Consider the following 57,387-nt stretch of genomic DNA (forward strand, 5'->3'; position numbering starts at 1 on the left):
TACCATCTAAATATCGTTTCACCGCTTGGATTTTTTCTTTTGAAGAAAATTTAGCCATAAAAAATGCACCTCCAATTGTTAGACTGTGTCTAACAATTGGGGTGCACTTCAATTTAGTGAAACGGCTTTTTTTGATGAAATCTATAAGCTGAAGAATGAATATTTGCTGATAATAAAGTTTGTTAATTTTTCTGGCTTTTCCTCAATGTAAACACCTAATTGTTGAAAAGTGTTATGTTTAGAATTAAGTCGGGATCTCTAAAGGTCACGTACATTCCAGACAATCTCACCACGTTCGTCATCCCACGTACTGTGATGACGCTTAAATCCTATCTTTTCTAGTACCCGGAGGGAAGCGATATTCCAAGCACCTACAGTCGACCAAAGTCTTTGGCGCCCAGTAGCAATCGCCGCGTCCAGTACAACAGATGCCGCCTCAGTCGCATAACCTTTACCATGAGCGCTGCGGAACAACTCGTATGCAATCTCCGGCTCTTCAAGTGTGGAACGACCGATAATCAAGCCGCAGTATCCGATGAAATCGCCTTCGTCTCTTCTTCGAATAGTGAGAAGGGAAATGCCATTTTCATCTGCCTTCTTACGCATCTCAATAAGCCGGTTACGAACGGAGTCGAGGGTCGGCATGTCCACACCACGTTCGCCAATTAATTTCCTCATCCAAACTGAATCGGATTCCTCCCACATACTCAGGTCAAGTCGTTCGGTTTTTAGCTGGAACTCCATAGTTTTAAATAAAGATGGCATAGTGGAACCTCCTAATTATGTCACTTAACTCATAATAGCTTCGCACCGCATCATGTTGAACCAATCGTTGATTCGCGAATTTATTTTCTTAACTCCCGCGAGAGTTTATAGCAACAGTATACAATAGTATTATTTTATGCATAAGCAATTCCTTTGCAAAATAGACCCTTTTCTCAAACTTTTCTTTCATTCTAAAGCCGTCCCGTTAAATACACAGGCTCCTACTATTTCTAAATGCATAAAATGGTAAGCGAAAGTATGGGGGGATACGATGTATAATTCAAATTATTATGATTGTTATAGGCAAAATGATAAGTTGATTAGTGATATTGAAAAAGCTATAAATGGAGAGTATAGCGCCATAAGCTGCTATGCAAAATTAGCGAATATGGCTCCAAATCAAGTAGAACAAAAACAAATTCTTGAAATTCGTAATGATGAAATAAAGCATTTCCACAACTTTGTACAAATTTATACGAACTTAACTGGCAGGCAGCCGAAACCACAAATTACTGAAGACTGCCCAAATACGTATTTACAAGGATTAGAGTTCGCTATACAAGATGAACAAAAAACAGTAGATTTTTATTTGGAAATTTCAGATGAGACATCCGATGTACATTTGAAAGAGTTGTTACGGAGAATAGCTGCGGATGAACAAAATCATGCAGTATGGTTTTTATATTATTTTGTAAAGTCGAAGTGAGCATTAAGAATGAACGGCTAATGTGGTGCATATATTAAAAATTATTTTAAAACGCAGTGTAACAATTGAATGAAATATTTAAATGTAAGCAAAAGGAAACCGTTTCGCTAGTAGTGGAGCGGTTTTTTATGATGTACATATGTATCGACAAAATATAGTAATTACATTTCATATATAATGTATGAAAATGAATAAGTTAGGAGCAAGCATATGAAAAGAGGGATTTTTGTAGATATTCCAAATGAATACAGCAATGTACTTTGGAAAGTGTTAAACCCAATTGATATTACTGAATTTGATTGGCGAGTGAGGGATGAGGAGTCCTACTTAATAGCACGTGGTGAATTGGATGAGGCATTATTTCCAGAAGAACCAAGTGTAGTGGAAGGGTTAGCATTGAAAAAGTTAGTTAAAGACAACATATATTATCTTATTTTTGCAGATTTAAAAGCATATCCTAAAGGAGAAAAAACGATAGATATTGAAACATTTGAAGAATTTAAGGAGAGTAAGTGTGAAGTAGTCGTATTAGTAGCGGATGGTGAGTATATACAAATTTATGCGAAAAACCAAGAAGAGATTGAAATGATGTATGAAAACGCAGTGAATCAAGGATTTTATGTAGAATATATTACAGATGAAAATGATGGAAGGACTCGTTTGTCAGTATGGTAGCAATTTGAAAGGGGAAAGGCAATATGGAGAGCAATATAAGTAAAGAATATACAATTCGAATTGCTACTGAAAATGAAAGTGATAGTATTATCCTTTTATTAAAAGAAGTAGCACAATGGCTACAATATAAAGAAGTGGATCAGTGGCAGTATCTTTTAGGAGAGGAAGCTACGGCTGAAATACTAGAATGTATAAGAGAGAAATATACGTATATTGTTATGAAAGAAGATGAAATAGTTGGTACGATTACAGTTTCTCCTAAACAAAATGAATGGGATGAACATATTTTTGGTAAAGAGGAAGTTTCTAATTCATTATATATTCATAGATTTGCGGTGAAACGGAAGTATAAGGGGAACGGAATAGGAGAGAGGGTTTTACAGTGGATAGACGAGAATGTACAATGTGATAAAGAGTATTTGAAGTTAGATTGCGTTGGACATAATCGTACGCTGAATGATTTTTATAAAAGAAGTGGTTTTGAGTATGTTGGGAGTACAGATGGACTTAGTAAATTTCAAAAGAGAAGGGGCAAGTGAATGAATCAAATTCATACTGATTTAGTTAAAAGATTGATAGGGGAACAATTTCCTAAATGGGCACATTTAGAAGTGAAGCCTGTAAAGTTTAGTGGGCATGATAATAGAACGTTTCATCTAGGGGATGAGATGAGTGTAAGATTGCCAAGTGACGCGGCATATGCGCCGCAAGTAGAGAAAGAAAATAAGTGGCTACCTATATTAAGTAAGGAGCTTTCTTTACCGATTTCTGCACCAATTGCGAAAGGAAATCCATCTGAAGAGTATCCATGGCCTTGGTCTATTAATAAGTGGATAGAAGGAGATACTATTACGAAACAAAATGTCCGTGACCTAAATGAATTTGCGGCGGACTTAGGATCATTTTTAGTGGAATTGCAGGCTATTGATGCGAGTAATGGCCCAATAGCTGGAGCGCATAATTTTTACCGAGGTGGGCTTATATCTGTATATGCTGAAGAGGCGAGAGTTGCTATTGAAAATAATAAGGATGTTTTTGACGAGGCATTATTAAAGCACCTTTGGAATGTAGCACTTAGTTCAACATGGGACCGTAAGCCAGTTTGGGTTCATGGGGATGTTGCACCTGGAAACTTACTTGTTAAGGACGGAAAGCTTTGTGCCGTAATTGATTTTGGTATTTTAGGAGTAGGGGATCCGGCTTGTGATGCAGCGATGGCGTGGACGTTTTTTGATGAAAATAGTAGAAATGTATTTAATGAAGTATTACGCATGGATGAAGAAACGTGGAATAGAGCGAGAGGATGGGCACTTTGGAAGGCGTTAATTACATATGATGCGAATAGGGATAGTAATGAAAAAGTAGCAGAAGAATCGTATCGTATCATTCAAGTGATTGTGGATGATTATGAGAGGTAGTAGAAAAAGCCTATTTTAAAATAGGCTTTTTTTATATGATGAAATAGTAGAAATGGAAAGAAGGAATCCAACATGATTATACAGAATATTTAGATAATAGGGGGTGTCGAATTTTGAGTGAAATTGAATTAAAGAGTAATGTAATTAAGACAGGGCAAGAGAAGGGAATTATTCTTCGGTTTATACTTGCTAGTCTCGTTGGAGTGTTTATGTTTTTCGTTCCTGTTACGATAAACGGTGCATCGTCTATTATGATTGATCATATCGTATCGTGGATTAGGGCTTCGGTTCCTGGCATAGTACCTTATTATGCATTATTTGTTATGGCAATTGGTGCGATTTATCCATTTTATACGAAGAAATGGAATGCATCTATCGTAGACATTTGTTTTTCTATTTTAAAAGTAGTTGGCGTTGTATTTGGCATATTATATTGTTTAAAAGTAGGACCAGCTTGGTTCTTTGCGCCAGATGTTGGACCGTTTTTATATGAGAAGCTAGTCATATCAGTAAGTTTGCTCGTTCCAATTGGCTCGGCGTTTTTAGCGTTATTAGTCGGATATGGATTGCTTGAATTTATCGGTACATTTTGTCGTCCGATTATGAGGCCATTATGGAATACGCCGGGGAGATCGGCAATCGACGCAGTTGCGTCCTTCGTTGGAAGTTATTCGCTTGCTCTCCTTATTACGAATCGCGTGTATAAAGAAGGAAAGTATACGACAAAAGAAGCGGCGATTATCGCTACAGGATTTTCTACAGTATCCGCTACATTTATGATCATCATCGCAAAAACATTAGATATTATGCATTTATGGAATGTTTATTTTTGGACTACGCTTGTTGTAACATTCATCGTGACTGCTATCACCGTAAGAATCCCGCCCCTCAGTAGAAAACCAGATACATATGTAACAGAAGAAGGGTTCCCAGAGCCTGTTTATAAAGAAAAAATGTTAGAACGTGCTTGGGAAGATGCGTTAGAAGTATCAAAGTCTGCACCGAGCATTATGAAAAATATTGCATTAAATTTAAAAGACGGATTTATTATGACGATGGGAATTTTACCATCCATTATGTCAGTAGGATTAATTGGTATCGTCTTAGCGAAGTTTACGCCAATATTTGATTGGATCAGTTATATTTTCTATCCGTTTACATGGCTATTACAATTACCAGAAGCAGACTTAGCCGCTAAAGCCGCATCAGTTGGTATTGCAGAAATGTTTTTACCGTCATTATTAGTAGTAAGTGCACCAATTGTGACAAAGTTTGTTATTGCAGTTGTTTCCGTATCATCTATTTTGTTTTTCTCCGCTTCCATTCCTTGTATATTATCAACAGATATTCCGTTAAAAGTATCTGAACTTATTATTTTATATGTGCAGAGAACGATTTTAACGTTACTTATTATTACGCCGATTGCTTATTTATTGCTTTAAAGTTTTAATAAGATAAAGTTATAAAAAAGAAGCCGTCTGTAAAAAGAGGGCTTCTTTTGTTTAAAAGCGGGATATTCTTATTTATTTTTCGTATATGACGTAACGCTTCTTAAGAAGATTCCTAGTCCCGCAAAAAAGAACCCTAAGCATAATAAGCTGCCTGGCGTTCCCCAAGTAATTTGATCTAGCATTTTTTATCCCCTCCCGTTTATCATTATATAGAATTTATTGGAAATTACCAATAAATTCTTTTTTAAGGGTTACTGATGAGTCTTCCTACCTTATACGAGAAGAATATATTTGAAAAGAATTCTTCGCTCTATATTTTTATATTATTATTATAATACGTTTTTGTTCTTATGATATAGTAACAACAAAGGGGGCTTAAAAATGGAAATTATTCACGAAAGAGCAAAGTTGCGGTTAATGGATAATACTGATGTCGAAACTTTGTTTTCGATTGTAGAAGGAAATCGGGATATTTGGGCGTATTTAATCTCTAAAATGGATAGTGTGCAAGATATGCAACAATACGTTCAAAAAGCGATAAAGGGTTACGGAAGAGGTACTCAAATACCTTTCATAGTCGTAGATCAACAGTCGAATAAGATTGTAGGAAGTACACGTTTATATAATATTTCAGTAGAAGATAAGACAGTTGAGTTAGGGCAAACGTGGTATCATCCGAGTGTACAACGTACGAGTATAAATACAGAGTGTAAGTATATGCTTCTCCAGTATGCTTTTGAAAAACTGCATATGCTGAGAGTGCAAATTAAGACGGATGCAAGAAATGAAAAAGCACAACGAGCAATTGAAAGATTAGGCGCAGTAAAAGAAGGTGTGCTTAGAAATGAAAGAAAATTACCGAATGGTTATGTGAGAGATGCGGTGGTGTACAGTATTATCTCGAGTGAATGGCCAGGCGTAAAAGAACAATTGTTAGAAAAATTAGAGTTATATAAAGAAAAGTTATAATTCGTGTTTTGAAAGGTATATTGTTCGTGAGACATGAAAAATATACCTTTTTTCTTACAAAATGCTACTTTATTTTAATTCCTTTTGTTTCATCGTTCCCTTCTGAGAAAAAATTCGTTACAATGTAGTTGTATGGTAATAAACTTATGAATTTAAAAAATGTAATGAAAACCGCAAATGAAAATGAATTGATAATCCTCAATTTTAAATGAAAACCCTTTTATACATAAATAACAAGTAAAGTTCCTTCTTTTAAATAAACTCAAACAAAACGATTTGATATAAATGTTTTTTATAGAAGTATGGATGATGTACGGAGGCAATTACAAATGAAAGAAAATAAGAAGAGTAAGAAAAGACGAATCTTTCAAGTATTTTTACTAATGATTTGTTCTGCTATTTTATATGTAAGTTATGCAGCTTACGATATTTGGAGTTATCGTTTTAAAGCAAATGATGACGTGAAAACGGATGCTGGTATCGTACTAGGAGCAGCTTCGTGGAACGGAAAACCATCTCCTGTATTTAAAGAAAGAATTAATCATGCGATTTCTTTATATAAGAATGGAAATATCAAAAAGATTATTTTTACAGGTGGTACAAAGTTCGAGGCAGAACTTGAGGAAGCACGTACTGCAAGAGTATATGCAATGAAACAAGGTGTAAAAGAGGAAGATATTTTAATTGAAACTAAATCCCTTTTCACTGAAGAAAATTTAAAAAATGCGAAGCAAGTTGGAATAGAGAACGGAATACGCACATACACGATTGTAAGTGATCCACTTCATATGAAACGCGCAATGAGAATTGCAAAACATATTAATATTGAAGCGTATGCTTCACCAACGCCGACATCAGCATATAAAACGTTAGACACAGAAATTCCATTCTTCTTTAAAGAATTATTCTCGTATATTGGATATGTAACCTCTTTGCCATTAAAGGCATTGAAAGGAGATTAACATAAGAAAAGAACCTATCCTTAAATAGGAACTTTTCTTATTAGTCAAAAACATTGTATTTTTATCGGAATAGTGAAACAATAGAGAGGTAGCTTCATATAATCATAATGAAAAAGTGAGCGGTTGATGAATCGAACATAAAGGAGATTATAGTATGGCACTCTCATTTGTTGAAACAGAAGAACAATCTTTCATTATTGCACAAATAAATAAATTGATTCCGAAGTTCATGGAAAGGGAGCATCAGCTAAGTGAATTGGGATCATTTCCGTATGAAAATATAAATGATTTGAAAGATATCGGATATACGAAATTAACGTTACCGAAGGAATTTGGTGGTAGTGCGATTTCTTTATATGACTTTGTTTTATTTCAAGAGAAAATCGCGGAAGGCTGCGGAGCTACTGCATTATCGATTGGCTGGCATCTTGGCATTGTGAAAGAGCTAGCGGAAAATCGCTCTTGGAATGATGAGATGTTCAAATGGTTTTGCGAAGAAGTACGTAATGGTGCGCTCTTTAACAGGGCAGCAACAGAACCGAAAACAGGGAGTCCGACGCGTGGCGGCAAACCAGAAACAATAGCGGTTCAACAAGGCGAGAAGTGGGTTATAAATGGAAGAAAAACTTTTACAACGATGGCACCAGTACTTGATTATTTTATTATTTCAGCAAGTATGGAAGGCCAAGAAGAAGTTGGTGAGTTTGTTATTCCAAGAAATACACCCGGTGTATCTATTGAAGAAACGTGGGATAGCGTTGCAATGCGAGGGACTGCTAGCCACGACCTTGTCTTACAAAATGTAGAGATAGAAAGTCGCTTTTTTACAGATATAAAAGGCGGGAAAGTAAAACAAAAGGGTGTTGGCTGGTTGCTACATATACCAGCATGTTATTTAGGAATTGCACAATCAGCAAGAAATTATGCAGTTCAATTTGCGGAATCATACAAGCCAAACAGTTTAAACCATTCTATTAGTTTATTGCCGAATGTTAGAAGATTAGTTGGAGAATTAGAACTCGAGCTTATGCAAGCTCGCGTCTTTTTATATCAAATTGCGAAAAAGTACGATGAGGCAGAAGATAAACTATCACTGCAAGCAGAATTAGCAGCCGTGAAATATGCTGTAACAAATGCGGCGATATCTATAGTGGATAAATCGATGCGCATCGTAGGAGCAAAAAGTTTATCAGAAAAAAATCCGCTCCATCGTTACTATTTAAACGTCAGAGCAGGACTGCATAATCCACCGATGGATGATGCAACATTGTCTATGCTGGCGGATGCGGCGTTTCGGTCGTAGTTTTTAAATTTTACATTTTATTGTTTATGGATATTATAGTTGTTTTGAAAGCACGGGTTTGATTAGTAATCAAACCCGTGCTTTTTATGTGAATGAAGTACTTAGTTGAGATGTAGGTTTTTAATATAAATGATTATCATGGTTTTGTGATTGTTTCTTGTTGAAAAATTCTTATTGTAATGCCAGTTTGGAGGCTGTATAAACATTTTTCGTATTTAATCCCAAATTAATGGTCTTTCTAAGTTTACCATTCGTAAATATTGTAAAAATTGACCTGCATGGACCGCATCATGATAGGCAATTCGTAATAGCATATCGCCTAAATATCGTTGATAGCCAACATCGCTTCTATCAATAAGTCTTGAATCTAGATCGGCTATGCTTATTGATTGAACATATTCTATGAAGTCAGTAAAGTATGATTGTGCCAATTCAATTTCTTTTTTTACACAAGTAATCGGCTCGTCATCATACGGGATACGTATGTCGTTTATTGAACCGTTGTTTTTTATAATCATATGGTAGTAAAAAGTTGAACTCCATACATGACGAATCATCTCACCAAAAGACATAGCCTCAGGATCAGGCTTCCAATTAAGAAAATTATTAGGAAGAGAATTCCATAATTTTTCTGAGCGCCTTCTCGTTTCTTTCAAATTTAATATACTAAGATCAATTGCATTCATAATACATTCTCCTTTACTATTAAACTTAAAATAATTGTATCAATTTAATAGTTAGGGTATCATCGAAATATGAATGTATATCCGAATATCTCATATATAGCTAAACTAATTGCTGAACCTACAAGAGCAATCATATTAGATTGTCTAATGAATAATCAGGCACTACCTGCTAGTGAATTGGCTTATATGGCAAAAGTGTCACATCCAACAATTAGTTCGCATCTTTCTAAATTAGTAGAAGGGAATTTACTTACAGTTGAACAACATGGTAGACATCGTTACTATCGACTTGCTAATCAAGAAGTTGCAGAAGTGCTTGAAAAGTTAGGGACAATCGCACCAACAGTTCAAGTTCGTTCTTTAAAACAATCAGGTCAACTAAAACAAATTCGTTATGCTCGAACTTGTTATGATCATCTTGCAGGCAAACTCGGTGTAGAGATAACTGAAAAATTACTAGATAGGCAATTTATAATTTTAGAGGATGGAGAATACATTGTAACGGAACAAGGTAAGCAATGGTTTCTGAATTTTGGAATAAATGTTGATGAGGCAGATACAAAAAGGAGGGTATTTGCAAAACCTTGCCTTGATTGGAGTGAACGACGCTACCATATTGCCGGTTGGTTAGGATCTGCAATAGCAAAACTATTTTTTGAACAGGAATGGATTACAAAAACGGATAAGAATCGGGCTGTCCATCTTACAAAGAAAGGTGTAAAGTTATTGGAAGATCAATTAGGCATTGATATGAAAACTGAGGAAAGGAAAGCTTGAAATTAGAAAAGTCCGTCAAAATGACGGGTTTTTTCATTATGGTAGGAGTGTACATGAATAATAGGATGTTACCAATAATTGTTGCCAATAAAAAAATCTTTCTTTTCATTCTTCTTTTTTAAGTTTTAAAGGAGAAAGCTAGGCTTCTTATTTTTACTAATGTTATAATAAGAAAAAAGCACGAAAAGAGGTCATCTCATGCTAGAGGTTATTGCAACATGTTTAGAAGATGTAAAACGAATTGAAAGCGCTGGCGGGAAGCGGATTGAATTAATTTCATCTTATACAGAAGGTGGTTTAACACCGAGTTATGCTTTTATAAAAAAAGCGGTAGAAGCGGTAAGTATACCAATTCATGTTATGATTCGTCCGCATGCGAAGTCTTTTACATATACGGAAGAAGAAATTGAAATGATGAAAGAAGATATTATAGTTGCACAGAAGTTAGGAGCAGCTGGTGTAGTATTAGGCGTATTAAATGAACGAAATGAAGTGGATGAAGAGAAATTAGCGGACTTACTATCTGTTGTAGATGGAATAAATGTAACGTACCACCGTGCGATAGATGATATAGAAAATCCAGTAGAAGCGATGAGAACTTTAAAGAAGTTTCATAAAGTGACTCACGTTTTAACTTCAGGTGGACAAGGAAATATAGTAGAGAATATTCCGGTGCTTACAGAAATGCAAAAGGTAAGCGATGGTCAAATTCAGCTTGTAGCTGGAGCTGGCGTGACGAAAGAAAATATAAAGCGATTGCTAGATGAAACTGGAATTACGCAGGCGCACGTCGGTACAGCGGTAAGAGAAGGAAAATCATGTTTTTCTGAAATAGATCCTAATTTAGTACAAGAATTAGTTGAAATAATAAAATAAGTGCTTAAGAAAGAGGAGAAACGATGAAGGAAAATACGAAGAAAGAATTATTCTCATGGGCTAAAACGATAGGGTTTACCCTTGTATTAATTGCTATTATTCGCGGTGTTTTATTTACACCTTCTTTAGTACAAGGTGAATCGATGATGCCCACTTTAGAAAATAACGAACGAGTTCTCGTGAATAAGATTGGTTATAGTATAAGTGGATTAGATCGCTTTGATATTATCGTCTTCCACGGAAAAGAAGGTTACGATTTAGTAAAACGAGTAATTGGTTTGCCAGGCGATACAGTTGAGTATAAAAATGATGTTTTATATGTAAACGGAAAAGCGATGGAAGAACCATATTTAAAACAGTTTAAAGAAAAAGCAGTAGGCCGTGTATTAACTCCAGACTTTACGTTAGAACAAATCACAGGGAAAACGAAAGTGCCAGAAGGCCAAGTATTTGTTTTAGGGGATAATCGTGAAGTTTCTAAGGATGGTCGCATGTTTGGCTTTATTTCAGAAGATGAAATTGTTGGAAAAGGACAAGCTGTTTTCTGGCCGTTGAAACAAGTAAGAGCGTTATAAAGTGTAGTGAAGTATGGGAGAGATATTCTTCCATGCTTTTTTATTTGCTTAAAATCTATTGATTGAATTGAAAGAATATTTTATAATTTTAAATTATATGTTTGTTTCGAAAAACGGAATTTAAGTTCCGTTTTTCGGAACGAAAGGGAGATAGAATGAGTATAAATAAAACGGCAGTTAAGACAATGGATATTTTAGAGTTGTTTTATGAGCATGAAGAGCTAAGTTTAACTGAGATGGTTCAGCTTACAAATATGCCGAAAACATCTGTTTATCGTTTAATTGGCTCGTTAGAAGAGATGGCGTTTTTACAAAAAAACGAAAAGGGGAAATATCGTTTAGGGGTCGTATTTTTACGGTTCGGTCAACTTGTTTCACACCGATTATCAGTAAGAAATATAGCAATTCCTTATATGAAAGAACTTAGAGATAGTTTAGGACAGGCAGTTAATTTAATAATTCAAGATGGTAATGACGCAATTTATGTTGAAAAGATGGAAGGTGTTCAGCCAGTACGCGTGTATACGGCAGTTGGAAGAAGAGCACCGCTTTATGCTGGTGCATGTCCAAGAATTTTACTATCGTATTTCTCTGAGGAAGAGAAACGGAGATACATAGAGGAAGTGGATTTAAAACAGTTTGCAGATGGAACAATCGTGGATAAGGAACAATTGTTAGAAGTGTTGCAAATGACAAAAAAGGAAGGCTACACAATTAGTTATTCTGAGTTAGAAAATCATACAGCCGCGATAGCAGCACCCATTTTCGCGAGCGATGGAACGGTTGTAGCAGGCATTAGTATTTCAGGATTAGCAATTGAGTACAGCGAAAGTAACATTTCATATTTTATTGCGAAGGTGAAAGAAACAGCGCATCGCATTTCGAAAGAACTCGGCTTTTTGGCATAGAAAGAGGGAGTAGGATGAAATTTTCTGCGTTAGGGGATCAAGCAATTATTGTTACATTTGGTGAAGCAATTAAGATGGATATATATGAGAAAGTACAGCGGTTATTTCAAGCACTGCAGCAACATCCGTTTGCAGGAATGATTGAGTGTGTTCCATCGTTTACTTCATTAGCTGTTTACTACAATGTATACGAAGTATGGAAGAGAAATGAGAGAAGTGAAAGGTCATATGATTACGTTCGCCAGTATATAAAGGAGCTGTGTGATTCTTATAAAGAAGAAGTAAAACAGGATGTGAAACATATTTCTATACCAGTGTGCTACGGGGAAGAATATGGACCTGATTTAGAAGAGGTCGCGCATTATCACGGTTTACAAGTAGAAGATGTGATTCGAATACATAGTGAAACTACATATTTTGTATATATGCTTGGTTTTACACCAGGGTTCCCGTATTTAGGAGGATTATCAAAAGAATTAGAAACACCTAGAAAAGAAACACCACGGTTACAAATCTCTCCTGGTTCAGTAGGTATTGGGGGAAATCAAACAGGTATATATCCGCTTGAAACACCGGGAGGATGGAATATTATCGGCCGAACTCCTATTTCATTATTTAATCCGGAAGAAGAAATACCAACATATATTCAAAGTGGTATGTATTTACGATTTATTCCAATAACGAAGGAAGAGTACGTATCACTTGAGGGGGTTAAAGAATGGATGTAGAAGTTTTGCATGCGGGAATGTTTACAACAGTCCAAGATTTAGGGCGATCTCATTATCAACAATACGGTGTGCCAGTTGGCGGGGCGATGGATCAAAGTGCACTTCGGATGATCAATATGTTAGTTGGTAATGAAGAGAATGAAGCGGGACTCGAAATGACGATTATGGGACCTAAATTGTTAATAAAGAAAACGACTTTACTTGCGATTGGCGGAGCAGACATGGAACCGTTGTTAAATGGAGAACGTATCCCATTATGGCGTCCCATTTTAGCGGAAGAAGGTAGTATGCTTTGTTTTGGAAAAGTGAAAAGTGGTTGTAGAGCGTATGTGACTTTTGCGGGTGGTATACATATTGAGCGTACAATGGGAAGCAAAAGTACGTACATACGTGCTGCGATTGGTGGTATAGAAGGAAGAATGCTGAAAAAAGGAGATTGTTTTCAAATTGGTACGTACTCAGAAATGGCGAATCGTTTCATTCAAGACTTACAAAAAGATGAGCGAATAAAAACGAAATGGGTAATTAGCAACAGCGTACTACCAAAGTATAAGAAACATCCTAAGCTTCGTGTCATAGCTGACTTTGAATACGATCAATTTACAGAAGAAAGTAGAAAGGCATTTTTTACGAAAGAGTATAAGGTATCTAATTATGCTGACCGTATGGGCTATAGGGTTGAGGGAGAAGTTTTAAATAGGATTGAAGAAAAAGAGATTTTATCGAGTCCTGTTACATTTGGAACCATTCAAGTTCCTAATGGCGGACAGCCGATTATATTAATGGCAGATAGGCAAACGACAGGTGGCTATCCGAGAATGGGAAATATCATTTCAGTAGATTTACCTCTTCTTGCCCAGCTAAAGCCGGGGGACTATGTTTCTTTTGAGAAAATTACGCTTGAAGAAGCGGAACAATTGTACATAGAACAAGAAGTAAATATGAATCTATTAAAGAAATTCATCGCTTTACGAAGCTGGAATTAGGAGGAATACATTGTGACTACAATCGATTTAAACTGTGATTTAGGAGAAAGTTTTGGAGCTTATAAAATGGGGAATGATGATGAAATTCTTCCGTTCGTTTCCTCTATAAACGTTGCTTGCGGTTTTCATGCGGGTGATCCGTCTATTATGCGTCAAACTGTTGAAAAAGCTTTGGAGTATAACGTAGCAATAGGGGCGCATCCTGGATTTCCTGATTTAATTGGATTTGGTAGAAGAAACATGAATGTTTCAGCAAGTGAAGTATACGATTATGTTTTATATCAAATCGGCGCATTAGACGGGTTTGTAAAAGTGGCTGGCGGGAAGATGCATCATGTAAAGCCGCACGGTGCCTTATATAATATGGCGGCGTCTAATCCGGAAATTGCAGATGCAATCGCAAAGGCAATTTATCATATAAATCCAAGTCTATTACTTTACGGATTAGCAAATAGCGAGGCGTTTATACAGGCTGCAGAAAAATACAATGTAACTCTCGTACAAGAGGCTTTTGCGGATCGTACGTATAAGCAAGATGGTACATTAACGAGCCGTACAGAAGAAAATGCGCTTATAAAAGATGAAGACGAAGCGATAAAGCAAGTACTTCAAATGGTGAAAGAAGGCCATGTAAATTCGATCAATGGAGAGAAAGTAGCAGTTCAGGCGCAAACGATTTGTTTACACGGTGATGGGGAAAAAGCAGTGCAATTTGCAGAAAGAATATACAGAACATTCGGACATGATGGTATTTCTATATGTGCACCGAAATAAAAAATGAGGGGAAGTGTTGGAATTGGTGAAATTAATCGGGATATTATTAGTGGCAGTGGGCTTTTTATTTAGATTAAATACACTTTTAGTAGTTATGGTTGCAGGTATTGTTACTGGTATGGTTTCAGGATTAAGTTTTTATGATGTGATCAGCATGTTCGGTAAATTTTTCATAGAAAATAGATATATATCTATGCCAATTATATTAACTTTACCGGTAATCGGAATTTTAGAGCGTTACGGTTTAAAAGAAAGAGCCGAAGCACTTATAACGAAATCAAAAGGAGCAACAACTGGAAGGGTATTAATGTCATATTTTACGATAAGAGAATCATCAGCAGCACTAGGGCTTAATATTGGTGGGCATGCGCAAACAGTAAGGCCGCTCGTTGCACCGATGGCAGAAGGGGCTGCGCAAGGTAAATACGGTAAACTTCCTGAAAAATTAAGAGAAAAGATTAAAGCAAACGCAGCTGCTGCGGAAAATACAGCTTGGTTTTTCGGAGAAGATATTTTCATCGCAACTGGTGCTATTTTATTAATGAAAGGATTCTTCGATTCAGTAGGTATGCATGTCGGTGTATGGGATATGGCACTTTGGGGCATTCCGACAGCAATATCTGCACTTATTGTAAGCTGGATTAGATTTAGAAGGTTTGATAAATATATAGAGAAAACAATGAAGGCAGAAGGAAAAGAAGAGAAGGAGGCAATCTAATATGAACATCATCACAATGGATACAATCTATTATGTATTAGGGATAATTGTTGCTTTTATCGCTGTTCGTATCGCATTCGATCGTGAACATCCAAACAGATTCGGTTCTAGTTTATTTTGGGCATTGTTTGCAGTTACATTTTTATTTGGAAATGTAATTCCTTCGTTTTACGTTGGCTGTATCGTGCTCGCTATGGTCGTTTTAGCCTCGCTAAATAAAGTGACAAAATCAGAGGAAAAAGAAGTTCCAGTACAAGAACGTGTAAAACATGCTGAGAAATTAAAAAATAAAATTTTTATGCCTGCACTATTAATTCCTATTTTTACAATTATCGGTACGTTGACGTTAGGGAAAATTAAATGGGGAAATGTCTCTCTTGTTGATCCAGATAAAGTAACTTTAGTTGCATTAGCGCTTGGTGCATTACTCGCATTTGTCGCGGCGATGCGTATTACAAAATCGAAAATAACAACGCCTGTTCAAGAAGGAAGCAGACTATTACAAGCTGTCGGCTGGGCTGTTATTTTACCACAAATGTTAGCGGCACTTGGCGGTATTTTCGCGAAGTCGGGCGTTGGACAAGTCGTTTCTGATTTAGTCGGACAAGTGTTACCGACAGAGTATCCGTTCGTTGCTGTTATGGCGTACTGTTTAGGCATGATGCTATTTACAGTCGTAATGGGAAATGCATTCGCAGCGTTTGCTGTTATTACTGGCGGAATTGGCTTACCTTTAATAGTTCAAATGCACGGCGGAAACCCAGCAATTATGGCAGCACTCGGTATGTTTGCTGGATATTGCGGAACACTGCTTACGCCAATGGCAGCAAACTTTAATATCGTACCTGCGATGCTTTTAGAGCTAAAGGATAAAAATGCGGTTATTAAAGCGCAAGTACCAATTGCTCTTTCAATTTTTATCATAAATATGTTTATTATGTACGGCCTTGTATATCGTTTTTAATTAGGAGGATAAAACTATGAAAACAGTATTATTAACAGGGTTTGATCCGTTTGGCGGAGAAAATATCAATCCAGCTTGGGAAGTAGCAAAAGGTTTGCATGAAAAAACAATTGGAGAATACAAGATAATAAGCAAACAAATACCAACTGTATTTCATAAATCAATAAGCGTATTAAAAGAGTATATAGAAGAACTAGGGCCGGAAATTACTATATGTATCGGACAAGCTGGGGGCAGACCAGATATTACGATAGAACGTGTCGCAATTAATATTGATGATGCAAGAATTGCTGATAATGAAGGGAATCAGCCAGTAGATGTACCGGTTGTAGAAGAAGGAGCGATTGCGTATTGGTCTACACTTCCGATGAAAGCAATCGTAAAAAAACTTCGCGAAGAGGGCATACCGTCATCTGTTTCACAGACGGCAGGCACATTCGTTTGTAATCACTTATTCTATGGACTTATGCATGAACTAGAGAAACATGATAAGAAAATAAAAGGCGGATTCATTCATATTCCGTTTTTACCAGAACAAGCGAGTAACTATCCAGGGCAACCGAGTATGTCACTTTCTACTATTCGTAAAGGGATAGAATTGGCAATCGAAGTAACGATGACAGTTGAAGTAGATATTGTAGAGGTTGGCGGCGCAACGCATTAAGTAAAATGAATTGTACAACACCTCCTGTAAACAACTGGTATAATAAGAATAGGAAAATACATAGAGGTGATTTTTGTGCAACAATTTGAAGAGGTACGTTCAATTTTAGAAAAAGAGAAGAAAATTACAGTATTAACAGGCGCTGGTGCAAGTACGGAAAGTGGTATCCCAGATTTTCGTTCAGCAAATGGATTGTATGCTGATGCGAATGTGGAGATGTACTTATCAAGAGGGTACTATAACCGAAGTCCGAAAGAATTTTGGAAGCATTATAAAGAAATCTTTCAAATTAATACGTTCCATCAATATAAACCAAATCGTGGACATCGTTTTTTAGCTGAGCTAGAAGAACAAGGGAAAGATATTACGATTTTAACGCAAAATATTGACGGTTTACATCAATTAGGTGGTAGTAAACATGTCATTGATTTACATGGAACGCTTCAAACAGCACATTGTCCGAAGTGTAAAGCGGGATATGATTTACAGTATATGATTGATCATGAAGTGCCACGCTGCGAGAAGTGTAATTTCATTTTAAACCCAGACGTTGTGTTATACGGAGATACATTGCCACAATATCAAAATGCGATAACACGTTTATATGAAACAGATGTACTTATCGTTTTAGGAACGTCATTAAAAGTACAACCTGTCGCTTCATTCCCGGAAATCGCAAAGAGAGAAGTAGGGGCAACAACTATTTTAGTAAATGAAGAGTTAACAGGACAAGAATATAACTTTGACTTTGTTTTTCAAAATAAGATTGGTGAGTTTGTTGAAGGGTTATCTTCAATGAAATAAGTTAACGAAAAAACTGAGGTATCTACCTCAGTTTTTTATTTGGGTAATCGCTGTATTAAGCAACATGAAAACAGGTCGATAATGTAGTAACCACATCTCTATAATTTATAAAAAAGGTTTTAGTCGGCAAAATAGCAGAATAGGAAGAAATGTTTTCTTTAACCAATAAACAATCGTCATAAAGTAAGCTAATATGTAGCTGTTGTAAAGGTTCTATTTCGTTTTGCTTTAAGTATAAAACTAAATCGTTAAAAAGTTGTTGCCCATATTCATCTACAGAACGTTCTAATGAAAGTTGACCTACTATGCTAGTCCACCATACTTGAAAACTACATACTAATTCTTTAAAAGAGTCTTCATTACATAATTGGGTGTTAAAAAGCTTCTCATAGAAGATATGGTTTTCTTCATGAAAAATTTGTAAATCATATCTGTCGTTAGCAGTTTGCTTACGAAGAGTCAGCCATAATTCTTTGAAATTTGTTTTAAAGTCAGTGGAGAAATGTAATGTTTTTGTTATGTAAGGAAAACGAAAATTTTCTTTTTTTCCTTTTTGATTGAGATAAATATTTTGAATGTAGATCATAAAGTTTAAACAATGTGGCGTTTTAGTATGTATGATAAACGAATCTGTCATTTTCGTTCTCTCCTTAAGTAATGTCTTTTATGAATTTATTTCTTTAGTATACAAAGAAATGTAAACTAATGGTATAAAAATAAATTTGCTCCATTTTTCTTTTAGAATAATATTCATTTTATTGTGCATTAAGGGAATGGTAATAAATAGGGTATAAAAATAAAAAACTGAAAATTAAATCTTTTATTTCTTTTATAATTAATATAAAATTCTATATATATCATATAAATAAATTTGATACATAATGACTTTGCGTAGAAATGTTAATAGAATGAAGCGAGGGAGCGAAATGAGACAGAAAAAGGAGCAGAAAAAACTATCGAAAAAGAAAAAGACTCATATTCCATTTCGGTTAAATGTACTATTTTTTATTGTCTTTCTTTTATTTTCAGCTATTATAATTCAATTAGGTAAAGTACAAATCATTGATGGAGAAACGTATAGAAATGAAGTAAATAAAAAGGAAGATGTAACGGTAAGCACTCCCGTTCCTAGAGGGAAAATGTTTGATCGGCAAGGTCACGTTATTGTAAATAATAAACCATTGCGAACCGTTACATATACGAAAATGAGAGGAGTAGACTCGAAAGAAGTTTTACAAGTAGCAAGAGGTTTAGCTAAGCTAATTGAAATGTCGCAAGAGGACATAGACAAGTTAACAGAAACAGATAAAAAGGATTTTTGGATGCAGTTAAATGAAAAGCGGGCAGCAGCGAAAGTAACGAAAGAAGATGAGAGTAAATTTAGAAAGCAGGAGATAGAAGGGAAAGAATTAGATAAAAAAGTTGAAGAGTTACGTAGGGAAAGAATTACACAAGAAGAATTAAGTGAACTTTCAAAAGAAGACCTAGAAGTACTAGCCATTAAAAGCAAAATGAATGCGGGATATAAAATGACGCCGCAAATCGTTAAAAAAGATGTAAGTCAAAATGAATATGCTGTCGTTAGTGAAAGGTTGGCAAGTTTACCGGGGGTAGATACAACAGTAGATTGGGAACGTGAATACCCAAATGATAAAATACTGCGCTCTATACTAGGTAGCGTTTCTAATGAAAATGAAGGGTTGCCAAGAGAACAATTAGATTATTATTTAGTTCGTGATTATAATCGAAACGACCGTATTGGTAAAAGTTACATCGAAAAACAATACGAAGATGCACTACACGGAACGAAAGAACAGTCTAAAAATATTATGGATAAAGCAGGGAAGATTGTTCGCACAGAAAAAGTGACTGAAGGAAAAAGTGGAAATAACTTGATGTTAACAGTCGATATGGATTTACAGAAAAGAGTAGAGGGAAGTCTTGAAAAGAATTTACGAGCCTTTCATGCTGCAGAGCCGATGATGGATCGTGCGTTCGTAGTAATGATGAATCCGAAAAACGGTCAAATTTTATCAATGGCAGGAAAGAAAATTGTAAATAAAGATGGCGGTATGCAAATAGAAGATTATGCATTAGGAACGATGACAAGTTCTTATGAGTTAGGGTCAACTGTAAAAGGTGCTACTTTATTAACTGGATATCAAACAGAAGCGATTAAGCCGTATACACATTTCTTTGATGCACCAATGTATTTTAAAGGAAGTTCTAAGCCGAAGAAATCGTGGAAAGAATTTGGGGATATTGATGATTTAAGAGCTTTGCAAGTGTCATCGAACGTTTATATGTTTAATACGGCTTTAAAAATGGCAGGCATTAATTATGTCCCAAACAATCCATTAGATATTAAACAAGAAACATTTAATAAAATGCGCTACTATTTTAGACAATTTGGCCTAGGTGTGTCGACTGGTATTGACTTGCCAAATGAATCAATTGGTCAAGTAGGTAGAACTGATAACATACCTGGATTTTTACTTGATTACGCGATTGGACAGTATGATACATATACGCCGCTTCAGCTTGCGCAATATATTTCAACCATTGCAAATGGCGGTTACCGAATGAAGCCACAAATTGTACAAGAAGTGAGAGAGCAACCGAATAGACCAGAGGATGTAGGAAAAGTCGTTCGGTCGATTGAACCAGTTGTATTAAATAGAGTGGATATGGACACTTCGTACATTAATCATGTAAAAGAAGGATTTAGAAGAGTTTTTCAAGAAGCTGACGGAACAGGTACCGGAACGTTTAAAGGTCTACCATATAAACCAGCGGGAAAAACAGGAACAGCTGAGACAGTATATGGTGGAGAAAGTGATATTGGAAGAGATGAGAACAACAACCGAAAAAAATGTTATAATTTAACTCTTGCCGGTTATGCACCATATGATGCTGATCCGGAAGTAGCTTTTTCAGTTGTTGTACCATGGGTGAATGATGATAAATCAGGAATTAATTCTGCGATTGGTAAAGAGATTTTGGATGCGTATTTTGAATTAAAAACAAATAGATCAAATACAAATTCAATTCCAGTAGAACAACCGAACAAGGCACAGTAAAAATAGTATCACTGCATGGAAACATATTGTGCAGTGATATATTTTTTGAGTTAAAAAGCGCTTTATAAGGTGGGAATGGATATGAAAAAGGAGATTAAGAGAGGCTGGGGAAAGTACATACTATTTATATTGGTGATAGTCATAGGCTACCATTCTTTTACTTTATGTAAGGTGGAAGGGGAATCGATGCAGCCGACTTTATATGAAGAAGACTACGTATTTGTAAATAAAGCAGTAGTACGTCTTTCTAATTTACAACACGGAGAAATTGTCATTATAAAGGAAGCGGATGAATCGAAATATTATGTGAAACGTGTAATAGGGCTTCCTGGTGATGTAATTAACATAACGAACGGAAAGGTATATGTGAACGATAAAAAGCAAGAAGAACCATATACAAACAAAGATTTATTTAACAACACACAAGTGTTTTATAACTTTCAAAAGACAAAAATTCCGCCAAATAAGTTATTTGTAATGGGAGATAACCGCGAAGTAAGTAGAGATAGTCGAAATGGCTTAGGATATATTGAAGAAGATAACATAATTGGCAAGGTGGAATTTGTATATTATCCTTTTTCAAAAATGAAAATAATAGAATAAGTGGGAGAGGAGCAAAACCCCACTTATTAAAGTTTCACTTTATTTTCTTTAAAAAACCTTTTGGATTAAATGATATGAAAAATTTATGTTTAGACTCGTCGATACTTGAAAATAAGCCAAATAACTCATGTGGAAAATGAAAGGAAATGATCGTATGTACAAATACACAATTTGCTTTATTAGAAAAAGCGATAAAATACTGCTATTAAATAGAAATAAAAAGCCGAATATGGGGATGTGGAATGGTGTTGGAGGAAAAATAGAAGATAATGAAACGCCATACGAAGGAATAATTAGAGAAACATTTGAGGAAACGGGCATAGAACTTTCAAGTGTAACGTATAAAGGGACTGTTGGTTTTAAAGGTAAAGATGAGCCCCAGGCTAGTGAAGGAATGTATGTGTTCGTTGCTGATTTGCCAGATGGAATGCAAATGAATACACCATTACGTACGGCTGAAGGTCTATTAGAATGGAAAGAAATTGATTGGATATTAGATGGTGATAATAGAGGAGTAGTTAGCAATTTACCAAAATACTTACCGACAGTATTAACAGAAGAAAATAAGTTAGAACATATGTTTACGTATGATAACCGGAATATTATTCATTACACAACTGCATGTTTGACAGAAGATGATGCGAACAAGCGATATGAAAAACAACTCATTTCTCAATAGAAGAGGAAAGTGAAAAATCACGTTTTTGCTCTCATCATATATGCGAGGTGATTATATGTTTCAGAAATACAATTCATTGGTCATAATTGTAATATGCATGATATAACTTTTCTTATTATGAAAGAGTAGAGAACATATGTAAACGGAGCAAAAAGGAGGTGGCTTTGCCACCTCTTTTTGTTAGCTACAAATCGCCTTAATCATAAAACGATGTTGCTTCACATCAAAATAACCTTTTTGTAAGATGATTTCATGTATACGATATAATTCCTCACAATACCTTTCAACAGTAAAATCAGGAATTTGCCACGGAATCGCTTTTAAATAATAGACGATAGCGCCAATGTCATAAAAGCGTTGGAAAGGGAATTCCTCTTTTGCATCTAAGATAGTAAATCCATTTTGCTTTAACTCACTGCATGCGGTTTCGAGAGACCAACTTGCAAATTCGCTATTTAGTGGTGAGCCAAACTGCTCATTAAGTTCCGCGCAATCAAGACCGCCAACTTGTTGTGTAAGAAAAACGCCACTTGGAGAAAGAATTCTGTTTACCTCAGAAGCAGCATACGATTCATGTTGATTTATAATTAAATTAAATTGACCATCTTGAAATGGCAAAGCAGTATCATCGGTCACTTCTACAACGGCAACCCCTAAAGGCTCTAATTTCTTTCGAGCAATTGGCACATTTGGAGCGTAGCCCTCAGTAGCGAATATAGTTGACGGGAACGGTTGTAAGATAGATAAAAACTCTCCGCCGCCAGTACCCATATCGAGCATTGATTCTGCACGTTGCATAAGCTGAAAAGCAGTACTGCCGTATGACCACGATAAAGGCTCGCTCTTCATTCGACCTGTTTCTGAAATGAAAGAAAAATCCCAGCCGCTAAAATGTGTATTTGCACTTTCTAATAAAGTTAAAAATAATGGATCACGTTTCATAATTATGTCCTCCTATTTTTTTAATGGATGATATGATGAGAAAAGAAAAAGGGAGGACCTCTTATTAAAGTGGAACGGTTTTATGTTTCGTGTTCGAATAGATTCATATCAATTCGCTCCTTGTGAGAATGGTAATTTATATATTCGGGATAACCGAGTGGAAATCCTTTGAAATTATAGGATAAGGTAGTTGTTTAATGAAAGATTGGATGGAGTGTACAGAAAAAGGGTGCACTCAAACTTTAGAAAAGGTATTTAGTAAACTTAAATTTCCGCCCAGCCCTTTTATGAGATATGTGATATTTCTCACTACTATTAATTAACAATAAAGTCGTGCTGTTTATAAAAGAAGTGACGTTTTTGTATCCCTTTGGATTTACTTAACTATGGGATAAGAAAAGAAGTAGACATATAAACTGAATATAAAAACGTTTTAATTCTTTGAAAACATTCCGTAATTAAGTATTTATATATATGGATTATTTGTTTGTATGAAAAGAGGAATAAGATGTTTATACAAAAGTATAAGGGTTTGATGCTAGGGATAGTTGGTGCTGTATTAGGAGTAATATCCTTTGTTTATTTTAAAGATTTAGATTATATATAAGATGGGCCTTAAGTTATTATCTGTAACATTAATCATTATAGGTCGGGTTATTGCCTGTGATTCGACCCGTTTCAATAAAAAAGAGAATAATAGTGTATAAGATTATTATTATATAAATTTAGCTTGTTGAGCATGGGGAATACTAATCTTACAAAATTGTAAGATTAGAAGTCACATAGTTAGATAGAAGTCATTAACTTATGAAAAAAACTCATCTATAATCCAGATATAAATCATTTACTAAAGGAGTATTCTAATGAAAAAAATTATAAGTTATACGGTTGTTATTGCTATTTTTATAGGAATAGGATTAGGAGTAAAACGTTATGTGCAAGGTCCAGGACAACCAGTCGATGGGATTCTAGTTAGTGGTACTGCAACTGACGTAGAAAAAGTTAAACAAGAGTTTAAAGATGACACTAAACAATCAATAGACTATAAGGTAAAGTACGTCACAACAACAAAAAGGATTCCATTATCAGAAGAAGATAAGAAACAAAATGATACAAATGAAGAATTTGAAATCAACACTACAGAATATACAGTTATTAATAGTTCTACCGCGGTAAAATTATTTAATAAGGGACTTCTAAGAGCTAGAAAAGATCCAAATTCAGCATCTATTATTTCTGAGAGGGTGAAAGATAAAAATAAAGTATCTAGTGATCAGAATCTATTATTTTCTTATGCGGGTGATAATTCTACGGTTGATAATTTTGAAAATAACCAGTTGAATTTGAACGGTAAGATAGTACCTGCTCAGTATGTTAAACAGCAAATTTGGATTGGGTATGTTCCAATGAACCTTGTTATTCTAAACGACCAAGAATATAATACAATTTCTGAATCAGAGTCAATAATGAAATTGATTCAATTTCAAAAACGTAATTTTGATTATAAAAACAAAAAAGAAGTAGACAAAGTTTTACAACAGATTGATAAACTCTCTTCGAATAATCAGAATAAAATAAACTTTGTAGAGGTACAAGACTAAATTAAAATGAAAATAAGGTGATATGAATGGAAATCGTAAGAATAGAGGATGTCGTCAAAAGTTATGGTGAAGGCAATAGTAGGGTAGATGCTTTGAAGGGAATAAACCTTACAATACATCAGGGGGAATTTGTTTCAATCGTAGGAGCTTCTGGCTCAGGTAAAAGTACATTGTTGCATATTTTGGGAGGGTTGGACCGTCCGAGTTCAGGACAAGTATTTATTGGAGAGAACAATATTTATAATTATTCAGATAATGAACTTTCGATATTTAGAAGAAGAAAAGTTGGTTTTATATTTCAGTTCTTTAATTTAATTCCTGTATTGAATGTGCAAGAGAATATAGCTTTGCCCACTTTACTAGATAATGAACCTGTAGATAATCCTTATATGGACGAAATTATTGAAATTCTGGGACTTCATGAAAGACGAAATCATTTACCATCTGAATTATCAGGAGGTCAGCAACAACGGGTTTCGATTGGGAGGGCACTTATAAATCGCCCACATTTAATCTTAGCTGATGAACCTACAGGAAATCTTGATACTCAAAATACAAAAGAAGTCATGGATTTATTAAGATTGACAGCAAAAAAATATAATCAAACTATTGTATTGATTACTCACGATTTAAAAATTGCATCAACTTCTGACCGTATTATTACAATTGAAGATGGCCAAATCATTTCCGATCAGTGGCTATCCACGAATAAGCCTAAGACGGGAGGAAACTAATCTTGATTGGTAATTATAAACAATTAAGCAGGAGATACTTAAAGGGAAATAAGAAACGAACAATTTTAACTTTGATTGGAATCGTACTCTCTGTATCGTTAATTTCTACAATCGGCCTATTTATGAACGGTACTCAGATTTCTCAAATCGAGAATACGAAAAAGAGGCAAGGGTATTCTTTTCATGCCGTTGTATTAAATTACGATGAATCGATATTGAAAAAAATTAAATATAACTCGCAAATTGAATCATTTGGTTTAATGTCACAGGGAGAAACAGTCCAAGTTGGAGAGGCTGCTGTACAAATGAATTTTGCTGATGATAACGCCTTGGAATTTTTAAAATACAGTATTATTAAGGGCAGATTGCCATCTAATGATCAAGAAGTTGCTGTTGATCCCTGGGTATTACCTTATATAAAAGAAAATATTCAAATAGGTGATTCATTCGAATTAAATGAAAAAAAATACAAATTGGTTGGTTTTCTAAGTGATAGTACATATACACAGGAAAATAAGGTGGGACGGTTACTAACCTATAAGAGTAAGTTTAGCACTGGTGAAGGAAAAATATTAGTTGGAATTAGCTCAAAAGCAAACTTTAATGAGGTTTTAGAGGGACTCAAGACCATTTCCGGAGAAAATAATATTAATATAAGTAATGAATTAATTCAATTAGAGAAACCAGGTTACAATAATTCGATTATGGCTACGCTAATTATTACAATCAGCATTGTTGTGATAGCGACAATTGTTGTGATTTACAACGCTTTTCAAATCAGTGTCGTAGAACGAACGAGGCAGTTTGGCTTGTTGAGAAGCATTGGTGCAACACGAAAGCAAATTAGACAAATCGTTCTGAGAGAAGCTACTTTTCTGGCTGTTATCGGTATACCAATTGGAATTATATGTAGCCTAATAGCACTTGCCTCTCTGCAGTTCACTTTTTCACTTTTAATGGAAAATAGTAAAGAGGTCTCGATATTCCATATTGATTGGAAGATTTTATTAATCAGTTCGATAATTACCTTCCTTTCTATAATAGCGTCAAGTTTGTACCCAGCTTATTTTGCAGGAAAAATCTCCCCATTATTAGCAATCAGCAGCAGGTTGTCAATTAAAAAGGAACAAATCAAAAAACAAAAGAATTCCATGGTGAAAAAACCTTTATCTATTCCTTTGAGCATGGCTATGAAAAATGTTAAGCGAAATAAAAATCGCTATACCATTACAATCTTATCAATTATTATAAGTAGTGTGTTATTTATTACCTTCTCGTATTTAATGAGTGTTGCATTTGTATCTAAATCTTTTGATAAGTTATCTGTTAAATCGGATATTACAATTAAGATAGAGGATAATAATCCAGATCATTTAGCTGAAAGTGAACAAGTTTTGCATCAATTGAAATCACTTGAAAATATATCTAAAGTATACGAAAAAAAGGAGAATAGCTTTGAAACTAAATTAAAGGATGTAACTCAATCTTCCGCGACAGTAAAGGAAATAGAAAACACGATTGGAAAAAGATATTCCATTACAATCGTAAATAATTATCAAGAAAATAAAACAAAAAAAGAAGAAAAACTTACTTTACAAGTGCTTGCATATGGTTTTATCACAGTCATTTCTTTAATTAGTAGCGTTAATATCCTCAATACTATAACTATAAGTATCATGACTAGACGAAAAGAATTGGCCGCGTTGAAATCCATTGGTATGTCACAAAAGGATTTGAAAAAAATGATTACCTATGAAGCTTTGATTTACGGTTTTTCTGGAAGTTTACAAGGAATCTTTTTTGGCTGTATATTGTCTTATATTATATATTTAGCTATATCTGATATGTTGAAAATGACATGGACGATTCCCTATGAGGCTTGTATCATTACGTTTGTTTCAGCTTTAATAATTAGTTATTTATCAGTCTTAAATCCATTGAAAAAAATTCAACAAGATAATATTATTGATAATATCAGAGAACAATAATATTATAAGCCTGGCTAGATTATAGCCAGGCTATTGTAATTGGAGTATAAGCTAGGGGAAAAAAGGAGAGGGCATACTTGAATAAAAAAATATTACTAGTTGAAGATGATGAAGCTCTTGGCATAGCCATCGAATTTTCATTGAGAAATGAAGGTTATGAGGTGATTAGAGCGTCCAGTGTAAAAGAAGCTAAACACCAGTTTGTTCACAATACATTTGATTTGTCCATCCTTGATATCGGCCTACCAGATGGTAATGGTTATGACTTATGTTTGTATTTTAAAAAGAAAAACGAGAATTCGATTATTATTTTCTTAACTGCACTAGATGAAGAAGCAAATGTGGTAATGGGGCTGGATATAGGCGGTGATGATTATATAACCAAACCTTTTCGGGTTAGGGAACTCATGGCCAGAGTGAAAGTACAATTGCGTAAACAATCGTCGCTAGAAACGCCATCTCAAATTTTAAGATCTGAGAATATAAGAATCGATACGAACCTAGTCAAGGTTTATAAAAATTGTGAAAGTATTACATTGACGAATTTAGAATACAAGCTGCTATTGAATTTCATGAAGAATTCTCACAAAGCATTAAAAAGAGATGAACTCCTACAACAAATAACAGAAGGAGATAATGTTTTTTTTGATGAAAACACGTTATCTGTATACATAAAGCGTTTAAGAGCTAAAGTTGAAGACAATCCTCAAAAACCACAGTTTATCGTTACTGAAAGAGGATATGGTTATCGTTGGAGCAAGGACGTGATTGGGTGAGCAAGATAATGAAAAATACCGAGTTAAAAAGCTATATGACGATACTAGCCGTCCTTTTATTTATATTTGTGATTTACCAATTTATTATTCAACAATTATTTTATGATCATTTGAAAAGAGACTCTATTGCAACATGGGGGGAAATTACAGCTAGGTTGGTAGAGCAGAATCCAGAAAATGAAGCGAAAATTATGAAAGTCTTATCAAGTCATTCGTCTCACTCAAGTAAATATCAGGAAAAAGGGACAGAGATCCTAAAGCAATATGGATTATATGAAGACTTGGATTCAAAATTTTTTCCTCACTTAAATAATCTAATTATTAATCACAATCAATTTATGATGTGGGGATTGATTGCTTTTGGATTTTTACTTTTTGTTGCAAACTACATGCAACAAAAAATTATTTTCAATAAGATTAGCCAGCTTACTAGAGCTGCAAAAAAGATAATCGAGGGAGATTACTCGGTTGTCATCAATGAAAATAAAGAGGGGGATTTCGCGAAACTGGCGATTTCATTTCGTTCAATGAGGGATATCATTAGAAAAAATATGCATGATTTGCTTGAAGAGAAACGGTTTTTAGGAGAAATGTTGCAGGATATATCTCATCAGTTAAAAACGCCGCTTTCAACTATTTCTATCTATAATGAAATGTTGTTAAATGAGAAACTATCCCGAGAGCAACAAGCTCAATTACTACAAAATAATGATATTCAGATTTCTAGAATGAATGTCTTAATTCAGAATTTGTTAAAAGTAGCAAAAATTGATGCAAAAGCGATTTCGTTTGATAAAGAGCCAGGGAATTTAGTAGATACGACTGAGGAAGTACTAAATCGCTTGCAAAGCATGATAAGTGATAAAAATATTTTGATTGATTGGAATGCACCAAGAGAAATAGTCGTTATTCACGACAAATTATGGATGCAGGAAGCTTTGTTAAACCTGTTGAAGAATGCAATCGAACATTCTAAACCCGGTGGTAAAATAATGATTCAGGCCAAAAATTCTCCAATCTATACAGAACTAGTAATCCAAGACTTTGGAGAGGGAATTTCAGCTGAAGAATTACCTCATATTTTTGAACGATTCTATAAATCAAATAGTTCTAAAAAGCACGGATCGACCGGAATTGGATTGGCACTTGTCAAAGCTATTATAGAGGCACATCACGCCTTAATTACAGTTGAAAGTGAAAAAAATGCTTATACAAAATTTACAATTATTTTTATGAAATTTTAATAACAGTTTGGTATATATTTTAATCTTTTTAATATAAAGGGGTTTTTTTATGTTTAATAGATTGAAGTGTTTTCTTTTATCTGAGAAAGAAATAGTTGATACTGTGAAAAAATACAAGGAGGAAAAAATACACGTTTCCATAATAAAAGATTTTTTAGGGGATTTAATCTTAATAAGAACTTTTACATTTTTAATGTTTGTTCCAGTATCAACTTTTATTTTTTCAGTTATAATTTATGGAGCTGTTTTCTTTTTATCAGGCATTAAGATTACTGTTTGGGGCATCACTATAATGTTATTAGTTCCAATAACATTACTTTTCTATATGAATGTAACTAATACATCAATTATTATTACTGATTTAGTGAGAAAATTTTTATTAACCATAAAATATCTAAATCCATTTTACTCAATCATAAATAAACCTTGGCTCTTTATTTTTGAATTATTAATTGGTTTTTTATATGTATTTCTGCTATCTTTATTTTCTGTTTGGATAGTATTACATTCATTAGAAATAGATTTTTCTGAATTTAGTTCGGAGGACAATCGAAGTTTTCAATTTTCAATTATTATTTTACATACAGCAATTTATTTGTTTATAAGAGTTCATGGCCAGTATTGTAAGACAACTAAGCAAAAAATTAAAAAGCTGAAAATGAAGTTTTATTTATGGTTTTGTTCTATGATTGCAAGTATTGTATATATATTTGAATCACTCTTTAATTATATGAATGGAATCCAAGCGATTTATTTTATTTTTGTTTTAATGATTGCTTTAGAAAGAACAGTGACACATTATAAGAAATTTATAGATTTTTTAGAATGTGAAAATTTGTATGAAAAATATTTTTAGAGAGAAAAGTCTTTTGAAATATAAAAAATTATACCTACTAAATACTGGACGAGTAAAAAAACGCTATTCTTTTTCTAGAATCATAGGAAAGGATAGCGTTTTTGTTTAATATACTCAAAAACAAAAATCTTTTGGTAAAGTACCACTTTTTATTATTGTTCTTAACCCATATTTTATAATCCAAAGTTTAATAGGATGCTGTTTATCACGTAATTGCTGTAACCACTGAAAAACGAGTTCTTTATCTTCTTTCGTAATATCGTTCATATGATTGGCTACAGATTTTTGAACATATTTAGAAGGGTCATTCATTAAAGGTTCAAGAAGCTGTAAATTGTTCTTAAAGTCACCTTTTAGAGCTCCAATTTTTTTAGCCCAAGGAAGCCTTGGTCTTGTACCTTCAGAAACTAATCTTCTAATGTGGCTGTTTTCGTCATGAATCCACTGTTGCAATATGTCTAGTGTGTCTTCATGGTATGTTTGAAGAAAAGGCCGAATGGCATATTCAGCAGTATTCCTTTTCGTTATTTCATACATGTAAATGTGCCTACTTCTGTTGTATTTTCTAGTCCTAATGTTTTTAGTAATATATGTATTGCTTCATTAAAATCTTTTTGTAATGCATTATGTAATTCATCTGCTATTACTTCAATACGCTGCTTTAACTCTAAATTTTCAACTTTACATGTTACAGAAGATACAAAGTTTCTTTTAGAGAAAGTAGGATCGTGTTTACAAATAGAATCAGCCATTTTTTCTGCTAATTCTTCGTTAAATAAAAATTTTAACGGAACATATTTACCCATTTTTTCACCTCAGTGGTCAAATGAAAACAATTTTTATTTTTTAATCGACAATCCATAAACTAAAGTCTCACTCGGAGTCGTAATACTAAAACCTGTCGTCTTATAATCAAGTTTCACCGTATCACCAGTGTAGTCTTTCGTGAATGAATCCATTTGTACGATAAGATCTGCATCTTCATATACAACATCATCTGCGTTATATGTATCCCAAATTAAATCGACATCAACGAAAATACTACAAGAGTTTGTCATTGTCCCTCTAATGCGAATGATCTTTTTGTCTTTACGTTCTAATCTATGTATAGCTGCTTTTGCTTCATCAGTAATGCGAATGTTCATTGTATCCCAACCTTTAATTATATTTCTTCTATTATGGCAAAAACAGGAGTAATAGGGAAGCAAAGAGGTTTGCAATAAAAAACGAGCAAACAAATTTGTTTGCTCGTTTCACTTTATTTTAGTTCACATTTATCAAGTGGAATCACTTTTGTTTTTTTCGTAAATTTATATCCTAACCATAGTACTAAGAAGAGTGGTAAACCGATGTAAGAAACGAGTACGCCGTTCCAATCGATTGATTCACCCATAAATGCGCCGTAGTTTTGTCCTAAAATTACGATGATACAAAGTGTAAATGCGAAGATTGGACCGAATGGGAACCATTTTGCTCTATATGGTAAGTCTTTTAAATCTTTGCCTTGTACGGTATATGCTTTACGGAAACGGTAATGACTAATTGCTATTCCAACCCATGCAATAAAGCCAGATATTCCAGATGCGTTTAATAACCAAATGTATACAACACCGTCACCGAATAAAGAAGCAATGAAAGCGATACTACCGACAATTGACGTTACGATTAATGCGTTTACAGGTACACCGCGGCTATCTAATTTGCCTAAGAATTTTGGTGCTTTTCCTTGGCGAGCTAAATCCCAAAGCATACGAGTTGATGCGTACATACCAGAGTTACCAGCAGATAGTACTGCCGTTAAAATAACAGCGTTCATAACAGAGGCAGCAAAGGCAACGCCCGCTTTTTCGAAAATAAGTGTAAATGGACTTACTGTTACATCACTTGCAGCAAGACTTTCAGTTGTATAAGGAATTAATAAACCGATAACGAGAATCGCAAGGATATAGAATAAAAGAATACGCCAAAAGATTGAACGAATTGCTTTTGGGATATTACGTTCTGGATCAGATGTTTCACCAGCAGCTACTCCTAATAATTCAGTTCCTTGGAAGGAGAAACCAGCTGCCATAAATACACCGATAATTGCCATGATACCGCCGTTAAATGGTGCATCTGCAACAGTGAAGTTTTTGAATCCAACAGTTTCGCCCCCCATAATTCCGAAAATCATCATAAAGCCGACAATTAAAAAGATAATAATTGTAACTACTTTAATAAGTGCGAACCAATATTCAGATTCACCAAATCCTTTAACAGATAAATAGTTTAAAAGGAAAATAATAGCTAAACATAATCCGCTCCAAATAAGAGAAGGGGTATCTGGGAACCAAAATTTCATAATTAATGTTACGGCTGCAAGTTCAGCAGCGATCGTAATCGCCCAGTTATACCAATAGTTCCATCCAAGTGCAAAGCCAAGTGATGGATCAACAAATTTTGTTGCATACGTACTAAAAGATCCAGTAACAGGCATGTAAGCTGCGAGTTCAGCTAAGCTTGTCATTAAGAAGTAAACCATAATTCCAATTGCGGCGTATGCAATTAATGCGCCGCCAGGACCAGCTGAATGGATGACACCACCGCTGGCAAGAAATAGTCCGGTACCAATTGTACCGCCGAGAGAAATCATCGTAAGGTGACGCGATTTTAATCCGCGTTTTAATTCACCTTGTCCTTGTGTAGTTTGCGTTTTAGAGGTAGATTGATTTGTTGCGCTATTCATGTTCAACACTCCTTTTCTTGTAGGTTAGGAAGGAGCGGGGGAGAAAAATACAAAAAACCGCCAAAGGAATTTGGCGGAACGTTTCACAAATAACCACCCCATCATACCCTTCCGTTAAGATAGCACCCCACGTTTACACGGTAATTTTGTAAACGTGACAGTTCTGTTCCTTTCGGAGACAGCCCCAGCTCATATTTCCAGAGAAGAAATATAAACTTCGGCAACTTTTCCTTTCAAACGGAGTCGGTGACATTCTCTGTGTCTCGTCCGTTTTACTATTAAAAGTCGCAACCTCTACCTCATCGGATTGATGAGGATTTATATATTGCTAAGATTTTTAATATATGGCAATTGTAATGACTTTCTGAATATATTGCAAGATATTTTGTTAGGAAAAGTCAAAAAATATCGGTTATTGTATAGGAAACGCTTGCAAAACTCCACCCGAACCTACTATTATGTAGCAATAAGCAAAGAAAAAATTGTTATACAAATGTTTCGCAAAAAATATTGAAAAACCCTCTAAATAAAAAGAAAATTCAGAAAAATATAATTCGACATTCATGATAAAGTCATATTATTTGTTATAATCAGAGTAACGTTTAAGCAAAAAGGGGAAATCAAAATGAAATTAGAAACAGAAAGGCTCTATATAGTGCCGTGTACAGAAGAGAGGATTCAAGTTGCTAACGAGCAAGGATATAATAGCGGTCCGCATATTGTAGGGCATGTAGAGAATGTGAAACAAGATGAGGCTTTATTACCATGGGGGGCGTGGTATGTTTTTCGGAAAGAAGATGATAGCGTTTTAGGTGATATTGGATTTAAAGGGAAACCAAACGAGGATCAAACAGTAGAAATTGGCTATGGATTTATTGAGAAATATTGGAATCAGGGCTATGCAACAGAAGCTGTAAAAGAACTAATCGATTGGGCTTTCAAAACAGGAGAGGTAGAAACAATAATTGCAGAGACACTCCTAGATAACTATAGTTCGATGCGTGTTTTAGAAAAGTTATATATGAAGAGAGTAAATGCTACAGAAACGATGATTAATTGGAAAATAGAAAAATAAAAAATACCGCTCTAAATTGAGCGGTATTTTTTTATAGTTATGGTAGCATTTGCTTCTGATCATTTGGATACTCAGCCGTTGATGCGTTAGGACGATTGGAATGATTTCGAACAGCAATGAAAATAGAAATAATAACGACAAGACCAACTGCAACGTAAGAAAGTGAAATAACAGTTGGATCCACTTTAAATGTAGTAAGCAGTGTACGTATATTTGTAAATATAATAAGACCACCAACTAATACGCCAAGTAAATGGGGTGGAACGATGCGGACTAACCATGCAGCAATTGGAGCTGCGACAATACCGCCGAGCATTAAGGCAAATACCCAAACCCAGCTTACTTGTTCCCAGCCAAGTGAGATGAAGAAGCCGATTGTTGCAGCGAGTGAAACAGGAAATTCACTCGTATCTACAGATCCAATAACTTTTCTAGCTTCATTTCCTCTTGCTAGAAGAACGGGTGTCGTAATCGGCCCCCAACCACCGCCACCAGTTGAATCAACGAATCCAGCGAATAAACCAAGCGGCACAAGTTGTTTGGCAGACATACGCTTATTTGAAGTGACAATTTGTTTTTGAATGATGAATCGTAATAAAATATAAACCCCTAAAGTAAATAAAAATACGGAAATGTACGGTTTGATTACATCTCCAGGCAAATTACTTAAAAAACATGCCCCAACAAATGCGCCGATTGCCCCAGGTAATGTAAGCCTGGAAACTGTATATTTATCAACGTTTCCAAATTTGATATGAGATGCGCCAGAAGCTGCAGTTGTAACGACTTCAGCTAAATGAACCGATGCGGAAGCTACAGCCGGTGCAATACCAAACATTAATAATAGTGAAGTAGACGTTACCCCATACGCCATTCCGAGTGCTCCATCGATCAATTGAGCGAAAAATCCAATAATAGCAAAGACAATTAATTTCTGCATAAATAATCCCCCTGTAATAATAAATGAAAAAGACACTTTTCCCGTATGAGAAAAGTGCCTTTGGTTTTTCCAATCAGCAATAATTAAATTTGTTTCATTATAATACATATTAATCGTATAAATCAACTGGGTTTTAAAGTTTTTGAATTGAATGAAAGAAAAATAAAATATACAATAAAAGGATGGAGAGAAAGGGGAGAAAGACATGTTACGATTTGATCATCTCGTTCACACAGTTCATGGTACACCGGAGGAAGCGGCAAAACAAATGCAGGAACTTGGATTTCATACTGTATTAGGCGGAGAGCATACGAATTGGGGTACTTGGAATAGTTTAAGTTATTTTGATTTATCATATATAGAATTTTTAGCAATTCAACATGAAGAAAAAGCGAAAGAAGCAGAAAATCCATTAGTACAAGAAACAGTGGTGAAACTACAAAATGGAGAAGGAATGCTACAAATCGCGATCCGAACAGATGCAATTGAGGAGCTAGCAGTTAACTTTAATAAGTACGGCTTACATACGATAGGGCCATTTGAAGGGAAACGTATGAGAAAAGATGGCCGACTTTTAGAATGGAAAATGTTATTCGTTAAGCAAGAAGAGAACGGACCGAAATTACCTTTCTTTATACAGTGGAATGAAACGGACGAAGAAAGAAGAAACGATTTACGTAACAGTGGGACGATTACTGAACATAAAAACAAAGTGCAACAAATTGAAACGATTCATTACGCAGTAAAAAATGTTCGAGAAACAGTACGGAAATGGAAAGAAGTAATGGAGCTATCTACAAGCTCAGTTGTGAAAAATGAAAAATGGAATGCCGAGTGTCAAAGTGTAGTATTTGGAGATATTCATGTGCAGTTTTGTGAACCGATTGGAGAAGGGCTAGTACTAGAACATTTGAATAAGAATGGTGAATATCCATTTGCAGTAGAGTTTAAAGGTGGAAATAAACGAGAGCATGAAGTGCTAGGTAGTTTGTACATATATTAATAGAGGTGAACGTTGTGGAAGAAATGCTTAGAGAGATAGAGAGATAGAGAGAATACTAGAATGGCCTCGTATTGCAACGTGTACAGCTATTTCAAAAGGTTTTTCACATGAAGAGAAGTATAAAATTGAATTAAAGAATCAAGAAACCTATTTTGTAAAAGTATGTGATGCTGTTCATTTTGAACGTAAACAAGAAGAATATACGTATATGAAACAATTAGAGTCATTACATATTCCAACACCCAAGTTAATTCATTTCATAATAATTGAGAAATTAAATAAATGTGTTCAAGTATTTGAATGGACCCGAGGTATAAATGGTGAAGAAGGTTTAACGAAGTTATCGGTGGAAGAACAGTATAAGGCAGGAAGAAAAGCGGGGGAAGTATTAAAGAGGATTCACTCAATTGAAAGAGAAAGTGCAAGTAATAAATGGGAAACATCTAGATGGAATAAATACGAAAGATACATAGAGGCACTAACAGATTACGAGGTGAATTTTCTGGATTTGAAGCCAGTATTAACCTTTGTAGAAAATCATAAAGATTTATTGGGAAATCGTCCAATAAGATTTTTACATGATGACTTCCATCCAGCAAATAGCATGATTCATAATAAGGAATTTATCGTTATCGATTTTGGTGGATATGATTTTGGTGATCCAATACACGATTTTTATAACGTAGCGATTTTTACTATAAGAATAAGTAAACCATTTGCGGTTGGACAAGTTCACGGTTATTTCGGAGGCGAACCATCGCTTCATTTTTGGAAACTGTATACATTGTACGTCGCGATGACATTCCCAGCGGATATCGTTTGGACGAATCGAAGCACACCATATTTATTAGATGATATGAAGGAAAGATTAAATGGAATTTTAGAAGATCATAATCATTTTTCATCTTATATTCCAAAATGGTATCAATCAAGCGAATTTAATAAATAAAGGAGTAATTTATATGGATAAAATAGCAGTAATTTCAGATATTCACGGTAATATTCAAGCATTAGAATCCGTGTTGAATGATATTAAATTAAGAGGAATCGAGCGCATTATTTGCCTTGGAGATTTAGTAGGAAAAGGACCTCATTCCAGTGAAGCAATTGAAATCATTCGTAAAGAATGTGAAGTAGTCGTAATGGGAAACTGGGATGATTTTATTACAAAGCCGACTGAATTTGAAGCATTGAAATGGCATCAAAAACAATTATCGGAAGAACAAAATGACTATTTAAGAAACTTACCATTTTCAATCGAGTTTTATATGAGTGGAAAATTCATTCGTATGTTTCACGCTTCACCGAGAAGTTTATATGAAAGAATTCAACCACACGCTTCAAGAGAAGAACGTATTAGTATGTTCGAAAATAGTGATCTGACGGAAAATATAGAAGGGGAAAGAAAACCAGATGTCGTTTGTTACGGTGACGTTCACCAAGCGTTCGTTCAAAATTTCAGAGGGAAAACGTTATGTAATGCCGGTAGCGAAGGAAACCCACTTGAAATAACGCAAGCTTCCTATTTAATATTTGAAGGGACTTACAATGAAAAAGAAGCAGCGAGCTTTTCTATTCAACTTGTACGAGTACCGTATGATATTGAATTAGCTATCAGACTAGCAGAAGAACTCGAAATGCCAGAAATTGAAGAATACAAACAAGAATTACGGACTGCTTTATATCGAGGGTTTAAGGGAAAGTAAGCTAATAATATATCAACGATTTTTCAAATATATCTATCATAACTTAAAATATATCAATGATTTTTTCGAGATATCAGCGATTCGAGAAAGGATATCAATTTACTGACAAATAGTGACATGAATTATTATCTATAATTATATTATGTCAACTAATTATAAAGGGAGATATCATGAACCGAAAACAAAGAATCAAAGAAATTGCAGATCATATTGTAAAGCTAAACTTAACCCATCCAATAAGAGTTGGAGTAAGCGGTATTACAGCCTCAGGAAAAACAACATTTGCAAACGAACTAGCGGAAGAAATAAAAAAACGAGGATTACCAGTAACACGCGCCAGCATTGATGATTTTCATAATCCAAGAGTGATTCGCTATGCAAAAGGAAAAGAATCTGCAAGAGGGTATTATGAAGATGCACACGATTATATAGCTTTCAAAGAAAGATTATTAATGCCTTTAGGACCTAACGGAAATTTACAGTATGAAACGATTTCTCATAACTTAATAACGGATATGCCTGTACATAATGAGCCGCTATTGGCCACGCAAAATATGATATTAATAGTAGATGGAACGTTTCTATTGAAAAAAGACGTTGCGCATTTATTTGATTACAAAATCTTTGTAGATACAAATTTTGAGATTGCGAGAAAACGTGGTGCTAAGCGGGAAACTGAAGCTTTTGGAAGTTATGAAGAAGCAGAGAAGATGTTTTTAAACAGGTATCACGCGGCTTGTAAAATGTATATAGATGAGCATAATCCGAAAGAACTTGTAGATGTTTTATTTGAAAATAGTAAATTTGATGATCCAGTAGTTCTATTTAAAAGACATTAATACAGTTTATATAGGGGGAATGAACATTTGTTTAGATGGTTTCAAAAAAATAATAAAGTGAATGAAGAGAAGGATGGACAATATTTAGAAATCAAAAATGAACAGATAAATGAACAGTTAAAACAAAAAATAATGGAACTAGAGAGTATAAGTGAAGACATTTGCAGTAAGTATCAAAAAATATATGAAGAACGTTTTGCGCAAAATGGTAAATTAAATTTGAAGCTGTCAATTAAAAGAGATATAGACGGTGATGAATTAGAAGAACTAACATCTAAGAATTGTTTAGAGTATGAATATAGATCAGAAATTAATTTTGAATATGATGCTTCAAAATCATGGAAAGTCTGTACTATTTCGCTTTGGTATTATTACCAAGGATATCGAAAAAGTAGTAGCATAGGAACACTTTATAGCGGAACGATTAATGAATTAGAAGAAGAAGTTAAAGCAACATTGGAAGAACTGTTACATAGTGAAGATAATTAATGATTCCATTTTATATTGCGTTAAGAATGGGTTTAATTTTATGATACTAATAGGGAATAATTTAGGAAGAGAAATTTAAAGGGGATAAAAAAATGACAGAAGTACTAGAACTAAAAGAAGAACTACTACAAATTAAAAATAATAATTATGCTGTACCAGAAGACGTAGATGCATATCCATATGCGCAGTGGATGCTAGATTATATCGGATCACCTGATGCTGAATTACGTGATGATTTAATTTATAGTACGCTTCACACATGGATTACAAATGATGTATTTAGACAAAAAGAGTTAAGAGGATTAATGTTACAAGCAATTAGTCCTGATTATTTATTTTATAAAATTGGTGAAAAGGGAACAGACTCTGTATTTAAACGTGCATTCTCCGTATTAATTCCACCACTTATTTTATCTGTTCATGAAAGAGAACCGTTGTTATCCGAAGAACAACTGTACAGTGTAGCAGAACAAGTGCTGGAATATGTATATTTAGAAGAAGATGTAAGAGGTTACGTAGAAGGAAAAGGCTGGGCACACTCTACTGCACACGCTGCTGATGCACTAGATGCTTTAGTGCGTACTATACAAAATCGTGAGTTTTCATATGCAATTCTTGCAGCTGTTCGTCAAAAGGTTCGATTAAGTGATTACGTATATGTACACTTTGAAGATGAGAGATTAGTAAAGCCAATTATGTCTTTACGTAACCAAAATCTTTTAACTGAAGAAGAGTGGAGCAACTGGTTACATAGTATAGCAACTGTTGAAGACATCCGACATCCGCAGCATGCTATTTTAGTACAAAATATTAGAACTTTCCTAAGAAGTTTTTATTTCAGAGCTTTAGAGACAGAAGGTAGTACAGCCTTTACAGATGATATATTGGAGACTTTGAAGGGGTTGCGTATGTATTAAAAATTCGTTTTTCTAACAGAAAATTACATAAAACCAACACCTCCCAACCATACTAATAAAATGTTTTGGAGGTGAGTTTAATGGACAAAAAAGACTTTGAAAAAGTATATAATGATTATTTACATCAAGGGGAAGAGCAAGCTCAATTTGAAATAGCTCAGGAAGTTACTTCAGGAGCAGAACAAATTGTTGCTGTTCGTAAAAATGATGAAGGTGATTTGATTGCTTTTAAAACAAGTAGCGGGAGAGAGTTAGATTATATGACTGCTCTTAGTGAAGCAAAATCAGGGAAGTTAGCTCATGTGGACGTATTTCATAAGTATGGTAGAGATATTATACGTAGTGAACCTGATGGAATAAAAGAAAATAACTTAGATAATTTACCTTCATTTTAAAGGGTAAACCTCAAGAAGAGAATGTTCATTACGATATTCTCTTCTTTGTTTTGCGAAGTTTTCCTTGCAAATAGACGATTCATTTTTAAAGTGCGATCATACTTTTAAAGAGCTCTCTAAATTTCTCTTTATCTTCTGCTGTAAATGGTTTCGGTCCCTTTGTACGTTTACCACTTTTTCGAACCATTGCACTTAAATATCGTGTTTGTAACAATTGTTCGATGTTATCATTCGTATACTTATAGCCTTTATGGTGTAGAACGATACAGCCTTTTGCTAAAGCGAGCGAAGCAAGACCGTAATCTTGTGTTACGATTAAATCTTCTTTTTTTGCTAACTGCATAATTCGGTAATCTGCAGCATCTGCTCCGGAATCAACATAAATTGTTTCTACACCTTTAGGCTGCTGAGCATTAGAATAATGAGAAAAGCTAGTAACTAGAGTTACAGGAATTTCTGCACTCGTAGCTTCAAAAATAATTACATCTTTTACAGGGCAAGCATCTGCATCAACGTAAATTTTCATTTTTACCACTCCTATAAAGTGAAACTTTAATCAGTGGGGGGATTCACCCTCCACTGATTATTAGTTGAACCAATCGGGCATTTACGGGCAGTTAATCTCCCACCTAACTTCTTTGTTACAGCTGAATTTTGAGCTGGGAGTTTTATTGCCCGTTAATGCGGGGTAACTAGGTTCGTGTTGATAATAATGGTAGATTTTTCTTTTGTCAAACGATAGAGCTTTATGTAAAGTTATTTTTCACAAACTAAAATAGCCTCACGCAAACGAGAAATACCTTCCTCAATTTGATCAATATTCACTTTTCCATAAGATAAACGAATATAACCATCTTTCGCACCGAAAATACTACCCGGCATAAACGCGATTTCTTGTTTTAAACTTTGCATAATAAGTTGTTTTTCGTTTATCGGTTCTTTTAGTTTCCCCCATATGTATATACCGCCGGTTGGGTTTGAAAAAGAGATTTTATCGTGAAGTTGCTCGTTTAGGGCGCGAACGATAACGTCTCTTTTTTCTGCTAGTTGTTTTCGTAACGGTACGATATGCGACTGAAATGGTACAGTTTCGAAAAACTGCTGCATAAGCCACTGCGGGAATATGCTCATACCTAATTCCATTTGGTGCCTTGCGTCGGATAACCTTTCTACTACGGATTGCGGAGCGACGAGCCAGCCGACTCGTAATCCTGGCGCAATCATTTTTGATAAAGAATGTACATAAATGACTGTTCCATTTTCATCAATCGATTTTAAAGTAGGGCAAGGTTGTTTCTTTTCTAGCGTAAGTAAACTGGACGGATCATCTTCAACGATTGCAATTCGTAAATCTGCGCAAAGTGATAATAGTTTTTTTCTACGGTTTGGATGAAGCATCGTTCCCGTAGGGTTTTGGAAATTTGGATTTAAAAAGATCATTTTAATACGGTGTTTTCTATATAACTCCTGTACATCATCTGGGTTAATCCCATGTTCATCGACAGGTAATGGGAAAATACGAATACCTGCTGATTGGAATAGAGGCAGGGAATAACAGTGTGAAGGACTTTCGAAAGCAACAGCATCACCTGGATTTAATAAACATTGTACGATCAGGTGAAGTGCTTGCTGTGCGCCAGATGTAATCATAATGGATTGCTCAGTTGCTTCAACTTTTAAATATTCCCTCATATATTTTACAACCGCTTGTCTGAGCGGAAGATAGCCTTGTGGATGATCATAACTTAATGAATGTGTTAACGGTTGTTCTCGTAAAATTGTTTGTAGTTGATCGTGTGGGTAGAGATTACAACCGAGTTCTCCGTTTGCGAAATCAATAATATTTTCATTTTGTTGTACTTCTGCCCGAATATGGCGAAGTAACGGTAAGTTTGGTAAGAACGTACCGCCTTCTACGAAATTTCTCCAGTTCGGCGTTAATGTTGGAGAAACGCCCCACATATGTGTACTTACACGTGTACCTTTACCAGTCGTACTTTCTACAATTCCCATAGCACGTAGTTCGTTATAAGCAGTCGTTACTGTACTTCGGTTTACATTTAACTGTGTAGCTAATTTTCGTTCGGAAGGTAGGAAGCTTCCTGGAGGAAGTTCTCCGTATGTAATACGTTTTTCAATAAAGTCAACAACTTGCTGATAAATAGGGATTTTACTGTCACTATCTAGCTTCCATTCCATACAAACGCCTCCGCATCTCTTATATACATTCAGTATAACAAATTGGCTGGGTAAAAAAACAGCCAATTGGACGGTGTTATATCCAGCCAATTTTACTATGCTAAATATGGAAGGGGAGATTCGGATGAAACGATGGCAAATGGAATGGCTCCTAGTATCTGTTGCATTAGTATGGGGAGCAAATTATACAATAGGAAAGTATGGCGTGGCATATATGTCATCCATTCAATTTAATAGTTTACGATTTTTAGTAGCATCACCGGTATTATTACTTATTACTTTTATGATGGAACGCTCATTACGTATTGAAAGAAAAGATTGGTTACGATTAGTAGCAGTCGGCATCGTTGGAACGACAATGTATCAAACGATGTTTATGCTATCTGTGAAATATACTTCAGCAACGAACGCTTCATTATTAATTGCAATGTCACCTATTTTTACAGGGATATTAGCAGTATTGCACAAACAAGAACGTTTTTCGATGAAAGTACAAATTGGTTCAATCGTAGCCTTTATTGGTGCAGCATTCGTTTTATTAACAGGACATACAGGAGGAGCTACTTACGAGTATGCGTGGCTCGGAAATATAATTGGATTAGTCGCAGCAATTGCGTGGGGATGGTATCCAATTTTAGCGCAACCACTCATTACAAAATACTCCGCAATGAGAGTTACATCATGGTCTACTTTAATTGGAATTGTACCTCTCGTTATATACTGTTTACTCAATGTAAACACACTAACGTGGCCAGTAGATATGCCAAGCTGGGGATCACTAGCATATTCAATCGTCTTTGCGACCATATTCGGACTTGCAATGTGGTATGTCGGTATTAGTAAAATAGGCTCAACGAAAGTAATGGTTTATATGTATCTTGTGCCATTGTTTGCAGTGATCTTTGCGGCAGTAACCATTGGAGAGCAAATTAATTTGATGCAACTAGTTGGCGGGCTTATTATCTTCATCGGTTTATATGTTGTAAAAAAAGGTGGAATCAAAAAGCCAGCTCTCAATTTGAAAAAAGTAAGTTAACAGTAAAAAGGATCTCTTTCATATAGAAGGAGATCCTTTTTGTTTTTGTAATAAAAGCGCTTGTTCAACGGCCCATTTTTGATGATCGTGCATGAGAAGCTCTATAGCATGCAATGGAGACATCCACCTTAGAACATGATCCTCCTCACAGTTTTCAGTTTGTTTCTGCACCATATTCGCAATATAAAAAAATCCATCGTTTAAATAATATATATCTTCCTTTTCTGCATAAAAATATCGAGCCGCATTACCGACATACTGATCAATTTTAATTGCCCATCCTAATTCCTCTAGTAGTTCACGGTGCAAACATTTTTCTTTTGTTTCATTACCTTCCATACCGCCACCTGGTAAAAAATAACGGTCTCCTTTTTGGATAACAGCAATCTTTGAAGAAGATGATTGAAAAATAATCGCATAACAACTAGGCCTTAATGTATAATGAACGTTAATTTTTTTAGAGCCAAATGTGAGTTTTGAAATCATAAAACACGACCTTTCTCTATAAAATACATAAAAGGAATATTAAGGTAAACGCAGAATTGTATAAGTATAATCTTAACAGATTGGAGTGATAACAACATGATAAATCGAAAATGTTCAAGATGTAAAGAAATAACAGGTACGATGCACGGTGGTAAAAAAATTAAGGAAGAATTTCTATGTGAAGACTGTTTGCAAAAAGGAATTGAGAGCGGGGAAATCGAATTATCACAAGTGGAACAAGAAAAAACCTCGTATCTTTCTATAAAGATATTAAAAATAACGAGTGTTATTTATTTAATAGTATCAATTATAACTGCTTTTTCTGCTGGAGCATTTATAAAAGATCCAGGGCTTGGTGGAATATCTTTTTCAATAACAGGTACAGTTGGTGTTATGATAATTGGATCCATATTCCAGTCTGTTCTTGTATTTTGCGGGATATGGGTATTCATCCTATTAGTAGAAACAGTCATTAAAATTTATGAAAAAATGAAGTGAGTGAGAGGGAGAAACATATGCGAGTAAGAAATATCCAAGGGGAAGATTATGTAAAGATTCATTCAGTTTTAAATGATTGGTGGGGCGGGAGAGACATGGCTGCCATGTTGCCAAAATTGTTTTTCATTCACTTTCAAGAAACGAGTTTTATCATTGAAGAAGAAGGAGAAACGTTAGGTTTCTTATGCGGATTTTTTTCACAAACATATAAAGATGAAGCATACGTTCATTTTATCGGTGTAAATCCGAAGTATAGAAGAAGAGGAATCGCATCGACATTGTATTCTTATTTCTTTGATGTCGCTCGTGCAAATAATCGTAAAGTTGTAAAAGCAATTACGTCACCAACTAATAAAAAGTCGATACAATTTCATCAAGAAATCGGTTTTCGAATTGAGGCTGGGGATGATGAGGTAGAGGGTGTATCGGTACATACAAATTATGATGGGAATGGCGGGAGTAGAGTTTTATTTTTGAAACATGTGTAGATAAAAGGGGAATGATTGCATGGATATGCAGCAACGGAGAATGTTAGTAGCAGGAATCGTTTTAGCAGTAGTGTTAGGGGTAGGCTATTTTTCGACAAACGTATTACAAACTTTCTCAATCGTATGTTTAGCAGTAGCGATTGTATTTGGGGTTATAGGGAGCATACAAAAGAAACGTCAAAACAAGAATTAAAAATTTGAAAATTTTATGATCCCTTAAAATTTCTCGTTTTAGGGTATTTGTTTTTCTTAGCTTAATGGCGATTGGATTGTATCACAAATTCTATTAAATTAAGTTTATATCAAAACACCATTCTTGCCCTGTTGTTGCAGACATAATGATATCTTTTTTTATTTTGTTAATTTGATAGAAGTGAGTGGGATGTCAAAAGCAATTTCTGTAAAATAATTTCATCAAAAGAAGGGGATTTATATGCATTTTGAAAGAGATAGATATTTTTTGGAGATGGCATTGGAAGAAGCAGAAAAGGCATTAAAAGAAAACACATATCCAGTAGGAGCAGTTATTGTTGATGGAAATAATAATGTCATTGCAAGAGGAAGAAATAGAGTGCATCCACAAAAAGACATAACAGCTCACGCAGAGATAGACGCTATTCGCAATGCAGGGGAAGCAATGTTTGATGCAAAAATAAAAAATGAGAAGTTTACTATTTATAGCACGTTGGAACCGTGTCCAATGTGTACAGGTGGTATTTTATTCGCAAAAATACAGAGAGTAGTCTGGTTACTAAATGATGACTTAGGTTTTGGTGGATATAAAAAGATAAAAAATGCTTTAGTTTTCGAAGGGAAATTTAATAAAATCGACATAGTGGAAGAACCATTTGAAGACTTAAAAACAAGACAAAAAGAACTTATGAGACAATGGGAGCTAAATCCCAATAATATTATTAATTTGCGTAGGGCTATAAAAAAATAGTTGTTTCTTTCAATTAAATCGGGATACTGCCACATTACCATCAATTTAAAAAATATAGTGAAATTATATCGATTTAACAATAGAATATGGAAGAATCTATTACGAATAGAAAGCCGTCCTAAAAGTATTCTAGGATGGTTCTTTTTGTTGTGAGGAGATAAAGAGTATGGAGAATAAACAGAGTAGAAATGAGTATGTAAGACGCATACATAAGGTTCAAGATTATATAGAATCAAACATAGACAGTTCATTATCCATTGAAGAGCTAGCTGATATAGCAGGATTTTCGAAGTATCATTTTCATCGGATTTTTAAAGGAATAGTTGATGAGCCATTATCGCGGTATGTGAATCGCTTGAAACTAGAAAGGGCAACACATCTACTTACATATCGCGCAGACATGACGATTACAGATATTGCGTATCACTTCGGATTCACAGATTCAGCAGTTTTTTCCCGAACATTTAAAAGTCATTACGGTGTAAGTCCGTCTCAATATCGAAACGATAATAGCAAGAATTGCAAAGACGTAAGGGGAATTCCTCAATACAATGAATGTAAGAAGGTTCGAGGAAATGTTGAAATTGTAACAGCGGACGATATAAACGTCGCATACATAAGACATACAGGTACATATAAAGAGTTAGCTATAGCTTTTCCAGAAATGATAGAAAAATTATTTCGTTACGCGGCGAAGAAAAGCTATCATGTATTTGAGAATACGAAAGTATTAACCATTTACCACGATCATCATGAATTTACTGAGGACTATCATTTAAGAACAAGTCTATGTGTAACAATTTCAGATGAATCCACAGTAGAAACGAACGACGTTGGAATAATGGTAATACCTTCTGGAAAATATGCAGTAGGACATTTTGAAATATTCCAAGATGAATATAAAGGAGCATGGGATTTCTTATACGGTGAATGGCTGCCAAATAGCGGATATAAACCGAGAGACTCGTATCCTTTTGAAGTATATAGAAATAATCCAAAGCAGCATCCAAAGCATAAACATATAGTTGATATATATGTACCTATCGAACCTTTTTAATCATAGGTTAAAGGGGAAAGAATAATGAAAACTGCTGAAAAGTTAGATCAGATTATAAAAGAAGAATATGAAAATATGAATGGTATGTTAGTAGTGCGGAAAGGTAATGTTATTTTTGAAAAATATTATAACGATTACGGACAAAATGATACATTTCATGTAGCGTCAGTTACAAAAACGATAATCTCTGCGCTAATTGGAATATGTATAGATAAGGGCTATATAAAAAGTGTTGATCAAAAAGTAATAGAGTTTTTCCCTGAATATAAAGTAAAGTCATCTGAAGTAACAGTGCGACACCTACTTACAATGACAGCTCCATACCCTTTTGTAGACTGGCAGGAACCGTTAGAAGAATTATGTACACAACCAGACTGGGTACAGTATACACTTCATAGAATGGGGAACGGTGGAGAGATTGGAGCTTTTAAATATTCATCTGCAGGAGCGCATGTACTATCAGCAATGATTACAAATGCAACAGGGAAAAGTGCACGTGAATTTGCGAATGAGTACTTATTTCAACCACTCGGCATGAGCGAAATTCCAAACTACAATATCAAAGCATTTGGATTCGATGACTTATTCGGAAAAGATGTGAAAGGATGGGTTCACGATCCAAACGGTATTTCGACGGGCGGCTGGGGACTAACGTTAACGGTTAGGGATATAGCTAAGTTTGGACAGCTGTATTTGAATGAAGGTATTCATAATGGAAAACAAATACTATCAAAATCATGGATAAAAGAATCAATAGCGATGAATTCAAATCAATATGGTTACTTATGGTGGTTACGAGAAGAAGAGGGTGTCTATTCGTATTGTGCAATGGGTGATGGTGGGAATATGATTTGTTGTATTCCAGAGAAGGAATTGGTGGTGGTGATGGCTTCTGAAGTTGTGCCAGAAATAAAGGATAGATGGAGATTAATCAAAGAGTATATACTTTTAAAAGAGTAATGGTGAACTTGTAGAAAAATTTAAACGCTCCCCGTAACTTTCCTCAATAAAAAATCGTTAAACATTAGGAAGGGTTATTAATCACGAATGGGGGAGAACCATGAAAATTCTAATTCTAGGCGGTACACGATTTTTAGGAAGAGCATTTGTAGATGAGGCTTTACAGAGAGGGCATGAAATTACGTTATTTAACCGAGGAACAAACAAAGAAATTTTTTCTAATGTGGAGCAGTTAACCGGTGACAGAAATAACGATGTATCAAGTTTAAAAAATCGAACGTGGGATGTTGTCATAGACACATGTGGATTTTCTCCACATCATATTAGGAATGTTGGAGAAGTGCTTAAAGATAATATTGAACACTATATATTCATCTCAAGCCTTTCCGTATATAAAGATTGGATTCCGCATGACATAAAAGAAGACTATATATTACAACCTGAACCGACGGAAGAGCAAATAAAGGCTGTAGAGAATGGTGAAATATCTCCTTATGAGCATTATGGTGCGCTGAAAGTATTATGCGAAAAAGAAGCAGAGAAGTATTGGCCGGGGCGTGTTTTACACGTAAGAGCAGGACTTCTTTCAGGAATGTTCGATTATACAGATCGACTTCCATACTGGATTCAGCGTGTAGCAAAAGGAGGTAACGTGTTAGTTCCAGGAAGAAAAAATCGTCCAGTGCAGATAGTTGATATAAAAGATGTCGCGAGATTTGGACTCAACATGGCAGAAAATAATAAAGCAGGTACATTCAATATAACAGGTCCGAATGATGAATTGACGATGGAAGAGCTGTTAAATACGTGTAAAAAAGTTAAGAATAGCGATGCTGAATTTGTTTGGGTAGACGAATCGTTTATGAGTGAACACAATGTGCAGCCTTGGACAGAAATGCCTTTGTGGATTCCAGAAACTTTCCCATTAGATGGTGAGACGAAGCCGTGGAGAGGCGGGTTTTCTATTTGTATCGAAAGTGCGGTTAATGAAGGGCTTACTTTTAGAAGAATAGACGAGACAGTTACAGATGTGTATGAGTGGATGGAGAGTACGGAAGAATGGGAATTAAAAGCAGGTATTTCAGGCGAGAGGGAGAAGGAATTGTTAGAAAGATGGTATCAATAAATTTAGCGGAGTTCTTTGAATATGCTTGATTGCACATAAGGAGGAAAAGGTGATGTGGAAAGACACCATTCACAGTATCTCATCAAATTTAAGCTTGAAAAACCCAGCTACGAAGGATGAACTTACTGATATACAAAAATGTTTACATGTGGAGTTACCGAATGATTTATATCAATTATTACAGGAAACAAACGGTATAGAAGGTGAATACGGTGACTTTATATGGTCTGCTTCAAAAATTAAAACTGAAAATATGAGTATGAGAAATATAGTTGATTTTAAGGATTTATACATGCCTTTTGACTGTTTATTATTTTTTGCTGATGGGGGAAATGGTGATTTGTTTGGCTATTCCATTTTGAATGGAAAAGTACAAAGAGATGATATATATGTATGGAACCATGAAAATGATAGTAGAACGTGGGTTGCTCCTTCTTTAAAGACTTTTATGGAGTGGTGGGAGAGTGGAAAGATGATAATTTAAATATAGTATCAAAAAAAGTGCCTTGTTACTAAAGAAACAAGGCACTTTTTCACGAATAATTAATCTACCACTCAATCGGTTCTTCTCCGTACATCTCCCATAGCTTAGGAAACATCTTTTTTAAATCTTCTTCATCGTCTTCATTCCAGTCAAATTCAAAATCTACATCGTCGAATTCTTCATTAGATAAGACATGGTAAAGTGTAAAGTAAGTATCATCTTCGTCACCAGTTTTTTCTGCATATACAGTGAAACCGAAATATAAAGAAAGTTCTTCTATTTCTGGGACGTCATACTCACTCAAATTTTCTAATACAGGAATTAATCGTTCTGGATCTTCAATACAAGCTTCGTATGTCTCTTTTCCTTGATATAATAACCATCCGCGGAAGTAATCGAAAGTATCATCTGAACAACCACCCATAATAATATAGGCTGCTGCCCATAAACGGGAGGTATAGGAATCTTTCAAAAGACGATGCATATGCGTATCAAAAGCTACAATTTCATGTACTGTACGTTTAGCAAGGTGGGAAGTAAGCCATTCTATTTGTTCTTCTTGGTCTTCACCTTTCGTTTTTGCACGATTAAGTAGTTCCCAAAATTCTTCTTCTGTTATCGTTTTTTCTTTTATGAAATCTTCCCCAGGCAACGGGTCTGTATATCCCTTTTTACGTTTGGAAGCAATTAGTTTGTTAGCTTCTTTCATACATTCTTCTTCTGTTTCAAACTCTTTCGCTTTCACACTGCCAGCTGTGCCGATTTTTCCGTAAAACACAACATAGTCTTTTTCTTTCACAACGATTTTCCAAAACTTATTTGATTTCTCAGTTTGCTGGATTAATAACGTTTCCATCCGTACCCCCATAATGTTTTCTAGTGTGCAATATGATTGTAACATATGTATATACACTTGTAACGATGAAAAGTAATGGTTCAGAAAATTAGGAAATGATTGAATGAAGTGAATAAATTTAGTAACCTTATTTGTACAGCAATTACATAATTGTTTTGTAATAATTCAATATTTGTATAAGGGGGGCGTTAAGATTGGATCTTACGTTTAAAGTAGAGGAAACATGTTTTAATTACCGCGTCGGAGCAATTTGTAAACTGGATAATAAAATACTTATTCTTCAAAACAAAGGGGAACATTATTGGTATGTACCAGGCGGAAGAGTGAAAGTGCTAGAAAATAGTGAGGATGCGTTACAACGAGAACTTGCAGAAGAACTAGGTGTTCCTATTAAAGGGAAGAGATTAATATGGTCAGTAGAAAATTTCTTTACACTTTCTGAGCGAAAGTTTCATGAAATTAGTTTTTATTATGAAGTAGAGCTACATGAGTTACCTGCGAGTGGAGCGGATCAATATATTTTGGAAGAAGAGGGTAGAACGTATTTGTTTAGATGGGTGCCAGTAGAAGAACTGCATACATATAACTTACAGCCTGCATTTATAAAAGAGAAAGTAAAGGATGTATCAGTACACACAGAACATATCGTATTACAAAAGTAAACGTATTACAAAAGTAAACGTATTCGGAGGAGAAAACGGTGAAGGGGACTAAAAAAGAGGTACATATAAATGACAAAGTAATTCGTTACACACATATCGAAAAAGGTTCTAGTACGGTTTGTTTTATGTTTTCAGGTTCAGGATACAATTATGATAAGCCGTTATTTTATTACGCAACGATGTTAATGCTTGAACATAAAATAGATGTTGTACATATTCATTATTCTTATGATGGACAATTAATGAATAAACCAATGGAAGAAGTAACGAAAGTAATGATGGATGATATTAATCCTGTAATAAATGAAGTATTAAAAGATGAGCAATACAACGAGACTATGTTTTTAGGGAAGTCACTCGGAACAATTCCGATTGCAAATGATTTAATGAAGAGAGAAGAATTCGCGCAGTCAAAAATGATACTACTTACACCTTTACTGACGTTTGATACAATTTTTGATTTTATCTTACATAGTCGACACGAAGGGTTTTTAGTTATTGGGGATAAAGATCACCAATACAATGCAAATCAAATTGATCAGTTATATAAAACGAATTTACAGATTGAAGTTGTCAAAAATGCAAATCATTCTGTAAATGTTGGGGGATATGAAACGGAAAATTCAATTGAGGCTATAGCGAAAATAATAGGAAAACTTAAAGAAGTTGTTAGGACAAACTAACCTATTAATACATGCAAAAGAGGTGCGAATTGCACCTCTTTTACTTTAATAAGCCTTCAAAACATGAAGTAAATAATCCTTACGATTCAGCGGATTATAATCAACACGTTTTCGAGTAGGGAAGGGAGCCATAAGTTTTGTGAAACCAGCTGGCTTCGTTGTAAATATGCCTTCTCCTTCTGTAAATGAATGTAGTATTCGTTTGAAACTCTCTGTTTTCGCAACAGGTAATGATCCTGTTAACTGATAAGAATTGTTATTGAATATAGGCTCTGCAAAAGTTGCTGGAACGGCAGCGAGCTTATACATTGCGGTACTAATTGCTTGCTCCGGTACAGTTAATTCAAACGCATTAACTGGTTCATATACATATGTTGCAGCTTGTTTTAAAACATCCATTAAAACGAGCGGTGTTAAGTTTCTAAAGTCACTCGCTGTTGTAACAGGACTAGCATAACCAGTATGTGTTAACGTGACGATAATATCTGTAACTTCCCACCCATATAATCCTTGTTTTAACGTTTGAAATACCGTATCTTCAATCGCTTTATGAAATGCTAAAGGTAGTGAGCCGAGCTCAACACCTAATTTATATGTTATACCGCAATTAAGTTCACCACGTTCAACTTTGAATCCGATTGTTGCGTAAAATGGATTCTCTTTTTCACCCATTACTTCAACAGAATTGCCTACGCCAATTGGTTTCTCGATACATACAACTCGCGTATTTGAAAAATTAACCTGCAAATTATATTTCTCATAAAGTGTTGTTTCAATTACTTCTTTTTGTACCTCACCGAAAAGGCGAATATATAGTTCATTATGAACATCGTCTTTCCAAACTTTAATGAGCGGATCTTCTTCACATAGTTCCATAAGAACAGCGTATAAATTATGAATTTGCTCTTTAGGTACCGCATCAATGGCAGCTTCCATTTGTGGTTCGGCAAAGTGAATATCTTTTATATAATCCGTACGTTCACCGATAATATCACCAATTTTAATATCATTCAGCCCCCACACTTTACAAAACTCACCGCTAGGAACGGTAGAAGTTTGAACGGTATCCCCATTATGAAATAGGCACATTTTTTTTATCTTTTCTTTATGGAATAGAGACTTACTGCGCTGTATATTAACATATTTTCTAACATGTAAGCTACCTGAAAAAACTCTTATATAAGCAACCTTTTCTCCAGAAGGTTCACGTTCAATTTTAAAAACAACACCGGATAATGGTTCCTCTTGTGCCGATGTAAGAGCTGGAATGAGAGCCGGAAGTTTTTCAAGAAGTTCTGTTACGCCCATACCAGTCATTGCTGAACCGAAAAAGATTGGATACACATTCGCTTGCTGTATTTGCTGTTCTAGTTTTTCTCTTAATAGTGCGTCCGGTATTATTTCGTTATTTACATATGATTCAAGTAATGATTCATTAAATGGTGCTAACAGTTCCATACAATCGTCATATGATTTGTATTCAATGATCCGGGCTTCTTTCGTTCCTTCGTTTAGAACAGAATAGAAGGGGAATGCTTCATTTGAAAGAACCTCTGTTATTTGTTTCATAACTTTTTCATTGTTTGCGCCACTACGATCAATTTTATTAACGAATAAAATAGTCGGTATGTTTAGTTTCTGTAATGTTCGCATTAAAATTTTTGTTTGTGCTTGCACACCTTCAACGGCAGAGATAACTAAAATCGCACCGTCTAGAACGCGGAATGATCGCTCCACTTCAGCGATAAAATCAGCGTGTCCAGGTGTATCAATGACATTTACTTTTACAGCATCAATAAAGAAAGAAACGACAGATGCTTTAATCGTAATTCCGCGTTGTCTTTCTAATTCCATTGAGTCAGTTTGTGTATTACCACTATCTACTCGGCCAATTTCTTTAATCACATTCGTTTCATAAAGAATACGCTCAGTCAAACTCGTCTTGCCAGCGTCTACGTGCGCGACAATCCCTATATTTATTGTTGTCATTTGTGAATATCCTCATTTCATTTTCCATTTTCAATTCCTCATTTCTATTTGTATATTGCCGCATTATCAATCACTCTCCAGTTCTTTAAATTAGTATTATTATAGTGCAATTAACATTATTTGTAACGCTACAAAGCGCCTTAATTTGAAAAAAATAAAATGAAAACAAAATGCTTGCATTCTAAATCGATATAGATTATATTAATTGACATATCAACTATTGATACATCAAATGTTTTTATTTTGATTGTAAAGGAGGGTTAATTTGACAAGTTCATGCTCAAAAGAAGCGATTATTTTATATAAATTACACTTTCTAAATAAAGAAGTAAGTTCGAAATTTGAAGGGTGTACGGGTATGAGCCAGTCTCGATTAGAGCTTATACTTCAGTTATATGAAGTAGGTGAAATTAGTCAAAAAGCACTTCAACAAGAAGTGAATATTGATAATGCTGCGATAACAAGGCATTTAAAGCAGCTTGAGGCCAATGAAATGATTGTAAGACGTAAAAATCCAGATGATAACAGAATTACGTTAGTTTCTCTTACTGAAGAGGGACGAAATAAAATTCAAGCATTTCAAGAGGAAAAAGAACGTTTTGCAGCATCTGCATTTAAAGGATTAAGTGAGGAAGAACGCGATAATCTTTTAAATATGTTAAATCACATTCAAGAAAATATAAAAGAATTATAAAAAAGGGAGAATACAACTATGACTAACTCAGTAAAAACAAATGATTTTAACGAAATTTTAACAGGACGTCGTTCAATTCGTAAGTACGACCCTTCAGTGAAAATTAGCAAAGAAGAAATGACAGAAATTCTTACAGAAGCAACACTTGCACCATCTTCAGTAAACATGCAACCATGGAGATTCGTAGTGATTGAAAGTGACGAAGCGAAAGCAACACTTGCGCCACTTGCAAAATTCAATCAATCTCAAGTAGAAACATCTTCAGCAATGATCGCTTTATTTGGTGACTTAAACAACTTTGATAACGCAGAAGAAATTTATGGTACAGCAGTAGAGCGCGGTTTAATGCCAGCAGAAGTAAAAGAAGATCAAATGAAAAAACTTTCAGCTTACTTCTCTATGGTTACACCAGAAGTAATGAAAGATACAGTATTAATTGACGGTGGTCTTGTAGCGATGCAATTTATGCTAGCAGCTCGTGCGCACGGTTATGACACTTGTCCAATTGGTGGATTTGAAAAAGACCAAATCGCAGAAGCGTTTGGACTAGATAAAGAACGCTACGTACCAGTAATGCTAATTTCAATCGGGAAAGCTACTGACAGTGGTTACCAATCAGTACGTCTTCCAATTGACAAAGTTGCTGAGTGGAAGTAATCTAATTAGGTCATAGAAATATATGGAATATGAAAGGGGAAACACCATGATTATTATTCACGCAATATTTCAAGTAGACCCAGCAAAACAACAATCATTTTTAGAAGAAATTCAGCCACTCATTCATGGTTCAAGAGAAGAAAGTGGAAATGTATCTTATGACTTATATAAAGATACAGAAAAAGAAAGTGTTTATACGATGGTAGAAGTATGGAAAGATGAAGCAGCAGTTGCGAGCCATAATACGAGTGAACACTTCACATCTTTCGTTAGTAAAGCAGCACAATTTTTAACTGCTCCGCTTAATATAAAAGCTTATAATGGATAATTAGTAAAATAATAAGGTAGAAAAAGATGACTTTAGCATATGGCTGAAGTCATCTTTTTTGTATAAGTAGAATCCATTTTGTACTCAGTTATGTTGATAGATAAGCGTTGCTCGCATCCTCAGTAACAGTGCTGAATTGTATGTTAAATTCGAACATTCGGTTTATTGGGATATTTTTCCGTGGTATAATTTTCTTGTAAATAAAAGGTAGAGGGGAGTAAGTAATGGGAGAATTTCAAAGTAATTTGCATACGGCAACGCAACTTGCAACGAAAATGAGAAATGCTTCAGATAGAATGCAAAGTGCTACTAGTCGCTCTATAAATAAGGCAACGCGTACGACACTATCTGTGAACTTCCAAGCACAAGAGGCAAATCAACAAAATTTACAGATCACGAAACAATTTTGTACTGCTTTTCAACAAACAATTGATAATATCCATTCCGTAGCAAATGAATTTGAGGAAATGGATACAGGACTTCAAAAGACTTTTCAATAATGTAACAACCTACGTAAAGGGGAAAAGGTAGGGAGAAAAGATGAGTCAAGAAATTGAAACGAGAATCAGTCAATGTAATCAAAAATTACGAATTATATTTGAAGAACAAAATGAAAACCGAATTGCGCTGCAAAATCAAGAACGAGCTGAGGTTAGTTTTCATGAATGGAAAAATAGAAGTAATCGTTTATTTAACCGAATACTAGAAACTTGGCACGGCGACAAAGAAGTGTTTCACCTTTTTACGAATATGCGGCAAGAAATCGGATAGTATGAAAGAAAACTTACATTCGAATTAGAAAATGAAAAAGAGACGTTGCTTAAAGAAAAACGGCATCTCAGTGAGAAAGAAAACGACCTTTCCTATGAACAGCAGCAACTACAAAGGGAGGCCAATACATGAGTTTAAACATGTATTTGGGAGAAGTACAAAGTCAAACTCAAAGTATGAACGCTATATGTAATGCTATGATTCAAAGTATGGAACAAGCCATTCAATCTATTGATGCCTTTGCGATAGACACAGTATTACAAGGACAAACATATAGTAGTGCAAAAGCCTACCTTGTCCAAACATTTCGGCCATTAGCGCAAGGAATCATATGCTTATGTGAAGAATTAATTCGCCAAAATGAAGCATTCCCAAACGATTTCCAAGCAAAAGTTGCTTCAACAGATGTTATCGAACATCAAATAAGAGAACAAATACGGGGAATTAATCAATCGATTACAAGTATAGAAGCAATAGAAGTACTTACACCGATGCCCGGAGTAAGTGCGATTGTAACGGTATTAGGTGCAATGAGAAAAAAACTGGAAGAAAAACTAGAGCGTTTACAAGAATTCGAACATTCATCCAGCAACAATTACAGCACCGCCCTCCAATTAGCGGCTAGCATCACAGCCGGACTCGCTGAAGTGCAAAGCGGGAAAGGATTTAGTCCTGTGAGTGGGACGTTTAGTACACAAGGGTTGAATATGGATTGGGTGAGTTCGATTCAGGGGATTATAGAAGAAACAGCTCGAAAAAATGATCAGTTAATTAAAGATATAGAAACAAATAACATAATTGAGGAGAAATCTCCGGTTAGAAATGCTTGGGACGATGCGACAGACAGTATAGTTGGCACGTTTGAAACAGCGAAAAAGATGTGGGAAGCTATTCAAAGAGGATCGGGGAAAGCTATTGGTGATGAAATCGAGTCCGCAATAGCTTTAAGTAATATGGACATAGGAACTTTTATTAATGTAACCTATGCACTTTTCCATTTGGATGAAACTGCAAAAAATATGTGGCATGCATTTTCAAATAAAATAAAACGAGATATGATAGAGGGAGATGTAGAGAGTCGTACAGAATTGACTACCTATGGATTAACACAAATAGCTACCACAATATTAGGCGATAAGGCACTAAATAAAGTAGGCCATATCACAAAA

The 57,387-nt window shown here is 34.9% G+C and carries 64 protein-coding genes, 4 pseudogenes and 1 riboswitch (1 of these 69 only partly in view); of the genes and pseudogenes, 54 read left to right on the plus strand and 14 right to left on the minus strand.

Going from position 1 to position 57,387, the window contains the following annotated elements; translation table 11 throughout:
* Window positions 1-258 precede the first annotated feature (258 nt).
* Entirely contained in the window at window positions 259-765 is a 507-nt protein-coding gene (locus ACS2CR_RS14735) for a GNAT family N-acetyltransferase (protein ID WP_001139531.1), read from the minus strand.
* A 271-nt stretch (window positions 766-1,036) separates the two neighbouring features.
* Here ACS2CR_RS14735 and ACS2CR_RS14740 point away from each other — a divergent pair, with 271 nt between their 5' ends.
* The 8 genes from ACS2CR_RS14740 to ACS2CR_RS14775 all read left to right on the plus strand — a co-directional run bounded on the left by ACS2CR_RS14740 (window position 1,037) and on the right by ACS2CR_RS14775 (window position 8,249).
* The gene (locus tag ACS2CR_RS14740; protein WP_000282817.1) at window positions 1,037-1,471 is read left to right on the plus strand and encodes a ferritin-like domain-containing protein; all 435 of its coding nucleotides are present in this window, start codon (window positions 1,037-1,039) and stop codon (window positions 1,469-1,471) included.
* Between the two features lie 210 nt (window positions 1,472-1,681).
* Entirely contained in the window at window positions 1,682-2,146 is a 465-nt protein-coding gene (locus ACS2CR_RS14745) for a DUF2691 family protein (RefSeq protein ID WP_053512485.1), read from the plus strand.
* Between the two features lie 23 nt (window positions 2,147-2,169).
* Window positions 2,170-2,685 (plus strand): GNAT family N-acetyltransferase, encoded by a 516-nt coding sequence (locus tag ACS2CR_RS14750; RefSeq protein WP_053512486.1) that lies wholly within the window; start codon window positions 2,170-2,172, stop codon window positions 2,683-2,685.
* A complete protein-coding gene (locus ACS2CR_RS14755) occupies window positions 2,686-3,564 on the plus strand; it encodes an aminoglycoside phosphotransferase family protein (protein ID WP_001071799.1) in 879 nt (292 codons plus the stop codon). It begins immediately after the preceding gene.
* Between the two features lie 113 nt (window positions 3,565-3,677).
* A complete protein-coding gene (locus ACS2CR_RS14760) occupies window positions 3,678-5,006 on the plus strand; it encodes a YjiH family protein (RefSeq protein WP_001289412.1) in 1,329 nt (442 codons plus the stop codon).
* Between the two features lie 390 nt (window positions 5,007-5,396).
* A complete protein-coding gene (locus ACS2CR_RS14765; protein WP_000402585.1) occupies window positions 5,397-5,984 on the plus strand; it encodes a GNAT family N-acetyltransferase in 588 nt (195 codons plus the stop codon).
* Between the two features lie 329 nt (window positions 5,985-6,313).
* Window positions 6,314-6,946: a YdcF family protein gene (locus ACS2CR_RS14770; RefSeq protein ID WP_000662216.1), complete on the plus strand. Its 633-nt coding sequence runs from the start codon at window positions 6,314-6,316 to the stop codon at window positions 6,944-6,946.
* Window positions 6,947-7,100: 154 nt separating this feature from the next.
* Window positions 7,101-8,249 (plus strand): acyl-CoA dehydrogenase family protein, encoded by a 1,149-nt coding sequence (locus tag ACS2CR_RS14775; protein ID WP_001218345.1) that lies wholly within the window; start codon window positions 7,101-7,103, stop codon window positions 8,247-8,249.
* 215 nt (window positions 8,250-8,464) lie between these two features.
* Here the strand turns inward: ACS2CR_RS14775 and ACS2CR_RS14780 are convergent, their stop codons facing one another.
* The gene (locus ACS2CR_RS14780) at window positions 8,465-8,935 is read right to left on the minus strand and encodes a DinB family protein (protein WP_000991282.1); all 471 of its coding nucleotides are present in this window, start codon (window positions 8,933-8,935) and stop codon (window positions 8,465-8,467) included.
* Between the two features lie 69 nt (window positions 8,936-9,004).
* Between ACS2CR_RS14780 and ACS2CR_RS14785 the strand changes: the two genes are divergently transcribed.
* The 11 genes from ACS2CR_RS14785 (at window position 9,005) to ACS2CR_RS14835 (ending at window position 17,709) form a co-directional block, all read left to right on the plus strand.
* Complete coding sequence (locus tag ACS2CR_RS14785) at window positions 9,005-9,712, plus strand: ArsR/SmtB family transcription factor (RefSeq protein ID WP_016110261.1); 708 nt, start codon at window positions 9,005-9,007, stop codon at window positions 9,710-9,712.
* Between the two features lie 198 nt (window positions 9,713-9,910).
* Window positions 9,911-10,588, plus strand: a complete 678-nt coding sequence (locus ACS2CR_RS14790; protein WP_000895111.1) for a copper homeostasis protein CutC — start codon at window positions 9,911-9,913, stop codon at window positions 10,586-10,588.
* Between the two features lie 23 nt (window positions 10,589-10,611).
* The gene (lepB, locus tag ACS2CR_RS14795; protein ID WP_000662490.1) at window positions 10,612-11,163 is read left to right on the plus strand and encodes a signal peptidase I; all 552 of its coding nucleotides are present in this window, start codon (window positions 10,612-10,614) and stop codon (window positions 11,161-11,163) included.
* Window positions 11,164-11,318: 155 nt separating this feature from the next.
* Window positions 11,319-12,071 carry an IclR family transcriptional regulator gene (locus tag ACS2CR_RS14800; RefSeq protein ID WP_053512487.1) on the plus strand — a complete coding sequence of 251 codons (753 nt, stop codon included), beginning with the start codon at window positions 11,319-11,321 and terminating at the stop codon, window positions 12,069-12,071.
* Window positions 12,072-12,085: 14 nt separating this feature from the next.
* On the plus strand, window positions 12,086-12,799 hold the full coding sequence (gene pxpB / locus ACS2CR_RS14805; RefSeq protein WP_053512488.1) for a 5-oxoprolinase subunit PxpB: 714 nt from the start codon (window positions 12,086-12,088) through the stop codon (window positions 12,797-12,799).
* Window positions 12,790-13,785, plus strand: a complete 996-nt coding sequence (locus tag ACS2CR_RS14810; RefSeq protein WP_016110257.1) for a biotin-dependent carboxyltransferase family protein — start codon at window positions 12,790-12,792, stop codon at window positions 13,783-13,785. The genes pxpB and ACS2CR_RS14810 overlap by 10 nt, the downstream gene beginning before the upstream one ends.
* Before the next feature lie 12 nt (window positions 13,786-13,797).
* The gene (pxpA, locus tag ACS2CR_RS14815; protein WP_016110256.1) at window positions 13,798-14,559 is read left to right on the plus strand and encodes a 5-oxoprolinase subunit PxpA; all 762 of its coding nucleotides are present in this window, start codon (window positions 13,798-13,800) and stop codon (window positions 14,557-14,559) included.
* Window positions 14,560-14,581: 22 nt separating this feature from the next.
* On the plus strand, window positions 14,582-15,277 hold the full coding sequence (locus ACS2CR_RS14820; RefSeq protein ID WP_053512489.1) for a DUF969 domain-containing protein: 696 nt from the start codon (window positions 14,582-14,584) through the stop codon (window positions 15,275-15,277).
* 1 nt (window position 15,278) lies between these two features.
* The gene (locus ACS2CR_RS14825; RefSeq protein ID WP_001021658.1) at window positions 15,279-16,241 is read left to right on the plus strand and encodes a DUF979 domain-containing protein; all 963 of its coding nucleotides are present in this window, start codon (window positions 15,279-15,281) and stop codon (window positions 16,239-16,241) included.
* A 16-nt stretch (window positions 16,242-16,257) separates the two neighbouring features.
* Window positions 16,258-16,905, plus strand: a complete 648-nt coding sequence (pcp, locus tag ACS2CR_RS14830) for a pyroglutamyl-peptidase I (protein ID WP_053512490.1) — start codon at window positions 16,258-16,260, stop codon at window positions 16,903-16,905.
* A 75-nt stretch (window positions 16,906-16,980) separates the two neighbouring features.
* The gene (locus ACS2CR_RS14835; protein ID WP_053512491.1) at window positions 16,981-17,709 is read left to right on the plus strand and encodes an NAD-dependent protein deacylase; all 729 of its coding nucleotides are present in this window, start codon (window positions 16,981-16,983) and stop codon (window positions 17,707-17,709) included.
* 55 nt (window positions 17,710-17,764) lie between these two features.
* Here the strand turns inward: ACS2CR_RS14835 and ACS2CR_RS14840 are convergent, their stop codons facing one another.
* Window positions 17,765-18,346, minus strand: a complete 582-nt coding sequence (locus tag ACS2CR_RS14840) for a hypothetical protein (protein ID WP_016110254.1) — start codon at window positions 18,344-18,346, stop codon at window positions 17,765-17,767.
* Between the two features lie 289 nt (window positions 18,347-18,635).
* On the opposite strand from ACS2CR_RS14840, the gene ACS2CR_RS14845 reads away from it, so the two are divergent.
* Both ACS2CR_RS14845 and lepB (ACS2CR_RS14850) read left to right on the plus strand, forming a co-directional pair.
* Window positions 18,636-20,789, plus strand: a complete 2,154-nt coding sequence (locus tag ACS2CR_RS14845) for a peptidoglycan D,D-transpeptidase FtsI family protein (RefSeq protein ID WP_001249185.1) — start codon at window positions 18,636-18,638, stop codon at window positions 20,787-20,789.
* Window positions 20,790-20,870: 81 nt separating this feature from the next.
* Complete coding sequence (gene lepB / locus ACS2CR_RS14850; protein ID WP_001986493.1) at window positions 20,871-21,392, plus strand: signal peptidase I; 522 nt, start codon at window positions 20,871-20,873, stop codon at window positions 21,390-21,392.
* Window positions 21,393-21,426: 34 nt separating this feature from the next.
* Here the strand turns inward: lepB (ACS2CR_RS14850) and ACS2CR_RS14855 are convergent.
* A pseudogene (locus ACS2CR_RS14855) lies at window positions 21,427-21,495 on the minus strand (cephalosporin hydroxylase); the annotation flags it as partial.
* Between the two features lie 51 nt (window positions 21,496-21,546).
* On the opposite strand from ACS2CR_RS14855, the gene ACS2CR_RS14860 reads away from it, so the two are divergent.
* Window positions 21,547-22,071, plus strand: a complete 525-nt coding sequence (locus ACS2CR_RS14860; protein ID WP_000280182.1) for an NUDIX hydrolase — start codon at window positions 21,547-21,549, stop codon at window positions 22,069-22,071.
* Window positions 22,072-22,251: 180 nt separating this feature from the next.
* Here the strand turns inward: ACS2CR_RS14860 and ACS2CR_RS14865 are convergent, their stop codons facing one another.
* Complete coding sequence (locus ACS2CR_RS14865; protein ID WP_053512492.1) at window positions 22,252-23,013, minus strand: class I SAM-dependent methyltransferase; 762 nt, start codon at window positions 23,011-23,013, stop codon at window positions 22,252-22,254.
* A gap of 508 nt (window positions 23,014-23,521) precedes the next feature.
* On the opposite strand from ACS2CR_RS14865, the pseudogene ACS2CR_RS14870 reads away from it, so the two are divergent.
* From ACS2CR_RS14870 to ACS2CR_RS14900, 7 genes and pseudogenes are all read left to right on the plus strand, one after another.
* A pseudogene (locus ACS2CR_RS14870) lies at window positions 23,522-23,720 on the plus strand (hypothetical protein).
* 156 nt (window positions 23,721-23,876) lie between these two features.
* The gene (locus ACS2CR_RS14875) at window positions 23,877-24,614 is read left to right on the plus strand and encodes a lipoprotein BA_5634 family protein (protein WP_016110249.1); all 738 of its coding nucleotides are present in this window, start codon (window positions 23,877-23,879) and stop codon (window positions 24,612-24,614) included.
* Between the two features lie 26 nt (window positions 24,615-24,640).
* Entirely contained in the window at window positions 24,641-25,348 is a 708-nt protein-coding gene (locus tag ACS2CR_RS14880; RefSeq protein WP_016110248.1) for an ABC transporter ATP-binding protein, read from the plus strand.
* Between the two features lie 2 nt (window positions 25,349-25,350).
* The gene (locus ACS2CR_RS14885) at window positions 25,351-27,336 is read left to right on the plus strand and encodes an ABC transporter permease (RefSeq protein WP_074644306.1); all 1,986 of its coding nucleotides are present in this window, start codon (window positions 25,351-25,353) and stop codon (window positions 27,334-27,336) included.
* Window positions 27,337-27,413: 77 nt separating this feature from the next.
* Window positions 27,414-28,112, plus strand: a complete 699-nt coding sequence (locus ACS2CR_RS14890) for a response regulator transcription factor (RefSeq protein WP_053512494.1) — start codon at window positions 27,414-27,416, stop codon at window positions 28,110-28,112.
* 8 nt (window positions 28,113-28,120) lie between these two features.
* The gene (locus ACS2CR_RS14895) at window positions 28,121-29,356 is read left to right on the plus strand and encodes a HAMP domain-containing sensor histidine kinase (RefSeq protein WP_053512495.1); all 1,236 of its coding nucleotides are present in this window, start codon (window positions 28,121-28,123) and stop codon (window positions 29,354-29,356) included.
* Between the two features lie 49 nt (window positions 29,357-29,405).
* Window positions 29,406-30,212, plus strand: coding sequence for a hypothetical protein (locus ACS2CR_RS14900; protein ID WP_053512496.1), 807 nt, complete (start codon window positions 29,406-29,408; stop codon window positions 30,210-30,212).
* A gap of 114 nt (window positions 30,213-30,326) precedes the next feature.
* On the opposite strand, the pseudogene ACS2CR_RS14905 reads toward ACS2CR_RS14900, so the two are convergent.
* The 3 genes and pseudogenes from ACS2CR_RS14905 to ACS2CR_RS14915 form a co-directional block, all read right to left on the minus strand.
* Window positions 30,327-31,018, minus strand: a pseudogene (locus ACS2CR_RS14905) (DNA alkylation repair protein).
* 33 nt (window positions 31,019-31,051) lie between these two features.
* Window positions 31,052-31,357, minus strand: a complete 306-nt coding sequence (locus tag ACS2CR_RS14910) for an iron-sulfur cluster biosynthesis family protein (RefSeq protein WP_001026196.1) — start codon at window positions 31,355-31,357, stop codon at window positions 31,052-31,054.
* Window positions 31,358-31,470: 113 nt separating this feature from the next.
* A complete protein-coding gene (locus ACS2CR_RS14915; RefSeq protein ID WP_053512497.1) occupies window positions 31,471-32,937 on the minus strand; it encodes an amino acid permease in 1,467 nt (488 codons plus the stop codon).
* Between the two features lie 112 nt (window positions 32,938-33,049).
* Window positions 33,050-33,242, minus strand: a riboswitch (Lysine riboswitch).
* A 320-nt stretch (window positions 33,243-33,562) separates the two neighbouring features.
* Here ACS2CR_RS14915 and ACS2CR_RS14920 point away from each other — a divergent pair.
* Window positions 33,563-34,012, plus strand: coding sequence for a GNAT family N-acetyltransferase (locus tag ACS2CR_RS14920; protein ID WP_053512498.1), 450 nt, complete (start codon window positions 33,563-33,565; stop codon window positions 34,010-34,012).
* A 37-nt stretch (window positions 34,013-34,049) separates the two neighbouring features.
* Here ACS2CR_RS14920 and ACS2CR_RS14925 read toward each other — a convergent pair whose 3' ends face one another.
* A complete protein-coding gene (locus ACS2CR_RS14925) occupies window positions 34,050-34,952 on the minus strand; it encodes a sulfite exporter TauE/SafE family protein (RefSeq protein ID WP_053512499.1) in 903 nt (300 codons plus the stop codon).
* A 205-nt stretch (window positions 34,953-35,157) separates the two neighbouring features.
* On the opposite strand from ACS2CR_RS14925, the gene ACS2CR_RS14930 reads away from it, so the two are divergent.
* The 7 genes from ACS2CR_RS14930 (at window position 35,158) to ACS2CR_RS14960 (ending at window position 40,301) form a co-directional block, all read left to right on the plus strand.
* A complete protein-coding gene (locus ACS2CR_RS14930; protein WP_053512500.1) occupies window positions 35,158-35,955 on the plus strand; it encodes a VOC family protein in 798 nt (265 codons plus the stop codon).
* Between the two features lie 43 nt (window positions 35,956-35,998).
* Window positions 35,999-36,904, plus strand: a complete 906-nt coding sequence (locus tag ACS2CR_RS14935; RefSeq protein WP_053512501.1) for an aminoglycoside phosphotransferase family protein — start codon at window positions 35,999-36,001, stop codon at window positions 36,902-36,904.
* A gap of 13 nt (window positions 36,905-36,917) precedes the next feature.
* Window positions 36,918-37,661, plus strand: a complete 744-nt coding sequence (locus tag ACS2CR_RS14940) for a metallophosphoesterase family protein (RefSeq protein ID WP_153602515.1) — start codon at window positions 36,918-36,920, stop codon at window positions 37,659-37,661.
* A 170-nt stretch (window positions 37,662-37,831) separates the two neighbouring features.
* The gene (locus ACS2CR_RS14945) at window positions 37,832-38,500 is read left to right on the plus strand and encodes a uridine kinase (protein ID WP_053512502.1); all 669 of its coding nucleotides are present in this window, start codon (window positions 37,832-37,834) and stop codon (window positions 38,498-38,500) included.
* Window positions 38,501-38,527: 27 nt separating this feature from the next.
* Window positions 38,528-38,989 carry a hypothetical protein gene (locus tag ACS2CR_RS14950; RefSeq protein ID WP_058839142.1) on the plus strand — a complete coding sequence of 154 codons (462 nt, stop codon included), beginning with the start codon at window positions 38,528-38,530 and terminating at the stop codon, window positions 38,987-38,989.
* Window positions 38,990-39,081: 92 nt separating this feature from the next.
* On the plus strand, window positions 39,082-39,906 hold the full coding sequence (locus ACS2CR_RS14955; protein ID WP_053512503.1) for a DUF2785 domain-containing protein: 825 nt from the start codon (window positions 39,082-39,084) through the stop codon (window positions 39,904-39,906).
* Window positions 39,907-39,986: 80 nt separating this feature from the next.
* Window positions 39,987-40,301: a DUF3892 domain-containing protein gene (locus ACS2CR_RS14960; RefSeq protein ID WP_000358163.1), complete on the plus strand. Its 315-nt coding sequence runs from the start codon at window positions 39,987-39,989 to the stop codon at window positions 40,299-40,301.
* An 85-nt stretch (window positions 40,302-40,386) separates the two neighbouring features.
* Here ACS2CR_RS14960 and ACS2CR_RS14965 read toward each other — a convergent pair whose 3' ends face one another.
* Window positions 40,387-40,827, minus strand: a complete 441-nt coding sequence (locus tag ACS2CR_RS14965) for a YaiI/YqxD family protein (protein WP_000708774.1) — start codon at window positions 40,825-40,827, stop codon at window positions 40,387-40,389.
* A 230-nt stretch (window positions 40,828-41,057) separates the two neighbouring features.
* Entirely contained in the window at window positions 41,058-42,500 is a 1,443-nt protein-coding gene (locus ACS2CR_RS14970; RefSeq protein ID WP_053512504.1) for a PLP-dependent aminotransferase family protein, read from the minus strand.
* Between the two features lie 124 nt (window positions 42,501-42,624).
* On the opposite strand from ACS2CR_RS14970, the gene ACS2CR_RS14975 reads away from it, so the two are divergent.
* Entirely contained in the window at window positions 42,625-43,536 is a 912-nt protein-coding gene (locus ACS2CR_RS14975) for a DMT family transporter (protein WP_000832985.1), read from the plus strand.
* 18 nt (window positions 43,537-43,554) lie between these two features.
* Here ACS2CR_RS14975 and ACS2CR_RS14980 read toward each other — a convergent pair whose 3' ends face one another.
* Complete coding sequence (locus ACS2CR_RS14980) at window positions 43,555-44,022, minus strand: NUDIX hydrolase (RefSeq protein ID WP_053512505.1); 468 nt, start codon at window positions 44,020-44,022, stop codon at window positions 43,555-43,557.
* A 96-nt stretch (window positions 44,023-44,118) separates the two neighbouring features.
* On the opposite strand from ACS2CR_RS14980, the gene ACS2CR_RS14985 reads away from it, so the two are divergent.
* From ACS2CR_RS14985 to ACS2CR_RS15020, 8 genes are all read left to right on the plus strand, one after another.
* Entirely contained in the window at window positions 44,119-44,520 is a 402-nt protein-coding gene (locus ACS2CR_RS14985; protein ID WP_053512506.1) for a DUF3980 domain-containing protein, read from the plus strand.
* Between the two features lie 17 nt (window positions 44,521-44,537).
* Complete coding sequence (locus tag ACS2CR_RS14990; protein WP_053512507.1) at window positions 44,538-45,008, plus strand: GNAT family N-acetyltransferase; 471 nt, start codon at window positions 44,538-44,540, stop codon at window positions 45,006-45,008.
* Window positions 45,009-45,027: 19 nt separating this feature from the next.
* On the plus strand, window positions 45,028-45,201 hold the full coding sequence (locus ACS2CR_RS14995; RefSeq protein WP_000367555.1) for a hypothetical protein: 174 nt from the start codon (window positions 45,028-45,030) through the stop codon (window positions 45,199-45,201).
* 240 nt (window positions 45,202-45,441) lie between these two features.
* Window positions 45,442-45,951, plus strand: a complete 510-nt coding sequence (locus tag ACS2CR_RS15000; RefSeq protein WP_000545359.1) for a nucleoside deaminase — start codon at window positions 45,442-45,444, stop codon at window positions 45,949-45,951.
* Between the two features lie 166 nt (window positions 45,952-46,117).
* Entirely contained in the window at window positions 46,118-47,008 is an 891-nt protein-coding gene (locus tag ACS2CR_RS15005; protein WP_053512508.1) for an AraC family transcriptional regulator, read from the plus strand.
* A 24-nt stretch (window positions 47,009-47,032) separates the two neighbouring features.
* A complete protein-coding gene (locus ACS2CR_RS15010; protein WP_053512509.1) occupies window positions 47,033-47,968 on the plus strand; it encodes a serine hydrolase domain-containing protein in 936 nt (311 codons plus the stop codon).
* 100 nt (window positions 47,969-48,068) lie between these two features.
* Window positions 48,069-49,094: an SDR family oxidoreductase gene (locus ACS2CR_RS15015; RefSeq protein WP_053512510.1), complete on the plus strand. Its 1,026-nt coding sequence runs from the start codon at window positions 48,069-48,071 to the stop codon at window positions 49,092-49,094.
* Between the two features lie 52 nt (window positions 49,095-49,146).
* The gene (locus ACS2CR_RS15020) at window positions 49,147-49,578 is read left to right on the plus strand and encodes an SMI1/KNR4 family protein (RefSeq protein WP_000265342.1); all 432 of its coding nucleotides are present in this window, start codon (window positions 49,147-49,149) and stop codon (window positions 49,576-49,578) included.
* A 64-nt stretch (window positions 49,579-49,642) separates the two neighbouring features.
* Here ACS2CR_RS15020 and ACS2CR_RS15025 read toward each other — a convergent pair whose 3' ends face one another.
* A complete protein-coding gene (locus ACS2CR_RS15025) occupies window positions 49,643-50,434 on the minus strand; it encodes a DUF4240 domain-containing protein (protein ID WP_053512511.1) in 792 nt (263 codons plus the stop codon).
* Between the two features lie 194 nt (window positions 50,435-50,628).
* Here ACS2CR_RS15025 and ACS2CR_RS15030 point away from each other — a divergent pair, with 194 nt between their 5' ends.
* Entirely contained in the window at window positions 50,629-51,096 is a 468-nt protein-coding gene (locus ACS2CR_RS15030) for an NUDIX hydrolase (protein WP_053512512.1), read from the plus strand.
* Between the two features lie 38 nt (window positions 51,097-51,134).
* Entirely contained in the window at window positions 51,135-51,779 is a 645-nt protein-coding gene (locus ACS2CR_RS15035; RefSeq protein WP_053512513.1) for a hypothetical protein, read from the plus strand.
* Between the two features lie 45 nt (window positions 51,780-51,824).
* Here the strand turns inward: ACS2CR_RS15035 and ACS2CR_RS15040 are convergent, their stop codons facing one another.
* Window positions 51,825-53,768, minus strand: coding sequence for an elongation factor G (locus ACS2CR_RS15040; protein ID WP_153602516.1), 1,944 nt, complete (start codon window positions 53,766-53,768; stop codon window positions 51,825-51,827).
* 265 nt (window positions 53,769-54,033) lie between these two features.
* On the opposite strand from ACS2CR_RS15040, the gene ACS2CR_RS15045 reads away from it, so the two are divergent.
* The 6 genes and pseudogenes from ACS2CR_RS15045 to ACS2CR_RS15070 all read left to right on the plus strand — a co-directional run.
* Complete coding sequence (locus ACS2CR_RS15045; RefSeq protein WP_000204172.1) at window positions 54,034-54,462, plus strand: MarR family winged helix-turn-helix transcriptional regulator; 429 nt, start codon at window positions 54,034-54,036, stop codon at window positions 54,460-54,462.
* A gap of 18 nt (window positions 54,463-54,480) precedes the next feature.
* Window positions 54,481-55,119, plus strand: coding sequence for a nitroreductase family protein (locus ACS2CR_RS15050; RefSeq protein ID WP_053512515.1), 639 nt, complete (start codon window positions 54,481-54,483; stop codon window positions 55,117-55,119).
* Between the two features lie 46 nt (window positions 55,120-55,165).
* On the plus strand, window positions 55,166-55,447 hold the full coding sequence (locus tag ACS2CR_RS15055) for a putative quinol monooxygenase (protein ID WP_053512516.1): 282 nt from the start codon (window positions 55,166-55,168) through the stop codon (window positions 55,445-55,447).
* Between the two features lie 224 nt (window positions 55,448-55,671).
* Window positions 55,672-55,947: a TIGR04197 family type VII secretion effector gene (locus ACS2CR_RS15060; RefSeq protein WP_053512517.1), complete on the plus strand. Its 276-nt coding sequence runs from the start codon at window positions 55,672-55,674 to the stop codon at window positions 55,945-55,947.
* 40 nt (window positions 55,948-55,987) lie between these two features.
* A pseudogene (locus ACS2CR_RS15065) lies at window positions 55,988-56,350 on the plus strand (DUF3958 family protein).
* Window positions 56,347-57,387, plus strand: the 5' portion of a protein-coding gene (locus ACS2CR_RS15070) for a T7SS effector LXG polymorphic toxin (protein ID WP_053512518.1). It continues 684 nt past the right edge of the window; only the first 1,041 of its 1,725 coding nucleotides appear in the window; its start codon is at window positions 56,347-56,349; its stop codon lies beyond the right edge, outside the window. The pseudogene ACS2CR_RS15065 and the gene ACS2CR_RS15070 overlap by 4 nt, the downstream one beginning before the upstream one ends.

It is taken from the genome of Bacillus cereus group sp. BceL291 (assembly GCF_051776705.1).
Taxonomy (GTDB): Bacteria; Bacillota; Bacilli; order Bacillales; family Bacillaceae_G; genus Bacillus_A; species Bacillus_A cereus.

Coding starts and splice junctions, on each gene's coding strand:
- ACS2CR_RS14735 (WP_001139531.1), bottom strand. CDS start 765: ATGCCATCTTTATTTAAAACTATGGAGTTCCAGCTAAAAACCGAACGA.
- ACS2CR_RS14740 (WP_000282817.1), top strand. CDS start 1,037: ATGTATAATTCAAATTATTATGATTGTTATAGGCAAAATGATAAGTTG.
- ACS2CR_RS14745 (WP_053512485.1), top strand. CDS start 1,682: ATGAAAAGAGGGATTTTTGTAGATATTCCAAATGAATACAGCAATGTA.
- ACS2CR_RS14750 (WP_053512486.1), top strand. CDS start 2,170: ATGGAGAGCAATATAAGTAAAGAATATACAATTCGAATTGCTACTGAA.
- ACS2CR_RS14755 (WP_001071799.1), top strand. CDS start 2,686: ATGAATCAAATTCATACTGATTTAGTTAAAAGATTGATAGGGGAACAA.
- ACS2CR_RS14765 (WP_000402585.1), top strand. CDS start 5,397: ATGGAAATTATTCACGAAAGAGCAAAGTTGCGGTTAATGGATAATACT.
- ACS2CR_RS14770 (WP_000662216.1), top strand. CDS start 6,314: ATGAAAGAAAATAAGAAGAGTAAGAAAAGACGAATCTTTCAAGTATTT.
- ACS2CR_RS14775 (WP_001218345.1), top strand. CDS start 7,101: ATGGCACTCTCATTTGTTGAAACAGAAGAACAATCTTTCATTATTGCA.
- ACS2CR_RS14780 (WP_000991282.1), bottom strand. CDS start 8,935: ATGAATGCAATTGATCTTAGTATATTAAATTTGAAAGAAACGAGAAGG.
- ACS2CR_RS14785 (WP_016110261.1), top strand. CDS start 9,005: ATGAATGTATATCCGAATATCTCATATATAGCTAAACTAATTGCTGAA.
- ACS2CR_RS14790 (WP_000895111.1), top strand. CDS start 9,911: ATGCTAGAGGTTATTGCAACATGTTTAGAAGATGTAAAACGAATTGAA.
- lepB (WP_000662490.1), top strand. CDS start 10,612: ATGAAGGAAAATACGAAGAAAGAATTATTCTCATGGGCTAAAACGATA.
- ACS2CR_RS14800 (WP_053512487.1), top strand. CDS start 11,319: ATGAGTATAAATAAAACGGCAGTTAAGACAATGGATATTTTAGAGTTG.
- pxpB (WP_053512488.1), top strand. CDS start 12,086: ATGAAATTTTCTGCGTTAGGGGATCAAGCAATTATTGTTACATTTGGT.
- ACS2CR_RS14810 (WP_016110257.1), top strand. CDS start 12,790: ATGGATGTAGAAGTTTTGCATGCGGGAATGTTTACAACAGTCCAAGAT.
- ACS2CR_RS14825 (WP_001021658.1), top strand. CDS start 15,279: ATGAACATCATCACAATGGATACAATCTATTATGTATTAGGGATAATT.
- pcp (WP_053512490.1), top strand. CDS start 16,258: ATGAAAACAGTATTATTAACAGGGTTTGATCCGTTTGGCGGAGAAAAT.
- ACS2CR_RS14840 (WP_016110254.1), bottom strand. CDS start 18,346: ATGACAGATTCGTTTATCATACATACTAAAACGCCACATTGTTTAAAC.
- ACS2CR_RS14845 (WP_001249185.1), top strand. CDS start 18,636: ATGAGACAGAAAAAGGAGCAGAAAAAACTATCGAAAAAGAAAAAGACT.
- lepB (WP_001986493.1), top strand. CDS start 20,871: ATGAAAAAGGAGATTAAGAGAGGCTGGGGAAAGTACATACTATTTATA.
- ACS2CR_RS14860 (WP_000280182.1), top strand. CDS start 21,547: ATGTACAAATACACAATTTGCTTTATTAGAAAAAGCGATAAAATACTG.
- ACS2CR_RS14865 (WP_053512492.1), bottom strand. CDS start 23,013: ATGAAACGTGATCCATTATTTTTAACTTTATTAGAAAGTGCAAATACA.
- ACS2CR_RS14875 (WP_016110249.1), top strand. CDS start 23,877: ATGAAAAAAATTATAAGTTATACGGTTGTTATTGCTATTTTTATAGGA.
- ACS2CR_RS14880 (WP_016110248.1), top strand. CDS start 24,641: ATGGAAATCGTAAGAATAGAGGATGTCGTCAAAAGTTATGGTGAAGGC.
- ACS2CR_RS14895 (WP_053512495.1), top strand. CDS start 28,121: ATGAAAAATACCGAGTTAAAAAGCTATATGACGATACTAGCCGTCCTT.
- ACS2CR_RS14900 (WP_053512496.1), top strand. CDS start 29,406: ATGTTTAATAGATTGAAGTGTTTTCTTTTATCTGAGAAAGAAATAGTT.
- ACS2CR_RS14910 (WP_001026196.1), bottom strand. CDS start 31,357: ATGAACATTCGCATTACTGATGAAGCAAAAGCAGCTATACATAGATTA.
- ACS2CR_RS14915 (WP_053512497.1), bottom strand. CDS start 32,937: ATGAATAGCGCAACAAATCAATCTACCTCTAAAACGCAAACTACACAA.
- ACS2CR_RS14920 (WP_053512498.1), top strand. CDS start 33,563: ATGAAATTAGAAACAGAAAGGCTCTATATAGTGCCGTGTACAGAAGAG.
- ACS2CR_RS14925 (WP_053512499.1), bottom strand. CDS start 34,952: ATGCAGAAATTAATTGTCTTTGCTATTATTGGATTTTTCGCTCAATTG.
- ACS2CR_RS14930 (WP_053512500.1), top strand. CDS start 35,158: ATGTTACGATTTGATCATCTCGTTCACACAGTTCATGGTACACCGGAG.
- ACS2CR_RS14940 (WP_153602515.1), top strand. CDS start 36,918: ATGGATAAAATAGCAGTAATTTCAGATATTCACGGTAATATTCAAGCA.
- ACS2CR_RS14945 (WP_053512502.1), top strand. CDS start 37,832: ATGAACCGAAAACAAAGAATCAAAGAAATTGCAGATCATATTGTAAAG.
- ACS2CR_RS14955 (WP_053512503.1), top strand. CDS start 39,082: ATGACAGAAGTACTAGAACTAAAAGAAGAACTACTACAAATTAAAAAT.
- ACS2CR_RS14960 (WP_000358163.1), top strand. CDS start 39,987: ATGGACAAAAAAGACTTTGAAAAAGTATATAATGATTATTTACATCAA.
- ACS2CR_RS14965 (WP_000708774.1), bottom strand. CDS start 40,827: ATGAAAATTTACGTTGATGCAGATGCTTGCCCTGTAAAAGATGTAATT.
- ACS2CR_RS14970 (WP_053512504.1), bottom strand. CDS start 42,500: ATGGAATGGAAGCTAGATAGTGACAGTAAAATCCCTATTTATCAGCAA.
- ACS2CR_RS14975 (WP_000832985.1), top strand. CDS start 42,625: ATGAAACGATGGCAAATGGAATGGCTCCTAGTATCTGTTGCATTAGTA.
- ACS2CR_RS14980 (WP_053512505.1), bottom strand. CDS start 44,022: ATGATTTCAAAACTCACATTTGGCTCTAAAAAAATTAACGTTCATTAT.
- ACS2CR_RS14985 (WP_053512506.1), top strand. CDS start 44,119: ATGATAAATCGAAAATGTTCAAGATGTAAAGAAATAACAGGTACGATG.
- ACS2CR_RS14990 (WP_053512507.1), top strand. CDS start 44,538: ATGCGAGTAAGAAATATCCAAGGGGAAGATTATGTAAAGATTCATTCA.
- ACS2CR_RS14995 (WP_000367555.1), top strand. CDS start 45,028: ATGGATATGCAGCAACGGAGAATGTTAGTAGCAGGAATCGTTTTAGCA.
- ACS2CR_RS15000 (WP_000545359.1), top strand. CDS start 45,442: ATGCATTTTGAAAGAGATAGATATTTTTTGGAGATGGCATTGGAAGAA.
- ACS2CR_RS15005 (WP_053512508.1), top strand. CDS start 46,118: ATGGAGAATAAACAGAGTAGAAATGAGTATGTAAGACGCATACATAAG.
- ACS2CR_RS15010 (WP_053512509.1), top strand. CDS start 47,033: ATGAAAACTGCTGAAAAGTTAGATCAGATTATAAAAGAAGAATATGAA.
- ACS2CR_RS15015 (WP_053512510.1), top strand. CDS start 48,069: ATGAAAATTCTAATTCTAGGCGGTACACGATTTTTAGGAAGAGCATTT.
- ACS2CR_RS15020 (WP_000265342.1), top strand. CDS start 49,147: ATGTGGAAAGACACCATTCACAGTATCTCATCAAATTTAAGCTTGAAA.
- ACS2CR_RS15025 (WP_053512511.1), bottom strand. CDS start 50,434: ATGGAAACGTTATTAATCCAGCAAACTGAGAAATCAAATAAGTTTTGG.
- ACS2CR_RS15040 (WP_153602516.1), bottom strand. CDS start 53,768: ATGACAACAATAAATATAGGGATTGTCGCGCACGTAGACGCTGGCAAG.
- ACS2CR_RS15050 (WP_053512515.1), top strand. CDS start 54,481: ATGACTAACTCAGTAAAAACAAATGATTTTAACGAAATTTTAACAGGA.
- ACS2CR_RS15055 (WP_053512516.1), top strand. CDS start 55,166: ATGATTATTATTCACGCAATATTTCAAGTAGACCCAGCAAAACAACAA.
- ACS2CR_RS15060 (WP_053512517.1), top strand. CDS start 55,672: ATGGGAGAATTTCAAAGTAATTTGCATACGGCAACGCAACTTGCAACG.